Origin of the sequence: Enterococcus sp. DIV0755f (assembly GCF_051713725.1) — a bacterium.
GTDB classification, from domain to species: domain Bacteria; phylum Bacillota; class Bacilli; order Lactobacillales; family Enterococcaceae; genus Enterococcus_D; species Enterococcus_D casseliflavus.
Genome location: NZ_JBIOQL010000002.1, coordinates 1 through 57671, shown reverse-complemented (window position 1 = coordinate 57671; position 57671 = coordinate 1). Strand labels below are relative to the sequence as shown.

At 35.1% G+C, this 57671-nt stretch carries 61 protein-coding genes and 7 pseudogenes (1 of these 68 running past the window's edge); 56 read left to right on the top strand and 12 right to left on the bottom strand.

Features of this window, described 5'->3' with window-relative positions:
* A protein-coding gene (locus IGI73_RS16440; RefSeq protein WP_002390704.1) for a heavy metal translocating P-type ATPase crosses the window boundary here: on the top strand, nt 1-856 show its end. 1004 nt of this gene lie to the left of the window's left edge; only the last 856 of its 1860 coding nucleotides appear in the window; its start codon lies beyond the left edge, outside the window; its stop codon occupies nt 854-856.
* A 422-nt stretch (nt 857-1278) separates the two neighbouring features.
* On the opposite strand, the gene IGI73_RS16435 is transcribed toward IGI73_RS16440, so the two are convergent.
* Both IGI73_RS16435 and IGI73_RS16430 read right to left on the bottom strand, forming a co-directional pair.
* Nucleotides 1279-1518, bottom strand: a complete 240-nt coding sequence (locus IGI73_RS16435) for a hypothetical protein (protein WP_002316697.1) — start codon at nt 1516-1518, stop codon at nt 1279-1281.
* A gap of 311 nt (nt 1519-1829) precedes the next feature.
* On the bottom strand, nt 1830-2510 hold the full coding sequence (locus tag IGI73_RS16430; protein WP_438759312.1) for an IS6 family transposase: 681 nt from the start codon (nt 2508-2510) through the stop codon (nt 1830-1832).
* A 606-nt stretch (nt 2511-3116) separates the two neighbouring features.
* Here IGI73_RS16430 and IGI73_RS16425 point away from each other — a divergent pair.
* From IGI73_RS16425 to IGI73_RS16400, 6 genes and pseudogenes are all read left to right on the top strand, one after another.
* A complete protein-coding gene (locus tag IGI73_RS16425) occupies nt 3117-3716 on the top strand; it encodes a tyrosine-type recombinase/integrase (protein WP_420976008.1) in 600 nt (199 codons plus the stop codon).
* Nucleotides 3717-3764: 48 nt separating this feature from the next.
* Nucleotides 3765-4458, top strand: a pseudogene (locus tag IGI73_RS16420) (hypothetical protein).
* Nucleotides 4459-4631: 173 nt separating this feature from the next.
* Nucleotides 4632-5354, top strand: coding sequence for a toll/interleukin-1 receptor domain-containing protein (locus IGI73_RS16415; RefSeq protein ID WP_016630099.1), 723 nt, complete (start codon nt 4632-4634; stop codon nt 5352-5354).
* 12 nt (nt 5355-5366) lie between these two features.
* Nucleotides 5367-6092 carry a DUF6414 family protein gene (locus IGI73_RS16410; protein WP_016630100.1) on the top strand — a complete coding sequence of 242 codons (726 nt, stop codon included), beginning with the start codon at nt 5367-5369 and terminating at the stop codon, nt 6090-6092.
* A 1-nt stretch (nt 6093) separates the two neighbouring features.
* Nucleotides 6094-7218: an AAA family ATPase gene (locus tag IGI73_RS16405; protein WP_270375997.1), complete on the top strand. Its 1125-nt coding sequence runs from the start codon at nt 6094-6096 to the stop codon at nt 7216-7218.
* Nucleotides 7219-7434: 216 nt separating this feature from the next.
* Complete coding sequence (locus tag IGI73_RS16400; RefSeq protein WP_005237668.1) at nt 7435-8031, top strand: PBECR4 domain-containing protein; 597 nt, start codon at nt 7435-7437, stop codon at nt 8029-8031.
* A gap of 213 nt (nt 8032-8244) precedes the next feature.
* Here the strand turns inward: IGI73_RS16400 and IGI73_RS16395 are convergent.
* Both IGI73_RS16395 and IGI73_RS16390 read right to left on the bottom strand, forming a co-directional pair.
* Nucleotides 8245-9234, bottom strand: a pseudogene (locus tag IGI73_RS16395) (IS30 family transposase).
* A 423-nt stretch (nt 9235-9657) separates the two neighbouring features.
* Nucleotides 9658-10272, bottom strand: coding sequence for a recombinase family protein (locus IGI73_RS16390; protein WP_002345745.1), 615 nt, complete (start codon nt 10270-10272; stop codon nt 9658-9660).
* Between the two features lie 161 nt (nt 10273-10433).
* On the opposite strand from IGI73_RS16390, the gene IGI73_RS16385 reads away from it, so the two are divergent.
* From IGI73_RS16385 to IGI73_RS16370, 4 genes are all read left to right on the top strand, one after another.
* Nucleotides 10434-10757 carry a hypothetical protein gene (locus IGI73_RS16385; protein WP_438759311.1) on the top strand — a complete coding sequence of 108 codons (324 nt, stop codon included), beginning with the start codon at nt 10434-10436 and terminating at the stop codon, nt 10755-10757.
* 103 nt (nt 10758-10860) lie between these two features.
* Nucleotides 10861-11061 (top strand): hypothetical protein, encoded by a 201-nt coding sequence (locus IGI73_RS16380; RefSeq protein WP_438759310.1) that lies wholly within the window; start codon nt 10861-10863, stop codon nt 11059-11061.
* 243 nt (nt 11062-11304) lie between these two features.
* Nucleotides 11305-12576 carry a Y-family DNA polymerase gene (locus IGI73_RS16375; RefSeq protein ID WP_438759309.1) on the top strand — a complete coding sequence of 424 codons (1272 nt, stop codon included), beginning with the start codon at nt 11305-11307 and terminating at the stop codon, nt 12574-12576.
* Between the two features lie 15 nt (nt 12577-12591).
* Nucleotides 12592-12957, top strand: a complete 366-nt coding sequence (locus tag IGI73_RS16370; RefSeq protein ID WP_002298758.1) for a hypothetical protein — start codon at nt 12592-12594, stop codon at nt 12955-12957.
* 147 nt (nt 12958-13104) lie between these two features.
* On the opposite strand, the gene IGI73_RS16365 is transcribed toward IGI73_RS16370, so the two are convergent.
* A complete protein-coding gene (locus IGI73_RS16365; RefSeq protein ID WP_002298757.1) occupies nt 13105-13509 on the bottom strand; it encodes a hypothetical protein in 405 nt (134 codons plus the stop codon).
* A gap of 2 nt (nt 13510-13511) precedes the next feature.
* Nucleotides 13512-14333: a ParA family protein gene (locus tag IGI73_RS16360; protein ID WP_002298756.1), complete on the bottom strand. Its 822-nt coding sequence runs from the start codon at nt 14331-14333 to the stop codon at nt 13512-13514.
* Between the two features lie 687 nt (nt 14334-15020).
* On the opposite strand from IGI73_RS16360, the gene IGI73_RS16355 reads away from it, so the two are divergent.
* The gene (locus tag IGI73_RS16355) at nt 15021-16520 is read left to right on the top strand and encodes a primase C-terminal domain-containing protein (RefSeq protein ID WP_438759308.1); all 1500 of its coding nucleotides are present in this window, start codon (nt 15021-15023) and stop codon (nt 16518-16520) included.
* Nucleotides 16521-16655: 135 nt separating this feature from the next.
* Nucleotides 16656-16943, top strand: coding sequence for a type III secretion system protein PrgN (locus IGI73_RS16350; protein ID WP_349702343.1), 288 nt, complete (start codon nt 16656-16658; stop codon nt 16941-16943).
* A gap of 234 nt (nt 16944-17177) precedes the next feature.
* On the opposite strand, the gene IGI73_RS16345 is transcribed toward IGI73_RS16350, so the two are convergent.
* Nucleotides 17178-18316 (bottom strand): IS3 family transposase gene (locus IGI73_RS16345; protein ID WP_438759307.1). Its coding sequence is split into 2 segments (ribosomal slippage): nt 17178-18037 and nt 18037-18316, totalling 1140 coding nucleotides; the frame shifts between segments, so codons are not numbered across the junction.
* Between the two features lie 3 nt (nt 18317-18319).
* Between IGI73_RS16345 and IGI73_RS16340 the strand changes: the two genes are divergently transcribed.
* A complete protein-coding gene (locus IGI73_RS16340; protein WP_438759306.1) occupies nt 18320-18913 on the top strand; it encodes an AAA family ATPase in 594 nt (197 codons plus the stop codon).
* A 222-nt stretch (nt 18914-19135) separates the two neighbouring features.
* Here the strand turns inward: IGI73_RS16340 and IGI73_RS16335 are convergent.
* Nucleotides 19136-19398: pseudogene (locus IGI73_RS16335) on the bottom strand (hypothetical protein); the annotation flags it as partial.
* Between the two features lie 680 nt (nt 19399-20078).
* Between IGI73_RS16335 and IGI73_RS16330 the strand changes: the two are divergent.
* The 10 genes and pseudogenes from IGI73_RS16330 (at nt 20079) to IGI73_RS16285 (ending at nt 28484) form a co-directional block, all read left to right on the top strand.
* Nucleotides 20079-21038, top strand: a complete 960-nt coding sequence (locus IGI73_RS16330; protein WP_438759305.1) for an IS30 family transposase — start codon at nt 20079-20081, stop codon at nt 21036-21038.
* Nucleotides 21039-21324: 286 nt separating this feature from the next.
* Nucleotides 21325-22182, top strand: a complete 858-nt coding sequence (locus tag IGI73_RS16325) for a PRD domain-containing protein (RefSeq protein WP_438759304.1) — start codon at nt 21325-21327, stop codon at nt 22180-22182.
* The gene (locus IGI73_RS16320) at nt 22179-22640 is read left to right on the top strand and encodes a PTS sugar transporter subunit IIA (RefSeq protein WP_438759303.1); all 462 of its coding nucleotides are present in this window, start codon (nt 22179-22181) and stop codon (nt 22638-22640) included. Before IGI73_RS16325 ends, IGI73_RS16320 begins: the two co-directional genes overlap by 4 nt.
* Before the next feature lie 22 nt (nt 22641-22662).
* Complete coding sequence (locus IGI73_RS16315) at nt 22663-22944, top strand: PTS sugar transporter subunit IIB (protein ID WP_081131165.1); 282 nt, start codon at nt 22663-22665, stop codon at nt 22942-22944.
* Between the two features lie 6 nt (nt 22945-22950).
* A complete protein-coding gene (locus IGI73_RS16310) occupies nt 22951-24303 on the top strand; it encodes a PTS galactitol transporter subunit IIC (RefSeq protein WP_081131164.1) in 1353 nt (450 codons plus the stop codon).
* Nucleotides 24296-24535, top strand: coding sequence for a hypothetical protein (locus IGI73_RS16305; RefSeq protein ID WP_103300542.1), 240 nt, complete (start codon nt 24296-24298; stop codon nt 24533-24535). Before IGI73_RS16310 ends, IGI73_RS16305 begins: the two co-directional genes overlap by 8 nt.
* Nucleotides 24528-25334, top strand: a complete 807-nt coding sequence (rhaD, locus tag IGI73_RS16300) for a rhamnulose-1-phosphate aldolase (protein ID WP_103300512.1) — start codon at nt 24528-24530, stop codon at nt 25332-25334. Before IGI73_RS16305 ends, rhaD begins: the two co-directional genes overlap by 8 nt.
* 96 nt (nt 25335-25430) lie before the next feature.
* Entirely contained in the window at nt 25431-26582 is a 1152-nt protein-coding gene (fucO, locus tag IGI73_RS16295; RefSeq protein WP_081131161.1) for a lactaldehyde reductase, read from the top strand.
* Between the two features lie 416 nt (nt 26583-26998).
* Nucleotides 26999-27874: pseudogene (locus IGI73_RS16290) on the top strand (type I restriction-modification system subunit M); the annotation flags it as partial.
* Nucleotides 27867-28484 (top strand): restriction endonuclease subunit S, encoded by a 618-nt coding sequence (locus IGI73_RS16285; RefSeq protein ID WP_438759302.1) that lies wholly within the window; start codon nt 27867-27869, stop codon nt 28482-28484. The pseudogene IGI73_RS16290 and the gene IGI73_RS16285, both read left to right, overlap by 8 nt.
* Here the strand turns inward: IGI73_RS16285 and IGI73_RS16280 are convergent.
* Nucleotides 28395-29084, bottom strand: a complete 690-nt coding sequence (locus IGI73_RS16280; protein ID WP_438759317.1) for a replication initiation factor domain-containing protein — start codon at nt 29082-29084, stop codon at nt 28395-28397. The two genes, IGI73_RS16285 and IGI73_RS16280, sit on opposite strands and share 90 nt — an antisense overlap.
* Before the next feature lie 173 nt (nt 29085-29257).
* On the opposite strand from IGI73_RS16280, the gene IGI73_RS16275 reads away from it, so the two are divergent.
* The 8 genes and pseudogenes from IGI73_RS16275 to IGI73_RS16240 all read left to right on the top strand — a co-directional run.
* On the top strand, nt 29258-29476 hold the full coding sequence (locus IGI73_RS16275; protein WP_113836768.1) for a helix-turn-helix domain-containing protein: 219 nt from the start codon (nt 29258-29260) through the stop codon (nt 29474-29476).
* Complete coding sequence (locus IGI73_RS16270) at nt 29466-30524, top strand: DNA cytosine methyltransferase (RefSeq protein WP_113836769.1); 1059 nt, start codon at nt 29466-29468, stop codon at nt 30522-30524. The genes IGI73_RS16275 and IGI73_RS16270 overlap by 11 nt, the downstream gene beginning before the upstream one ends.
* Nucleotides 30525-30550: 26 nt before the next feature.
* Nucleotides 30551-31948 carry a protein NO VEIN domain-containing protein gene (locus IGI73_RS16265; RefSeq protein WP_425637127.1) on the top strand — a complete coding sequence of 466 codons (1398 nt, stop codon included), beginning with the start codon at nt 30551-30553 and terminating at the stop codon, nt 31946-31948.
* Nucleotides 31945-33006: a DNA (cytosine-5-)-methyltransferase gene (gene dcm, locus IGI73_RS16260; protein ID WP_113836770.1), complete on the top strand. Its 1062-nt coding sequence runs from the start codon at nt 31945-31947 to the stop codon at nt 33004-33006. The genes IGI73_RS16265 and dcm overlap by 4 nt, the downstream gene beginning before the upstream one ends.
* 233 nt (nt 33007-33239) lie before the next feature.
* A pseudogene (locus IGI73_RS16255) lies at nt 33240-33560 on the top strand (ParA family protein); the annotation flags it as partial.
* 91 nt (nt 33561-33651) lie between these two features.
* Nucleotides 33652-33867 (top strand): peptide-binding protein, encoded by a 216-nt coding sequence (locus IGI73_RS16250; protein WP_001835296.1) that lies wholly within the window; start codon nt 33652-33654, stop codon nt 33865-33867.
* 17 nt (nt 33868-33884) lie between these two features.
* Nucleotides 33885-34157 carry an antitoxin gene (locus IGI73_RS16245; protein ID WP_438759301.1) on the top strand — a complete coding sequence of 91 codons (273 nt, stop codon included), beginning with the start codon at nt 33885-33887 and terminating at the stop codon, nt 34155-34157.
* Nucleotide 34158: 1 nt separating this feature from the next.
* Nucleotides 34159-34269 (top strand): annotated as a pseudogene (locus tag IGI73_RS16240) (zeta toxin family protein); the annotation flags it as partial.
* Nucleotides 34270-34352: 83 nt separating this feature from the next.
* On the opposite strand, the gene IGI73_RS16235 reads toward IGI73_RS16240, so the two are convergent.
* On the bottom strand, nt 34353-35648 hold the full coding sequence (locus IGI73_RS16235; protein ID WP_438759300.1) for an ISL3 family transposase: 1296 nt from the start codon (nt 35646-35648) through the stop codon (nt 34353-34355).
* 125 nt (nt 35649-35773) lie between these two features.
* Between IGI73_RS16235 and IGI73_RS16230 the strand changes: the two genes are divergently transcribed.
* From IGI73_RS16230 to IGI73_RS16220, 3 genes are all read left to right on the top strand, one after another.
* Nucleotides 35774-36544 carry a zeta toxin family protein gene (locus IGI73_RS16230; RefSeq protein ID WP_438759316.1) on the top strand — a complete coding sequence of 257 codons (771 nt, stop codon included), beginning with the start codon at nt 35774-35776 and terminating at the stop codon, nt 36542-36544.
* A gap of 437 nt (nt 36545-36981) precedes the next feature.
* Complete coding sequence (locus IGI73_RS16225) at nt 36982-37479, top strand: DnaJ domain-containing protein (protein WP_010713926.1); 498 nt, start codon at nt 36982-36984, stop codon at nt 37477-37479.
* Nucleotides 37421-37837 (top strand): DpnD/PcfM family protein, encoded by a 417-nt coding sequence (locus IGI73_RS16220; protein ID WP_025192327.1) that lies wholly within the window; start codon nt 37421-37423, stop codon nt 37835-37837. Before IGI73_RS16225 ends, IGI73_RS16220 begins: the two co-directional genes overlap by 59 nt.
* An 18-nt stretch (nt 37838-37855) precedes the next feature.
* Here IGI73_RS16220 and IGI73_RS16215 read toward each other — a convergent pair whose 3' ends face one another.
* Both IGI73_RS16215 and IGI73_RS16210 read right to left on the bottom strand, forming a co-directional pair.
* Entirely contained in the window at nt 37856-38122 is a 267-nt protein-coding gene (locus tag IGI73_RS16215; RefSeq protein WP_438759299.1) for a hypothetical protein, read from the bottom strand.
* A gap of 2 nt (nt 38123-38124) precedes the next feature.
* Nucleotides 38125-38424, bottom strand: a complete 300-nt coding sequence (locus IGI73_RS16210) for a hypothetical protein (RefSeq protein WP_208787322.1) — start codon at nt 38422-38424, stop codon at nt 38125-38127.
* 291 nt (nt 38425-38715) lie between these two features.
* Between IGI73_RS16210 and mobQ the strand changes: the two genes are divergently transcribed.
* The 21 genes and pseudogenes from mobQ to IGI73_RS16105 all read left to right on the top strand — a co-directional run bounded on the left by mobQ (nt 38716) and on the right by IGI73_RS16105 (nt 57465).
* Nucleotides 38716-40701, top strand: coding sequence for a MobQ family relaxase (gene mobQ, locus IGI73_RS16205; protein WP_438759298.1), 1986 nt, complete (start codon nt 38716-38718; stop codon nt 40699-40701).
* A 23-nt stretch (nt 40702-40724) separates the two neighbouring features.
* On the top strand, nt 40725-41057 hold the full coding sequence (locus IGI73_RS16200; RefSeq protein ID WP_000713503.1) for a CagC family type IV secretion system protein: 333 nt from the start codon (nt 40725-40727) through the stop codon (nt 41055-41057).
* A gap of 18 nt (nt 41058-41075) precedes the next feature.
* Nucleotides 41076-41459, top strand: coding sequence for a glycosyl transferase (locus tag IGI73_RS16195; RefSeq protein WP_001083514.1), 384 nt, complete (start codon nt 41076-41078; stop codon nt 41457-41459).
* Nucleotides 41460-41475: 16 nt separating this feature from the next.
* The gene (locus tag IGI73_RS16190) at nt 41476-42105 is read left to right on the top strand and encodes a hypothetical protein (RefSeq protein WP_438759297.1); all 630 of its coding nucleotides are present in this window, start codon (nt 41476-41478) and stop codon (nt 42103-42105) included.
* A gap of 10 nt (nt 42106-42115) precedes the next feature.
* Nucleotides 42116-44077, top strand: coding sequence for a VirB4 family type IV secretion system protein (locus tag IGI73_RS16185; RefSeq protein WP_108173624.1), 1962 nt, complete (start codon nt 42116-42118; stop codon nt 44075-44077).
* A 13-nt stretch (nt 44078-44090) separates the two neighbouring features.
* Nucleotides 44091-45443: a conjugal transfer protein TraF gene (locus tag IGI73_RS16180; protein WP_438759296.1), complete on the top strand. Its 1353-nt coding sequence runs from the start codon at nt 44091-44093 to the stop codon at nt 45441-45443.
* 21 nt (nt 45444-45464) lie between these two features.
* On the top strand, nt 45465-46574 hold the full coding sequence (locus IGI73_RS16175) for a lysozyme family protein (RefSeq protein WP_438759295.1): 1110 nt from the start codon (nt 45465-45467) through the stop codon (nt 46572-46574).
* A 12-nt stretch (nt 46575-46586) separates the two neighbouring features.
* Nucleotides 46587-47138, top strand: coding sequence for a hypothetical protein (locus tag IGI73_RS16170; RefSeq protein ID WP_438759294.1), 552 nt, complete (start codon nt 46587-46589; stop codon nt 47136-47138).
* A gap of 4 nt (nt 47139-47142) precedes the next feature.
* Nucleotides 47143-47574, top strand: coding sequence for a hypothetical protein (locus IGI73_RS16165; RefSeq protein ID WP_002301637.1), 432 nt, complete (start codon nt 47143-47145; stop codon nt 47572-47574).
* Nucleotides 47567-49222 carry a VirD4-like conjugal transfer protein, CD1115 family gene (locus IGI73_RS16160; protein WP_438759293.1) on the top strand — a complete coding sequence of 552 codons (1656 nt, stop codon included), beginning with the start codon at nt 47567-47569 and terminating at the stop codon, nt 49220-49222. Before IGI73_RS16165 ends, IGI73_RS16160 begins: the two co-directional genes overlap by 8 nt.
* 17 nt (nt 49223-49239) lie before the next feature.
* On the top strand, nt 49240-50160 hold the full coding sequence (locus tag IGI73_RS16155) for a hypothetical protein (RefSeq protein WP_438759292.1): 921 nt from the start codon (nt 49240-49242) through the stop codon (nt 50158-50160).
* Nucleotides 50157-51089, top strand: coding sequence for a conjugal transfer protein TrbL family protein (locus IGI73_RS16150; RefSeq protein WP_438759291.1), 933 nt, complete (start codon nt 50157-50159; stop codon nt 51087-51089). Before IGI73_RS16155 ends, IGI73_RS16150 begins: the two co-directional genes overlap by 4 nt.
* Before the next feature lie 16 nt (nt 51090-51105).
* Nucleotides 51106-52074, top strand: coding sequence for a hypothetical protein (locus IGI73_RS16145; protein ID WP_413157952.1), 969 nt, complete (start codon nt 51106-51108; stop codon nt 52072-52074).
* A 28-nt stretch (nt 52075-52102) separates the two neighbouring features.
* Nucleotides 52103-52471 carry a hypothetical protein gene (locus tag IGI73_RS16140; protein WP_032495652.1) on the top strand — a complete coding sequence of 123 codons (369 nt, stop codon included), beginning with the start codon at nt 52103-52105 and terminating at the stop codon, nt 52469-52471.
* A gap of 59 nt (nt 52472-52530) precedes the next feature.
* Nucleotides 52531-53256, top strand: coding sequence for an LPXTG cell wall anchor domain-containing protein (locus IGI73_RS16135; protein WP_438759290.1), 726 nt, complete (start codon nt 52531-52533; stop codon nt 53254-53256).
* Nucleotides 53257-53400: 144 nt separating this feature from the next.
* Nucleotides 53401-53979: a hypothetical protein gene (locus IGI73_RS16130; protein ID WP_438759289.1), complete on the top strand. Its 579-nt coding sequence runs from the start codon at nt 53401-53403 to the stop codon at nt 53977-53979.
* A 279-nt stretch (nt 53980-54258) separates the two neighbouring features.
* Nucleotides 54259-54831, top strand: coding sequence for a Dps family protein (locus tag IGI73_RS16125; RefSeq protein ID WP_002292150.1), 573 nt, complete (start codon nt 54259-54261; stop codon nt 54829-54831).
* A 144-nt stretch (nt 54832-54975) separates the two neighbouring features.
* On the top strand, nt 54976-55680 hold the full coding sequence (locus IGI73_RS16120) for a Crp/Fnr family transcriptional regulator (protein WP_413157991.1): 705 nt from the start codon (nt 54976-54978) through the stop codon (nt 55678-55680).
* Between the two features lie 228 nt (nt 55681-55908).
* A complete protein-coding gene (locus IGI73_RS16115) occupies nt 55909-56247 on the top strand; it encodes a hypothetical protein (RefSeq protein WP_438759288.1) in 339 nt (112 codons plus the stop codon).
* Nucleotides 56232-57085, top strand: a pseudogene (lgt, locus tag IGI73_RS16110) (prolipoprotein diacylglyceryl transferase). The gene IGI73_RS16115 and the pseudogene lgt overlap by 16 nt, the downstream one beginning before the upstream one ends.
* Before the next feature lie 146 nt (nt 57086-57231).
* The gene (locus IGI73_RS16105; protein ID WP_152133459.1) at nt 57232-57465 is read left to right on the top strand and encodes a heavy-metal-associated domain-containing protein; all 234 of its coding nucleotides are present in this window, start codon (nt 57232-57234) and stop codon (nt 57463-57465) included.
* The last annotated feature ends 206 nt before the right edge of the window (nt 57466-57671 follow it).

Here is a 57671-nt window from a genome sequence, read left to right as displayed (position 1 = left end):
TTTGGACCAAGAGCTGTTAAAAGAAGTCATTTATATGGAGCAACAATCCAGTCACCCAATCGGAAGAGCAATTGTTTCTGCCTTTAAAGAGATTAACTTAGCACAAGTGAATCAAGCGGAATCGATTGAAGAAATTGCTGGTTCGGGAATTAAAAAAGGGGCAATCCTAGTTGGAAAACCGGATGCATTTAAGCAATATGATAAATTTGATCAGTTTGAAAAGCTACTGGAAAAAGGCGATACGACCATATTTGTAGCGAAGGGAAATGAAGTCGTCGGTTACTTCTCACTCCGGGATCGAATTCGTCCGCAGTCAGCGAGTACGGTTGCGGATTTCCAAAAAGAGGGCATCAAGGTTTATCTTTTAACGGGAGATAACGAAAAGGTTGCGGCACAGGTTGCAAAGGAAGTAAAGGTAGATGACTATATTTCTTCCATGTTACCGGAAGATAAAATAGATTTTGTCTTAAAAAGCCAAGGAAAAGAAGAAGTTGTTGGGATGATTGGCGATGGGATCAATGATGCGCCCGCGCTAGCGAATGCAGATATCGGAATTGCGATGGGAAGTGGCTCGTCAGTCGCAATGGAATCCTCTGATGTCGTTGTAGTGAAGAATGATTTGTCTAAATTGTTTTATAGCTATCAGCTAAGCAAGAAATTAAATAAAATCATTATTCAAAATGTCATTTTCTCCATCGCTGTTATTGTCAGCTTGATTACTTTAAATATGTTCGGCGTTCTGGGACTTCCTTTAGCAGTACTATTCCATGAGGGCTCCACAATCCTCGTCATCTTAAACGGCTTGCGGTTGTTAGGGTCCGAAAAAACAAAAGCGGAATTAAGTGGTGCTTATTAGACTGCATCATGATATTAGCTGAAAGGGTGAGCGAATATCTACAGCTTTTTAAATTTGTATCTGTAGGGAATGAAGCTTACCCTTGGCGAAAGCCTAAATCGTCAAAAAAGCTGATAATTTCTGAACAGAAATTATCAGCTTTATCTATTTTAAATACATGCTAAAAATCGTTTATTCAAACTTGATTGTCATCAATTATTAAAAACAATAAAGGAGCTATCATAGAGTTATACGAAAGAGTAAAACAAAAAAGACCGCGCAGTGAAAAACTATTTTCGAAGGAAAACCACTTCTTGATGAGGATCAATTCTTAATCTGATTCAATCCAGTAGACTTACATTACAAACAACAAACAGGAGGAAAAAATCATGCAAAGGTGTATTTTAGGAAAGAAAAATCAAATCACCGTCATCAGTGGCATATTAATCGTAATAATTTCCTTCGTTATCGATGGCCTCGATTTGGATGGCAACGGACTTATTTTTTAATCTAGCCACTTGAAGCACCTCGCCAATCTCTTGTTCGGACATTTGGGGCTTTGGGGAATTGATGTGAGCCAATCCTTTTTGAATTTTTTCCTGTTCAGCTGTGTGTTCAGATAAGAAAAAGCCCGCCCATTTTTTCATACCCCGGTCTTGATATTCGTCATTCAAATATTTCATGGATAATCACTCCTTTAGAACCATTATAAGAACAAGTGTTCGTTTTGTGAAGGGGGACAAGGAGTAAATGTCCTGATTTTTTTTATCAGCGACTTTCATTTACTGATGAAAAGAGAGAATAATAACAAAAGCAGGGAAAAGAAAAACTCCTATAATCGCAATCGTTTTTCCTTAAAAGACAAGAGTATGGAGTGCTTTTTTCAAAAGCATATCTATTGAAACCATTTTTTCGTTTTGTGTCGCCATACGCCCTGAACGGTTCTGTTGCAAAGTTTTAAATAAAGAATAAAATCCCTTACGGTATCTATGATTTAAGCTGGGATTCCCAATAATACCTTGATTTCAGTACAGACCGAAAACCCGAAGAGAGTGCCTTCTTTTCGGGTTTTCTTATATAATCCTCGGATGGCTTCCATGCCTTTAATCGTGGTAGAGGCAGTGCGTAAACTTCGATAGAATTTATTGCGTCTCTTTACTGGACGATGGTCTTGTTCAATCAAATTATTCAGGTATTTAATGGTACGATGTTCTGTCCCTTGATAAAAGCCGTATTCTTTTAGTTTCTTAAAGGCACTTGTAATAGAGGGGGCTTTATCTGTGACTACAACCTTCGGTTCATCAAACTGCTTCACTAACCGCTTAAGAAAAGCATAGGCTGCTTGTGTGTCCCGTTTTTTACGTAACCAAATATCCAAGGTTAAACCATCTGCATCGATTGCTCGATAAAGATAGTGCCATTTCCCTTTGATTTTAATATAGGTCTCATCCATCTTCCACGAATAGAAGGATTGTTTATTTTTCTTTTTCCAAATAGTGTAAAGTAGTTTTCCATATTCCTGTACCCAGCGGTAGATGGTGGTGTGAGAAACGTTAATGCCACGGTCATATAGGATTTCTTGGACGTCACGATAGCTAAGATTATACCGAAGGTAGTAGCCTACGGCGACAATAATCACATCTTTCTGAAATTGCTTTCCTTTAAAAGGATTCATCGTCATTCCTCCTGCTATCTTTTTCTATTATTCTACCTTATTTGATAGTAGATTTAAAACTTTGCAACAGAACCAATTGAACTCACATAAAAAACATCTAAACCAAAATATCTACAAGCTTGGAAAGGATAATAGGTTGTTATTAAAAATAATTTTTATTCCTGAATAATTCATAGCTTTAATTCTTTGACAAATCATATTCTTATAAATTAGACAAGAGAAAATAAATATTCCATATCTACTTTATTGGATCCATAACATGACTAAATTCTGAATACTTTTTAAAGCTTATCATTTGGTAAAACTGAATATAAGTTAATTATATAGACTGAAAATTTTGAATTTTCAGAATAGAATAACTTAAAAGTACTGACAAAATTTTTTAAAGGGACAATATTAATGTTCTGAGATAATCAAATCTTACCGAAAATATCAAAACCCTAATGTGACACAATCAGATTCTGTCACATTCGTTAAAATCGCTCTATCCTTAGAGGCTCTAAGAGGAAATCACTTTTCTTTTAGGGCCTTTTTTCTATAGCTTGTTTAAATGTGACTTATTATCTGTTATAATCATATTAAGTAACATTTGAGAGGGGACTAAAAATGAAGAGCGTGGAACCGATTCGTGACAAAAAAAAGATCGATGCCATGAAAGCAATTTTGGCTTCCGGCAAATATGGGCAACGAAATTTGGTGCTTTTTTCAATCGGGATCAATACAGCCTATCGAATCTCCGATTTAAGGCAGTTGAAATTAAGTGATGTGTTAGAAATTTCTCGTGGGCGGGTGATTGTCAAAGAGCGTCTGGCCATGAAGGAACAAAAAACGGCCAAACATAATTCGGTCTTCATTTCGAACAAATTACGAAAAGTGATTCTCGACTATATTCAATCCGAATTTCCTGAGCAGCTGCAAGCACAAGACTTCAGCAAGTATTTGTTTCCAAGTCGAAAAGGAGCAGATACGCCTTTGACCCGACAAAGCCTTTGGCGGATCATTCATGAAGCAGGAACGGCGGTTGGGCTGAAAGAAATTGGTCCTCATTCGATGCGCAAGACCTTCGGCTATTTTTTGTACAAACAAGGGACCAAAACAGAGATTATTCAGTCGCTGCTCAATCATTCTTCACAACGGGAGACCTTACGCTATATTGGGATCACTCAGGAAGACAAAGATACTGCCGTAAAGAGTTTGGATCTATGACAGAATAATACCCTATATAATAGAAGGAAAAATTCAAGAGGTGAGAAAATGAACGAAGAAAAGCGACCTACAATTCCTGATAAATACCACTTATCTCGCAAAGAATCGGTGTATTTGTTGAAGAAAAACATTGTGGAACTGGTGTATAATGCGGGAAAGTTTGAAGGATTGAATACAACGCTATTACAAACAGAAGAGATTATTAAGTATAATCGGGCCAATAACGTGGCTGTAGATGATGTCCTGACCGTCGTTAACTTAAAAAGAGGCTTTGAAATGCTTTTAAATGACGTACAGGAGTCCCTAGTAGAGACAAGTAAGCGGATTAATCGGGTCCGTTGCAGCGGAAGATGCCCTTTTCCCTGCCGAAATACGAACTGGTGGTATCGAAGTATCGACCATTCAAGGAAGATATATTTCACCAATGTTATCTGAAGAAGATGTAAGGGATCGATACCAGAAATTAATGGACCAAAGTGTATCAGGAACTGAAAAAGCGTTGCGACTGTTTTTATTTATTTCAAAATATCAAATATTTGGGAATCATAATAAGAGGACTGCTCTTATTACTGCAAATAAAACTATGTTTGATCATGGTTCAGGCTTATTATCGATTCCAGAAGTAATGGTTAAAAGGTTTAATGAAGTGCTATCAGAATATTATAATAGTGAAGAAGATATATATACTTTAAAAATATTGGATTTTATGTATTCTAATTGTATTTTTGGAATTAATTTTTAATAAAAATGTTAGTTAGTGATTTCTTTGGCTAGCGTTTTGAAAAATCCAATTGATCTATTAGTCAAATTTCAAATGAAAATAAATTTAATGTTAATTTATTAACCAATCCCAAATTGTATTTGTAATTTATGAATAAACTACTGTGATAGTGGTAAAATATGTAGGAGAAGTATATGAATTTAGAAGAATTAATAAGCCGCGGTGTTGAGTTAAGAAAAGAGAATGAGAAAAATTTAGAAGACAATCCTAAATATATATCATGGATGAAAAATGTAAATGTTTTTTTTCAGAATAGTCTCAGCGATAGCGTGTTAAAAAAAGACTTTAAGAATGCATATTTTTTTAGGAATAGTAATCCTAAGCGTCAATTAGAAGAAGTATTATCAATTTTATGTATAGAGAATTCGAAAGAGCAGAAAGAGGCAAATAACATGAAAAAAATTTTTATCAGTCACAGCTCAAAAGATAGAGATATAGTTTTAAAATTTATTGATTTTTTAAGTAGCGCTTTTGATATTAAGAAGGCAGATGTTTTTTGTACATCCTTAAATGGTAGTATTGAAGTCGGAGATGAGTTTATCGGGAAAATAAAAAAAGAAGTTACAAATTCGTCTGTGGTTATTTTTTTAATCACAAAAAATTTTTTAGAGAGTAAGTTTTCTTTAGCCGAAATGGGGGCTGCTTGGGCGTTGAATCAAAAAATATTTCCGGTTCTATACACTGATACAAATTATAAAGATTTAGGCGATACCCCGCTGGCAAGTTTACAAATGACAAAAATCAATGATGTAAATAGTATGAGTGGTCTAGCATCGTCTATAACTAAATTAGGACTATCTGATCCATCAAATATGCTTGAATTTAAAGATACATGGAAAAAATATTGGGCTATCTGAAGGGGAATCTATATGAAATTAGTTTATTTTGATGAGGGTACTATCACAGACTATTTAACCATACTGAATAATGGAACTCTATTAGAGATTCATGATGAAAAAAATGAATCAAAGAAATCAGCTAGTGTTGCAGGGAATATAGGAATTGCTCCAAGACTTTCAAAACTATTTAGTGGTTTTATTGGTGTCGGTGTAGATATGAATGCTCAATTGGGAAAATCCGCAGATAAATTAATACAAAAATCTATTACTAATGCATTACTATCTGATTTTCTCTCTGAATCTCGTAAGCAATCGAACGGCTTATGTAAATTAGAAAATCATAAAGTATTTCCTGAGAAAAACTCTATTGCTTATTATCAAACTATTTCACCATACCTTGTTATGACAGAAGGAGACGTTGAAATCAGTGATGGTATTCGATTATCAATCTCTAAGATGTACGAGGCTCTTAAATTTAGTAAAGGGTATTATGAAATGTTAGCATTTGATGATGAAGCTCTCAAGGTCTTCAGATTCAACAATAATGCTTTTTCTAATAATTATAACGTAGCGGATTTGGAACAAATGAATTTATCATTTTGGGGATTTAAAGTCGGGACGATGGACAGATCTGATTTAGATTTTCAGCAGTATATGGCTAGAAAAGTTAATGATGAAGTATTGACTTCATTTCACGATGATCGCAGTAAAGAGATTTTAGATGTATATGATATTGTTTTGGCAGGTGTAGTCTAACATGGCTAAAATTAAAATTATTTTTGGACCCAATACATTTTTCCAAAAGCAAATTCCTGAGAACTATATTCCTTTAGAGCATTATATTCGATTTACTGACTCACTTACCGTAAATATTCTTAAAGAGTTTGACTACACTAAAGTTGAAGATTATCTTTCTTCGGAAATCGTCGTGGCTGAAACAAACGCATACTCATCTATTAAGACGGGCGCTGTACAAAATTTTAAAAATATATTGGATCTTTTATTTGATTATTCAGATGGGATCTTTCTGCAAAACCCACCTAAAAATGTTTTGCATATGATAAGATCCAATTATAAGAGAAATATTGATTACGAAGAAATTTTATTTAGGTATAAAAATATTAATGTAAATAATTTGAAAAAGATTAATAGACATTTACGAAATAATATTGTAGGTCAAGATAGTGCATTAGATAGAGTGATGGCTAATATGTATTCGTTAACAAAGAATAAAAAATCAAAACCTATTGTTCTTATGTTGTATGGTGCATCAGGGGTAGGTAAAACTGAAACTGCTAAAATCATATCAAATGTTATGGGGGGAGGATTAGTTAGGAAACAAATGTCTATGTCAAAATCAAATCAATCATTTAGCTATACCTTTGGCAGTAGCCATGATGAACCAAGCCTAGCAAAAGATTTAATTCAAAGAGAAACTAACATAGTACTTTTTGACGAGTTCGACAAAGCACATCCTGAGATCTTAACCGCATTCTATCAACTTTTCGATGAAGGAGTATTTGAAGACTCAAACTATTTAGTTGAAATGCATAACAGTATTATTATATGTACATCAAATTACAGAAATGAAAATGAGATAAGATCGGCACTGGGTGATCCTATTTATTTTCGCTTTGATGATATTATTTTTTATAATGATTTAACTCTAATTAGTAAACAAATATTAATAGAACGAATTTTTGAAAATAGATGGAAATTACTAACTGAAAAAGAAATAAAGTTTTTGGGAAATAAAGAAGACTTGTTGGATAAATATCTTTCTTATGGAAATCAGCTAAAGAACTTTAGACATATTGATAATTTGATAAAACAGGATTTAAACCTTACTTTATTTAAACGAATAATTAGTGACAATTCATAAGAAATATTTGACAAAATAGAGCAAAGATGAGAATATAATAGTGTAGATAACTTGAGTATCTACTTTAGCTGTGATAATCATCGGTGCGCTGGCATGCACTGGAGATTTGAGCTTTAATAGGGTTGTGTGTGTACACCTCAAACCAGCAGTTAAAACACTCATACTTTAACTTTTAGAGATTTCGAAAGAAATCTCTTTTTTTGTAAGGAAAAATCAATGGAAAATAATGATATATTGTACCAAGCAGCTAAAATTTTTGAAGAAATTAAATCCTATAAAATTGAGATTACAATAGGAAGAAAAGGCCAGGCAGAAGTATTTACAATTATTTTTGAAGATAGTGATTTTCATCATCTGGCTGGTTTACACAAATTAACTGACATAGTACAAGTCTATAAGCAAAATGCGAGCATAGTTTTTTCAAAAATACTTGAAAGAGAAATATGCTTAAGTGATTTAGAGGCCTCCTCTTTCTATACTTTAATACAAGACAGAATATCAATACTTTTATCGTTAAAAAACCTATTTTTCAATATAAATAGTGTTTTTAAATTTAGAAAGCTAATGATTCCTAATAGTAAAATTCGATGGACATATCTTCTTGAATTTACTTATAATACAACTGATTCCGGATATCTATTTTTGGAAGAATATAGAGCAAAGCCTGCTAATTATGTATGTGTTTCAAATTTCAAGAAAAATGTTGACTACGGATCAGGACAAATCAAGTACACATTACTCCAAGCAAAAGCAATAAATAAAATTTCCGAAGAAGAAGAAGTGTTGTATAAAAACCCTGCTTACAAAGAGTGATTTAGGTTCACTCTTTAATATTTTTAGTTTACATAAGATATATTATGCAAAGTTATCGGTGGTAGGCGAATGTTAAGATTAAGTGCAACTATTCACTGTTATTAGATAAACATCGTTCGTCTTTCGCTTAGCTTTATAATTATATAAAATTCAAAAAATTGTAATTGTTCGTAAAAACATTTTTATAACAAATGAAATATCCTCTTGAAAATATCATGTAATTCTCGCGTATTCTAGTTTAAACTTTTGAGCTGGTGTTTTCCACTTTAGAATTTTTCTTGGTCGAGTATTTAAGCTTTCTACAGCGTCATCGACGATGCGCTGCGAGACAGTCTTAAAATTAAACGGTTTAGGGAAATATTCTCTAAGTAATCCATTATGATTTTCGTTAGAACCACGTTCATGAGGTGCATACGGATTTGCATAGTAAATGTTGCACCCGAAGGTGTCTTCAATAAGCCCGACTTGAAATTAATTTACAAATTCAGTTCCTCGATCACAAGTAATAGATTTTACCCCTTGAGGATACATTTCTATTAGTTTTTTAATTGCTGCCATCATAGCGTGACCTGTTTTATTAGGGAGTTTAATCGCTACGTATTGTCGTGTCTTTCTTTCGATAAAAGTTGCTAGACAGGTTGATATGCCACGTTTTGAAACTACTGTATCAGCTTCCCAATGACCAAATTCTGTACGAAGCTGAACAGCTTCTGGGCGCAAATCAATGGTTCTATTTTCAAAGAAAGCTCGATCAATGCGAATCTTCGATCCAGATGACTTTACTTTATATCTTTTTCCATGTCTCCTAAGCTTTTTGATGTTGAAATCAATGGTTTTTGAGTAAATCCAGTTATAGATCGTGGATGTACATACCTTTACGCTTTTAACGGAATGTGCAATTTGTTCTGGAGAATATTTTAGATTCAGATATTTTAAAATAGTTTTTATATTGTGAATCGTGGCTTTTTTAGTAACTCCACAGTTCTTTTTCCGCAATTTAGCAATATTTTGTGCACTTGAAGCTTGATAAGGCAACCGTGCGATACTGTTGGCTTTTCTAGCTTCAGTCCCCCGTTGAATCTCCCGAGTGATTGTTGAACGATGGCGATCTAATCTACGTGCTATTTCAGCTGGTCGTAATCCTTCGTCAAGATAGGCTTCAATTTTCCCGCGCTCTTCAGCGGTTAAATGCTTATATACCATGTATCAAACTAGCTCCCTTGCTCTATTAATTACTACGGCAACGAATGATTTGACAATGAACCTTCACAGATATGAGATCCGCTTCCAACTAGGAGCTAACTTAAGACAAGTCAGCTCAGCCGATACAAGGCTATCATATCTGTGTTCATAATCAAATCGTATTACCTACCGTATGCAGGCACATCGTATCATATTAAATAACGAGCATCAATATAAGTTTGTGGAGGTTTGTTGCGCTTTATTTTGCTATCCAGGAGTTATCGGTGGTAAATAGCTTTAAATCAGCATGATTATTGTGTTGATTATATTTATGTCAACTAATTTCTCGTTATCATAAATATAATCAACTTAGCTAGATGAATTTTACTTGATTGGCTATCTTGATAACAAAGCTATTCATAATTACGTGATTTAAAAAAGAAATCATACAATTAGTTGATCCATTTCTTTTTTTATTCGGTAAACTGTTTGCCTAGTCACATTATAGTCTTTTGCAATCTTTGAGATAGCAACTCCATTCTCCAGATCCTGAACGATGCTTTTATAAACAAGGCGTCGCTGAGGATCTTTTGTTTCTGCACTGTATAACTTAGGACGACCTTTATAGACGCCGTTTGCTTTAGCAATCTTAATTCCTTGTGCCTGGCGTCGTTTAGATTCAGTACGCTCTTGTTCGGCAATCATGGCTAAGATTTGAATGATTAAGTCTTTGATGAATTTATCCAGGAGAGGATTTCCGATTGCTTCAGCCATGATTGGTAAACTGGTGATAATAAGTCGCACATTCTTCTTCTTTAGATAATTAACTGAATCGATAATTTCGTCATAATTTCGTCCAAGTCGATCAATGGCTTCTACAATAAAAATATCTTGCTCTCTGACAAAATCTAAAGCTTCCTGAAAAATTGGCCGATGACTGATAGTTGCTCCAGATTGCTTTTCTATAAAAATTTTTTCAGCGCCAAACTTTTCCATTTCTTCAATTTGGCGTTGTTCATTTTGATCGATGGATGAAACTCGAATATAAGCAATTTTCAAATTTATTTCCTACTTTTCTTAAGTATTTAAAATACACCCTAATCATACGTCAGAACGCTAGATTTTTCAACATAATATCAATGTGTATTTAGGGTACACTTTAAACATACATCCGTACTTTGAATTATAAAAGCTAAATAGTTTATAATAGAAGAAAAAGAATGGAGTGGCGATTTCCTAGATTGAAAAGAAAAGATAAGTACTATAGATTATTACATTTGACAGCTGAAGCAGGATGGGTGGATTTTCCAGAAATTGTAAAAGAAGTTCAAAAGATAGGAGCAACAATTTCTGATGGCCGCTCTTCTCCTATGAACTATCAGGATGCCAAAGGAATAAAAGTGATTGATCAAGAAAGTAATGTCAGAGCGTACGCAACAATAAATGAGTGTGTCATTAATGAAAATCTTTGTAGGGCAACCATAACGAGACACATTAAAAATAGGAGCAAATCAAAAAACGGGAGAACCTTTACTACCTTCTAAGTTTTTTCATATGTATTTGATATGCTATACTTAGATCTGAGTAATTAGGCCTGCGCTGCCCGTTATTGAAGTTTCAGGCAGCGCTCTTTTTGGGGGATCGATAATGGAAGAACAAAAAATATTTGAGAAACGCTGGCAGCTGGCTTCAAGTGAGCAAAGAGCAGGATACAACAATCTGATGTCCTCCTACCCTACTATTAATTGGACCTACAAAGAAAAGAAGTATCTGCTTTGGTTGTGCCAGTTAGATATAGATACCTTTGAAACATTTGAAGTGATACTAGACAAAATTAAACAGAGTTGATCATAAACAAGCGAATCCTTCACTCGATTCGCTTGTTTTGCTATTTATTGATTGTCTCAAGGCAATTCTAAGCTCATTTGAAGAAATATCGCTGGATAATCCCTCTTTAAGTAATGCTTCAGAATATTTGGAAACACGTATTGCCAATGGTCTCACGTTTTTATAAAAAAATAAGCTAGTCCCTCCCTCTTTACGGAACGAACATTAGTTCGTATAATGAACTGTGATAAAGGAGGGTTTTTTATGTATTTCGATTATCGTTTTGAACCCCGTGGCGATTACTTATGTATCGACTGTAAAAGTTTTTACAGCTCCGTGGAATGCGTAGAAAGAGGCTTAAACCCTTTGACGACCATGCTAGTGGTATTATCTGGATCTGATCGACCAGGTGGACTTGTCTTGGCCGCCTCTCCTGCCGCAAAAAAAGAATTAGGTATTTCCAACGTCACGAGAAAATATGAGCTACCGGATCATAAAGATTTGATATGTGTGCCACCCCGAATGAACTTATATATCGAAACAAACATAAAAATCGTAAATATTATTCGTCGGTATGTTTCTGATGATGACATTCATGTTTATAGTATTGATGAACTCTTTGTACGCTTTGACAAAGTTAAAAACCTCCACGGAAATTGTCGTACTAAACAATTCGCAAAAGCCTTAATGCAAAGGATACTCGAGGAAACGGGAATCTATACCACTGTTGGGATTGGCGATAATATGTTATTGGCCAAACTTGCATTGGACAATGCAGCAAAGAAGAATCCAGATATGATTGCAGAATGGCGTTATGAGGACGTCCCTTCTACAGTTTGGAAAATCAAAAGTCTGACTGATTTTTGGGGCATTGGTCACCGTACGGCAAAAAATCTATGGAAACGTGGAATCACTACGGTCGAAGAACTTGCAAATACCCCCCCTTCCAGACTGAAGGCTTCTATGGGTGTGATTGGGCTTCAGTTGCACGCTCACGCAAATGGGATCGATCGCAGCGAGATTGATAAGAAATATAAAGTCCTAGAAAAGAGTATTTCCAATTCTCAAATTCTTATGAAGGATTATACAGATAAAAAAGAAGTAATGATTATCATACGTGAAATGGCTGATTTGGTCGGATCAAGGCTACGAAAAGAACATGCTCAAACCGAATCAATCGCCCTTTCTATCGGCTACTCTCACGGTGAGTTGTTACCAGGGTTTTCGCGCCAAATGAAGGTGCCAGCAACGTCCAACACAAAACAAATCACTAATTACCTTCTACAGCTGTTTGAGGAACACTACACTGGTTATGCGGTACGGCATGTCGGTGTATCCTGTTCAAAACTCGTTTATCAGACGAGTTTACAGCTGGATCTATTTTCTGATCCAGAAAAAACAATTCAGCAAGAAAAACTCGATTTCCTATGTGATGAAATTAGAAACAGATATGGCTTTAAGGCTTTGATCCATGCTAGTTCGTTGTTGCCTGGGGCGACAGCTGTTAGCCGCAGCACGAAAGTCGGCGGCCATTAGAAAGGAAGATTAAAAATGAGTTATGGTGATTCGTACGATGATCGCGGAATGGTGAAGTGGGCAGGATTCTATCTGTCTGAGCATACAGACTTAATGAACAAGGATGATAAAAAGCGGCTAACCTCCCCTTCCCAGAAACCACAAATGGAACTGGATGAGATCAATAAAATTATGGAGGAAGCAAGACTGAAGGATAAATCAGTCTGTATTCAGATGGAAGCCAGAGACCTAAATGGCAATTACTATCCTGATATCATTGGCAAGATTAAAGGTTTCGACGAATTAGGAATATATATAGAAGAAACAAAAATCGGCTACGATGAGATTCGTAATGTTTGCTTATACAGTCATATAAAGTGGCAATCTAGCAAAGAATTTTAGAACTAATATTATGATTACACAATAAGGAAAGCGAAAGTATACTAGTATACTTTCGCTTTCCTTATATATCTTATATTAGATAAAGTTTATAAAATCCCTATATAATAAGTCTATCTCTTAAGTAGAAAAGTATACTGGTATACTTTTCTACTTATTAAGCATTTTCAACTGAGTTTCATACATTGCTTTAAATGCTTCTTGCTGTCTTGTTGATAGCCGTGTGTTTACGTAACTATCTATAACTAAGTCTACTATCTCATTAATTGTGGCCTTAGGCATATTTTCTAATTCGCCCAGAAATGGTCTAAGAGTGTTCATTTTCAAATTAACAGAAGGCGATACTTTTTGTGTTAGGGTTGCTGAAAATCTTTTATCTTTTGCAGTCGGATTCGTAATAGATTCTTTCTTTATAGTCTCTGTATTCGTATTATTTATAGGAGTGATAGAAGAGGTTCTACCAAAATCTGTTTTTCCTTTTATTTCGACCTTTTTTGATTGTAAAGAAGATTTGTTATTCTTATTGCTTATTATTGGCTTGAAATTTTCAGACATATTTAATCCTCCAGAGATTCTAGTATTTCCTCATGTCGGTCTAACTCATTTAAAACATCGATAAATACCTGATGAGCTTTAATATCCCATCCATCTGGTTTTCCAGTATAAGAATACGAAACACGTATACCTTCAACATCGTAAACCTTTAATCTTTCTTGATACTTAACGATTGTATCCAGAACATTTCCTCCATATAACTCTTTTGCTTGATCAAGTACTTTAGTATCTACTCGTCCGCCGGGTCTTAGCATGCAAGGTATAATCCCTAGTACTTGTAAATCATTATCGTAAGTGTCTGCAAGATATTGCATGTAAGCAATATAGGTTTGAGCACCGTCCAGAGATAATTCTTGAGTTTGTAACACAATGATACAGTAATCAGCTGCAAGCATAGCATTATCACTATAATCAGATATTGTAGGTGGCACGTCTATATAAATAGCGTCATAGACTTCTTTCAATGGTTTCAGTAGCTCTTTCAAGTAGGTAATTTGCTTAATTTCATCATTCGGGAAACGATTCATTAGTATTTTTGTTAGGTTTCTAAAGGTGGTATTGGATGCAATTAAGTCTAAGTTACTCATGATAGGTGTAATTTGAGTACTTAAGTCTCCTTCCTCAAATCCAGTAGTGATACTCTTTGTAATTTCTTCAAGCTCACCTGTTTTAGCTAAAATACTCGTTGCGTTTCCTTGTGGATCTAAGTCAACTACTAATGTTTTTTTGTTATTGATTACAGCACTTTCATATGCAAGCATAGTTACTGATTTAGTTTTTCCTACTCCGCCTTTAAAATTTCCCACGACATATACTTTTCCCATGAATAGACCTCCGATTGATTAATAATATATCATAAGTATACCAGTGTGGAGTTTACTTGTAAAGAAAATAATTGCAAAAGTAGATTGGTGTAAAAGTATACCAGTATACTAAAGGTGTTATTAAGTATACTGGTATACTGCGAATTTAAAGGAAATAATATAAAAAAGTTCCTATATAGATTCAGGAAGCACCGATATGTAAATACTTTAATCACAAAACGAAAAAAGTATACCAGTATACTGATACACCGTAATAAGTGTAGAAGTATACTGGTATACCATTAAAAAAGTTCAAAAGTATACTGTTGCAAACCATTGTTAAAAATAGTTCTTTACAAGTTGAAGAATGTTCTGTAGTCTAAAAGAAAAATAAACAGTAAAAAAAGAGACGGAAAAATAAGTGAATTGGACCTCACCTATTTTTCTGAATCACATACAAACCTATGTGTTCTCGCTCGTCTCGGTAGTTATGTAAGTGGCTGGAAACCACTTATGTGATTGGATAATCAGTTCAGACTGGGAATCTGAACTTATAGGATTATATTACCATTTTTTGACGGGCAACTCAATATATACATGCTTATTTGTCATGCATTTTAACGAAATTATGACGTTCTAAGCCATTGAGAGAACACAAATCGAAAGATTATTTGTGTTCTCTTTTTTGTTTGGAAAGGATCAGCAACCATGGCATATGATTTAGATGTTGTATACTCGACTATTTTACAGAACGGGATTCGTAAATTTAAATTTAAAAATAGCCGCCTTAAACCTATCTCTTACACAGATCAGTCGGGGAGAGGGGCGATTTTTGCGTACCGTTCAAAGGAACACATGATCGAGGGGATTGGACTAGTGATTACTTCAGAAGAAGGGGTGATCGAAAACAATAATCGATTCACTCATTGGACACCAAATGTATTTCGCTATGGAACGTATGCTGATGAAGCCAGAATGTTTACAAAAGGTCATTCGGAGGACAATTTACGCCAAATCAATACTTTCTTTGTTGATTTTGATACATTGGATCCAAACTTTAACTACGGAGAAATTATCTTAGCCAGTCACGAGATCGGCTTTATGCCTACAATGATTTTACGTACACCGCATGGATTTCAAGCTTTCTATGTACTAGACAAGCCTGCATACGTGACGAAGAAATCAAATTTTAAAGTGATCAATGTGGCTAAAATGATCTCAAAAAATCTAAGAAACAAATTTTCAAATGATTATCGGTTTCCTGTTGATGTAAATGCCAATCATTTTGGAATCACACGAATGCCTTCTGAAGAGAATGTTTTATTCTTTGAACCACAGTATCGTTATAGTTTCGAAGAATGGATCGACTGGTCAATGAGAGAAGATGCGGACAAAAAAGCGGAGATCAAGAACGTTTTTGTATTGCCATCTACTCAAGAATTTCGTCAAGTTGATGAACCTTGGTTCCAGCTGTTGCTAAAAAGTCAAAAAATACAAGGTGAAAAGGGCGTATACGGTCGAAATAATGTCATATTCACCTTGTCTTTGGCATACTTTTCGTCAGGATACGAAGTAGAAGCATGTGAATTGACGATGTTAGAATTCAATGACCGCTTGGCTAACCCTTTATCTGATCGAGAATTAACCAGAATCATTCGTTCCGCTTACTCCGGAAAATATCAAGCAGCGCACAGAGAAAAAATTATCCTATTATGCCAAGAGTGGGTCGATGCCAATCTTTCTGAAGAGCAACTATTCAACAAAAAACGAGGTTGGTGGAAATTCAAGAAAGAAAGAGCTATTCGCAAGTATTCACATAGTCATGAATGGGCAGAAGATCTACTGTCCTATTTGAATGAGCAATCCTATGAAGAACAACCATACATTATTTCTACAAAAAAAGAGTTAACTGAACGTTTAAAGATCCCAAAACGTTCCCTGGACAAAGTACTGAAGCAGTTAAGAGAAGAGAACAAAATTCATTTTCGTGTTCGTGCTGGTCGTAATGGAGGTATTATGCTAGCTTCGATACATGGATTGATGCGCTCCGTTATCCGGCTAAAAAAAGAAAGCCGGGGGGCTTATTTCGCTGCGATCTCAGAAGCTTTTGGAAAAGAATACAGGTTTATCCAGACAGCACTGAAACGCTTGATAGAACCCAATAAGATCGGCGTGCAAACAGATCTGTTCATGATCGATACAGGTTAAAATTAAAAGGTGCAAATTGCCTATTACATTATATCTGTAATACGTTCCTTTTTTTCTCCGCCTTGCTTGCTGGTCTTAAGAAAGAGTAGTACTATTATCGCAAACGTAATAATATGGTGGGAGGTCTTTCTGACTATGAGTATCAATACCTTTGTATATCCCTACCCGATCAATGTATTTATTATTTCGCGGCTAGGGATGACAGTAGAGCAATTTTGTGAGTTGCATGGCTATAAGCAGAGTACAGTAGCAAGCTGGGTAACAAGAAACCGTACCGTAAAGACGTTGCCTTGTGATTTTTTATATTGTCTTAGTCTTTCTTCAGGCTGGTCGATGGATGATGTTTATCGTCATTTATTGGTATTGGAGGAGAAGTTCTTAAAGAGTATTAATCCAAAAAAAGAAAAAGAACAAATTAATTAGTTCTGTCTATCATTCTTCGTTGTATTTTAGTTTTTTTACGTGTTTGTTAAGTGATATAGGAAATGTAACTTAATAAATGGAATGGCAACCCTTTTTTTGACAAAAATTATAAAGTGTAAAAATCAGGTGCTTGTTATCTAATCCGATTGTCCTTGACAACGAGCCTCCATGGACGTGAATCAACCGTGGCGAAGCTACAAGCAAATGTATCGGCCACTACGCAACGCTACTACATCAATGCTCATTCTCAAGGATCTGCTCCGCCAATCTCCGATTTCGAATGCTGATTGGTGTCTCATATCCCAAAGAACCGTGTAACCGAAGATAATTCCACCAATTGACGTAATCAAATAATTGCAGTTTGAGTTGATTCAATGTGTCAAATGTGTTCGGATAAACAAATTCTGCTTTGAATGATTTATAGGTTGATTCTGCCACTGCATTATCATAAGGACAACCTTTCTTGCTCAGTGATCGTTCGATGGCAAATGTCTTTAAGATCGTATCAATTAGTTTATTATCAAATTCCTTCCCTCGATCTGTATGGAAGATTTTGACTTCAGTCAAAGGGTGGGAGATAGTTTGAAATGCACGTTTGACCAACGCTGCATCTTTGTTTGGACCACAGGAATGACCAATGATCTCACGATTGAATAAATCAATAATGAAACAAACATAACACCACGTTGTGCCAACTCTTACATAGGTCAGATCCGTGATGATTGCTTCCAAAGGTTCACGGTCAGTGAAGATACGATTCAAGGTGTTGCCAATATCGGAGGGATTTACATTTGATGTATGCTTTCGATAATTCGCCTTTGTATAATTTGATTTCAACCCTCGTCTGTTCATGATTTGACCGATTTTGCGACGACTAACGAAGATATCACGTTTTGCCAGAGCAGCTTTGATTTTCCGCGTACCATAGTTCTTGCGGCTACGATCGAATTCTTCTGTTACGGCCTCTTCGAGCGAAGCTTCATTAGGCTTTTCCTTTGTTTTGTAGTAATACGTCTGACGGGAGATATTTAACAATTTGCACATCGCTGATATGGAGTAGGTATGCTTATTTGCATCGATTACTTGTCTTTTCGTCCGAATATCAGCGCTGCTTGCTTTAAAATATCATTCTCCATCTCAAGTTGTTGGTTTCGTTTGCGTAAGGCTATAAGCTCTTTTTCCGCTGGAGTAAGATTATCGGCTTCTTTGAATGAACCTGTCTGTTTTGCCTGACGGACCCATTTGTCAAAGGACGATGGTGTTAGTTCATATTCTCTGATGATGTCGGCTCTTGGTTTCCCCAAATTTAATAAGTCGACCATTTGTTGTTTAAATTCTTGCGTGTAGGTTCTGCGTTCTCTTCTTTGCGACATGAAATGATTCCTCCAGTGTGTTTTCTTATAGTTTACACACCTTATCTTTTCTCTCTAGTTTATTGTAGCCTATCCAGATTATTTAAATCGTTACTCAGCGTTGTATTTAAGTTAATTAATTTTCTTAAAAAGCTGTCTAAAACTCAATTATCTGATGTCCAGGTTCTGACCCCAAATGACTTAATCACGATAACAATCAAATTAAATGGAAGGATAGTAAATCTGTCCAATGCTTCGGCAGGTCAAAAAACATCTGCAATATTATCTATGATACTGGCATATGGAAACTCTCCACTAGTATTGGATCAGCCAGAAGATGACTTAGATAGTCAGCTGATTAATAAATTAATTGTCAAAAGTATATTGAAACGAAAAGAGAATAGACAAATGATCGTAGTTACGCATAACGCAAATATTCCTGTAAATGGGGATTCCGAGTGGTTAATTTGTATGGGGGACTCAAGAAATGTAAAAGCTGATCTGTGTGGTTCAGTAGATGAGCCAAAAGTGAAAAACAGGATTTGTCGAGTTATGGAAGGTGGAGATGACGCGTTTAAACATCGTGCTACTAGATACGGTTTTAAACAAATAAATTAAAAAATGACTAGTCTATTTTATGGTGTTAATTGGTGTCAATTCTGTCCTGTTCTATCAATTTGTACCAGCAATCAAGTAATCTTAATTTACTGAATTGTTGATATAAAAGGATACCGGAGGATTGAGTATTCTTCAATTTCCTTTTGATAATTTTCAAAACGTTAATTGCTGGAGCCGTTGCGAATTTATTCGCTTACGAATACAGTATGGGACGGAGATTTCTCAGGAAATCGAGTACCATTCATTTAAAACAATCAAGACGTTTCGCAACTTAGTTTGTGAAGCGTCTTTTTTCATTGTTGACACCACTATTGACACCATTCAAGACAGTACCATTTTGAGCTAATTTGCGATAAGCAATCTCACCAACGGGCATTTTTTATGACGTTTGGTGTGTTTACATAAGTTTTTGTAATTGTGGTATCGCTATGTGTGAGAGCTTCTGAAATCTGCTCGAAAGAAATGCCAGACTGTCTAGCTAAAGTTGGGAAATATTGATTTGTTGTAGTTTATTAAATTGCACCTTTTTCCATGTTGTCAGTAGATCAATGATGGAATCAACTACTGGAATGGTTCGAAAGCGATAGGAGTTTTTCATTTCTTTTACATGCTCGCATTTCTCAGTATCTTTATTTTTTACCAATTTATACATGAGGGAAATCAACTTTTATTGAAATTCACATCTGACCAAACTAGTGGATAGATTTCTCCTTTGGCTGCTCCTAATTGATAAATCAAAAAAACGTGTAGTCTTGCACCCCATTAAACATTGCACCAATTACTATCAGTGATGATGTCTTGATTGCGCCAAATGTCGGCGCTTGGACTACGCCTTAGATACTTATTTGCGGCGTGAGCTAAAAGCTGAAGGTGGCACGCCTAGTTATGGGTGATAATTACTGAATTGGGGCTAATAGCTCGATTTACCAAAGGTAACTATTGGCTCTGATGTGGTGATCGGTGCCGGCAGTGTTGTGACTCGCGATAGTCTTGATGGTGTCTTGATTTATGATAATCCTTGTCGGGTGATTCGAAAATTTTATCAGTGGAATCGGGAATACTATTTTAAATCGTCGATTGTAAAATTAAGCTAGACAACTAAAAAGATCATTTGTGCTACACTCAAAATAGTTCCGACCAAAGAATTATTAAGGAGTGAGTACAAATGACCTACACCCATCTTACAACAGACGAACTGGTAATCATAGAGTCTTATTTCAAAAATAATCAATCCGTTGCCAAAACTGCGCAATGCTTAGGACGTGCGCGACAAACGATTCATAACGTGTATCAATTTTTGAAAACTGGTGCTACGATACTGAACTACTATCAACAATACAAAGAAAACAAAAAACGCTGCGGTAGACGCTCGATTGCTTTACCAGAGGAACAAAAAGAATATGTTCAAAAGAGGGTTGTTCAAGGGTGGACACCGGATGTGATTGTCGGCCGCTCGGAAATGAAACTTGATTGTTCAGTCCGTACACTGTATCGAATGTTTCAAACTGGCGCATTTAATGTGCGTGATTTGCCTATGAAAGGCAAACGAAAACCAAATGGACACCAAGAAAAACGTGGGAAACAAGCTTTTCGGCGCAGTATACATGAGCGCATCAAGGAGCATCCAGAATTTGAAAACGAGTTTGGCCATCTTGAAGGAGACACTATTGTCGGTCGAAAACACAAAAGTGCTGTTATTACATTGGTGGAACGTTTGTCAAAAGTGATTATTACATTGAAGCCAGCCGGTAGACAGGCAATGGACATTGAAAATCGAATTAATCATTGGTTTCAAACGGTTCCTAAACATCTGTTTAAATCAATTACGTTTGACTGTGGGAAAGAATTTTCAAATTGGAAAGCTATGGGAAATCAAAATGATATTGATATTTATTTTGCGGATCCAGGCACCCCGTCACAACGCGCTCTAAATGAACATTCAAATGGATTATTACGTCGTGATGGATTAGTTAAAGCCATGGACTTCAATGAACTATCAGAATCATTTATTCAAGCTGTTGCTTCCAAACGAAATCACATCCCTAGAAAATCTCTAAAGTATCAAACACCGATGGAAATATTTTTGAGAAATATAAAACCAGATGATTTGTCTAACTTAATTTGACAAATGAAAAATACAAGAAATATCCTGTTGAGTATTTAGTGGTAAACCCTTGATAAAACAGTCTTTTTATCAAGATGCTAAAATTGTGTAAAAAATAATTTCGCTAAAATGTTGACGTTTTCAAAAAAAGATGATATTATAGTTCTTGTAAATGATAACAAACTAAATGCTAGATGAGTGTAACTGTTCAATCAGGCATCATCAGTAAGGATTTTAGCGTTATGTATAACGCTAAAATCCTTACTGATGATGCCTGATTTTTTTTGACGGGAGGTGCATAAAGAAAATGAAAGTGCTTCAATCATTGAACCAAAATGCTTTACTGGTTCGCTATGAAGGATCCGAGTGTATCGTCGTCGGAAAAGGAATTGGCTTTGGTAAGAAAAAGGGAGATCCAGTAAATGAAGCTCTAGTAAGCAAAGTTTACCAAATGGCGCCGGAGCGCACTGATCTCTTAAACCTTTTAGGTGATATCGATGAAGAAAGTATCCAAATGGCAGAAGAGGTGACAGAACACGCCCAAATGGAACTGGGAAAAGCGTTTACCGGAAACTTTATCTTGTCATTAGCTAGCCATATCCAGTTTTTAGAGGAAAAGTACGCGGGTCAAATAGAGATTTTCCAACCTTTTCACTATGAGTTGAAGTATCTCTATCCGAAAGAGCATCAGGTAGCTGAGTGGTCGGTGAACTACTTGAATAAATCGTATCAATTGAATTTGCCAGAAGCGGAGGTTTCGTTTTTTACGCTACATTTTGTGAATGCTTTGATTGATCAAGGTGAAATGAGCAATGTAGTTGAGCTGAGTGATATTTTAAATGAAATTGCGGAACTGGTGGAACAAGAACTAGGACATCCTTTGAAGCGAGAATCCATCGACTTTTCTCGTTTCATTATCCACCTACGTTACTTTGTCATTCGTAACTTGAACAGCAGTCAACGAAAGAATGAAATCAACGACAAAGAATTCCAGCAATTATACACGCTGGCATTAAGTTTGTATCCTTTTGAAAACCAGTTATTATACAAGATTAAAACGATGCTACAAGAAGACCATCAAATGAATTTTGGTAACTCAGAAGATTTTTATCTTTTATTACATTTAGTCAGAATTGTTAGTGAGGAAGGAGGGAAAGAAAAGTGAGTTTTAAAGAACTGTTTAAACCAGAGTTAATGGCCTTGAACATGCAAGCAACAGACCAAATAGATTTCTTTAGTCAAGTATCAGCTCGGTTATTGGAACAGAATGTTGTCAAAGAAACCTTCAAAGCAGCAATTACTGAACGAGAAAATAATTATCCCACAGGATTGCAATTGGAAAATTTCGCCGTAGCCATTCCTCATACTGATGTGGTTCATGTAAAAGAAGCTTTCGTAGCTGTGAACCGCTTAAGTAACCCCATTGATTTTTATCAAATGGGTACAGATGACGTTGTGGTACCTGTCAAAGATATTTTGGTATTAGGGATTAAAGACCCTAAAAAACAAGTGGGTTTGTTAGCTGAATTGATGGGCGCATTTGCTGATCCATCATTCGTAGAGAAATATGAAAAAGCAACAACTATTGAAGAAATTACAGCACTTATTAATCAATATCTATAAAAAAATTGGAGGAAAAATTATCATGAAAAAAATTATCGTAGCGTGTGGTTCAGGTGTCGCAACATCACAAACAGTAGCTTCAAAGATTACTAAATTATTAAAAGAAAGAAAGGTTCCAGCTGAAGTTGAAGCTGTGGATATCAAATCATTGAAACACCATATTAAAGGTGCCGATGCCTATGTATCGATTGTTAAAACTAAAGAAGAATTCGATATTCCAGTCTTTAACGGAATTGCTTTCTTGACAGGTATGGGTCAAGACCAAGAAATCGAAAAAATCATCAAACTTATTCAGGAGGGCTAATCAAACATGGAAACATTACAAACAGTTATTAATTTCATCTTAAATGACCTAGGCGCAGCAGTTTTCGTGCCAGCTTTGATGTTAATCATCGGCTTGTGTATGAAGATGAAGTTCTCTGAAGCCTTTAGTTCTGCCTTGACCTTAGGGATTGCTTTTACTGGGATGTCTATCTTGATTAACTACATGATGACTTCCATGGGGGATGCCGCTCAGAAATTAGCAGAAAATACTGGCATTAGCTTGCCAGCTGTTGATGGTGGTTGGCCAGGGATGGCTTCCATCTCTTGGGCTTGGCCCTATGCCTTCTTGATGTTTCCGTTAACCATTGGGATTAACATCATCTTGCTGGCTTTGAACCAAACAAAAACATTGAACGTTGATATGTGGAATGTTTGGAACAAAATCTTTACAGCAGTAATGGTTTCTTACATTTCCGGTAGCGCAATTTGGGGCTTTGTAGCTGCTTCTATCCAAATCATTCTTGAATTGAAAGCTGGCGATATCTGGGGACCAGAAGTGGAAAAATTGACAGGGATTCCAGGGGTAACTGTTCCTCACTTTGTTACTTTGATTACGACCATCTTGTTCCCAATCGATGAATTATTGAAAAAAATCCCATTCTTTAACAAACCAATGGATGCTGATTCATTGAAAGAAAAAATTGGGATCTTTGGTGAAAACTCAGTGATGGGTGCCATCATTGGTTTCTTGCTAGGTTTAGCATCAGGATATGGAGTAGCAGGTGCCTTACAACTAGCGGTTCAAGCAGCTACTGCTTTGACCTTGTTCCCAATGGTTTCTAAATTATTCTCACAAGCATTGTCACCAATTTCAGAAGCAATTTCTGATTTCATGAAGAAAAAATTCGAAGGCAAAGAAGTCTTCATCGGTTTAGACTGGCCAATCTTGGCAGGTCGTAATGAATTATGGGTAGCGGTAATTATTACAATCCCAGTGTTGCTAGTAATGGCAATCGTCTTACCAGGTAACCAAGTTTTACCATTTGCCGGTATTATCAATTTATCCTTTGTAATTGGCGCGTTGTTGTTAACTGATGCTAACTTAGGACGGATGATCTTCCACGGTGTCATTTCAGCACCACTATTCTTGTACGGCGCGACTTATTTTGCACCATACATCACTCGTTTAGCTAATGAAACAGGGGCAGCTACTGTTGATAAAGGCAAAATGTTATCATGGAGTACTTTTGAAGGTCCAGACATTCGTTACTTATTCTCAACGGCCTTTTCTGGCAATATCATCAGCATTGTTTTATTAGTAGGTTGGTTAGCATTGTTCTACATCATGTATCAAAATAAGAAAAAATACAATGCAACCATTGGTATGGAAAATGAATAAAACCATTGTCCAACAAAAATTGTTTTGGATCACAGTAATTTTATTCGACATGGGACTATTGATTTATGGATTTTTAGCAAATGACTGGTTTCTAAGTTTATTAGCCTTAGTGCTTGTATTGGTTATCAAGCGATACGGCTATGACCTTTTGTTCAAAAAGTATGATGAAGAATGGGATCAGAAACATCAGGAATATGTAGAAAAAAAGAGGAGATATCAGAAAAATGGCTGACTATAAAGATCACAAAGTAGTGAGAGAACTAGCAGATTTAACTTACACCATGTGGAACATGGGCTGGGATGAAAAAAATGGTGGGAACATCAGCTATATCCTGTTTGACGATGAAGTAAAGGAAATAGATATTGATGAAAACGGACGTTTTTACGAAATGGTCAGTATTCCAGAAAACATGGTGGGCAAGTATATCGTTATCACTGCATCAGGTAGTAACTTCCGTCTAGTTCGTGATGATGTCGAAAGTACAGTCGGTGTCATTCGAGTAGAAGAAAATGGTTATACGATCGTGGCTGGTTTTGCTAATGATAACAAACCAACTAGTGAAATTTACATGCATTTATTGTCACATGGTACACGCTTGAAAGCAGATCCGGAACATCGCGTTATCGTCCATAACCATGCCACTGAAATTTCCGAAATGACCTTCGTTCATGAATTGGACGATACCTCATTTACTCGGACATTGTGGTCGATGATTACTGAATGTATCGTAGTCTTCCCCGATGGCGTTGGCGTTTTACCTTGGATGGTCTGCGGGAATGAAGAAATCGGCTTAGCCACTGCTAAGAAAATGGAAACTTGCCGCATTGTTGTTTGGGCGCACCACGGTATTTTAGCTTCCGGTAGTAGTTTGAACGACGCTTTTGGCTTGATTGAAACAGTCAATAAGGCAGCAAAAATCTACATGGAAACCGTTGACAAACGTATTACCACAGGCATCACTGATGAACAATTGATAGAATTGTGTGCATTCTTTAACATTACACCAAAAGAAGGCATTATTAAAGCATAGCATGATTAAGGTATTGTATAGTAGGAAGTTTTAAGCTTCCTACTATACTACTTTTATTGAACGTATTGTGAGAAATATAACAAGGAGTGTATGAAAATGGCAAACAGAATGATCTTAAACGAAGTATCTTATCATGGTAAAGGAGCCATCGGTGAAGTATCTAATGAATTTAATGCACGTGGTTTCAAGAAAGCTTGCGTCATCACAGACAAAGACTTGATCAAATTTGAAGTAGCGACAAAAGTTATTGAATTATTGGATCAAGCGGGTGTTGATTATGAAGTCTACGATGCCATCGTGCCAAATCCAACTATTCAAAACGTTAAAGACGGCGTGGAATTTGTCAAAAATTCCGGTGCGGACTGCATCATCGCTATTGGTGGCGGTTCACCAATCGATACAGCCAAAGCCATCGGTATCATTGTGACCAACCCAGAATTTACCGATGTACTTAGCCTAGAAGGTGTTGCCGATACGAAAAATCCATGTCTGCCAATTTTGGCGGTACCAACAACTTCCGGAACAGCTGCTGAAGTGACAATTAACTATGTAATTACTGATGAAAATAATCACCGTAAATTTGTCTGTGTTGACCCTCACGATATCCCAATCGTGGCGTTCATTGATAGCGACATGATGATGGGGATGCCTAAAGGACTTTGTGCTGCAACTGGTATGGATGCTATGACCCACGCCATCGAAGGCTACATCACTAAAGGCGCTTGGGAAATGACGGATATGTTGCATATCAAAGCGATTGAAATTGTGGGCCGTTCTTTACGTGATTCTGTCAACGGCGATCAAAAAGGGCGAGAGGATATGGCCTTGGCCCAATATGTGGCTGGTATGGGCTTTTCTAACGTTGGATTAGGTCTAGTTCATGGGATGGCGCATCCGTTGTCTGCTTGGTATAATATTCCTCACGGCGTGGCTTGTGCTTCATTATTGCCAACGATTATGAAATATAACAAAGACTTCACTGGTGAAAAATATCGCGACATTGCCCGCGTTTTAGGTGTTGAGAATGCTGATACTTTGTCAATCGAAGAAGTCCGTGACGCTGCTTGTGCCGCGGTGGATCAATTGAGTAAAGATGTTGGCATTCCGGCAACGATTTCTGAGTTGGGTGTCAAAGCCGAAGATTTAGCGCAAATCGCTGAAGATGCTTTCAAGGATGTTTGTACGCCGGGTAATCCGCGTGATACCAACGTTGATGAGATTGTTGAATTGTATCAGAGTTTGATGTAAGGAAAATAGTATTATAAAACTACAAATCGTCTGTGGATGGTTTGTAGTTTTTTACTTTCATTGAAAAATAAATTAATATGGCGAGTTTTATAATGAACTTAACCAGTTGCTAAAATAAAAAGATGTCATCGCAAAATGTCATGGATTATTGAAATTCTTACATAATCAGTAAGGATGAAATCGCGATGCCGCAAACCGAAAATACCACAGGACCACTCAAAGGAAAACACCTGACTTATAAGGAACTTGTACAATCGAAACACTTCGCTCGTTTGACAAGCCAATGTCTGGGAACAAAATTGCGGATAAACTCGGTTGCGCCGCAAAACAATTTACACAGAAATTAAGGATGGCACCATTCGCCAGATTCGTAAACAAAAGTAAAATGGCAAAGTCTATGAATTTGAATACTACGTCTAACTCACCCAGATAACGTTAAATATCATGGGCAAGAATTAAATACAACGACATACAATCTAGCAAAAATGAACTTGATTTTACATGGGGTAGATGCTGAAGAGATGAATCTCCGCAATGGGGATACGTTGAATAAGGACTGGCCAACAGATGAACCTTACACATTTGATGCAGTAGTAATGAACCCACCTTATTCGGCTAACTGGTCAGCAGATACGACCTTTTTAGATGATTCTCGGTTTAATCGTTATGGAAAATTAGCGCCAAAATCCAAAGCAAATTTTGCGTTTCTTCTTCATGGTTTCTATCATTTGAAGGAAACAGGGACCATGGCTATCGTCTTGCCACACGGAGTTTTATTCCGTGGCGCTGCAGAAGGGGTCATTCGTCAAAAATTATTAGAAGACGGCAGTATTTACGCTGTGATTGGCATGCCTGCGAACTTGTTCTTTGGTACATCGATTCCAACGACGGTGATTGTATTGAAAAAGAACCGCCAAACTCGAGATGTATTATTCATTGACGCTAGTCGAGAATTTGTCAAAGGAAAAAATCAAAATAAATTATCGGAGGAAAATATTCAAAAAGTCCTCGAAACCTACGCTGAAAGAAAAGATGTCGAGAAATACGCTCATTTGGCAACTTTTGATGAAATCAAAGAAAATGACTATAACTTAAATATTCCACGCTATGTAGATACGTTCGAAGAAGAAGAACCAATTGATATGGTTCATGTCGGAAATGACATCAAGAAGATACGACAAGAACAGCAAGTGTTAGAAAAAGAACTTTTAGAAGCGATCTCTTCCCTGCAAACAACACCTGAAAATGAAGCGTGGTTAGAAGGTGCGCTGGAGGTGTTTAAGTATGAGTAAGAATAAACAACCAGAAATTCGGTTTCCTGGATTTACGGAAGATTGGGAACAGCGTAAGGTTTTTGAAATTTCAAAAATTACTTATGGTGGCGGTACCCCTAAGACTAATACAAAAGAATTTTGGAACAGTAATATTCCATGGATTCAAAGTAGCGATTTAGAAATTAACAGATTATTTAATGTTTCTCCTAAAAAGAAAATTACGAATGAAGCTGTTAAAAAATCTGCAACAAAAATTATTCCTGCTAATTCAATTGCGATAGTTACACGAGTGGGGGTTGGTAAATTAGCATTGATGCCTTTTGAGTATGCTACTAGCCAAGATTTTTTATCACTTTCAGAGTTACAAGTAAATTCATATTTTGGAATCTTCTCTTTATATTCTATGCTTCAAAAAGAGCTTAAGAATATACAAGGAACATCTATTAAAGGAATGACTAAGTCAGATTTATTAGAAAAAAAAGCGACCATTCCAAAAAAATATGAAGAACAACAAAAAATCGGTAACTTCTTCAAACAACTAGACGATAAAGGCTGCCCATTTGGTATCGACTTTTGCACCTGGCTCATTGGGATCGCGGTCATAAAAACAAATTGCTCCATTAAGTAACTCAAAGAACAGTTTGGTTAAATCATGGGTTTTTGAAATAATCTTTGCCAAGCTTTGCGCTTTCTCTTTTCGATACCGTAGTTCAAAGCGATTTTTTACTTCTGCTTCTCCTAAAGGAATTCCTCGTCGCTTTCGTTGTTCATAATCCTTCTGATAAAAACAAAAGCGACACTGACTCTTCTTTGAGCCTAAATACAATGTTTCGCCATTTGATTCATTATTTATAATATCCGTACCACCATGGGATTCACTCACTTGAAAAGTGGTCCACACATGGCCTAGTGTTACCTTACGCTTAAGTTCTGGAATGCTGAGACTCCCCACAAAATCATCTAAAGTAAAATCAATTCGTGTAAAATTTCCCTGATAGTCTAATACCTTACGGAAGAACTCTTGCCAATTTGATTTCGCGGTCTTCAAACGCATGGAAAGATGTTTACAGCCTTGACCTGAAAACTCCATCACAGTTCCTTTTACCGTATCGTCAATAGAGTACCGAATCGTGATTACTTGATTCCACACGTACTGCCCGGTATATCCTTTTGGCGCATAATCCAGTTCCTCAAAACGTTCAATGGGCATTTCAATGATCTCTTCAATTAGTTTTATGTTTATTCAATAGATTTTTCTTAAAGTGCAGTTGTTAGGTGTTCGCATTTTATCTGTGGTCGGATAAATGATTACTATAGATTTACGAACGTTTATTCGTATGTTATAATGACTTATGTTTAATAAGTTAAATATTTTATTTGAGTACGAAAAGGAGTTTATAGATGAGTTTTTCATATAAGAAACTATGGAGATTGATAATTGAACATGATATGAACAAAACCCAACTTAGAGAGCAAGTTGGTATTAGCTCCGCAACACTTGCCAAATTAGGCAAGAACGAAAAAGTTAGCTTAGATGCTCTAGAAAAAATATGCAAATCATTGAATTGTGATATCAGTGATATTATTGAATATGTTAGTGAGGAAAAAAATGAAAACTGAACTTAATATAATAGATTTATTTTCAGGTGCTGGGGGTTTGTCTTACGGTTTCGAATTAGCTGGCTTCAATGTTTTGTTAGGCATAGATAATGATGAAACTGCACTTAATACGTTCAAAATGAATCATAAAAATAGTGAAATTTTATGTGGAGATATTACAGAGGTATCTTATATTAAAGATATTAAGCCGATTATTGGAGATAAAAAAATTGATGTGATTGTTGGAGGACCACCTTGTCAAGGAATGTCACTATCTGGTCCTAGAAAATTTGAGGATCCTAGAAATAAGCTTTATCTCTCCTATATTCGTCTTGTAAAGGAAATTAAACCAAAAGCATTTGTGATTGAAAATGTTATTGGAATTGTAAGCCTGTTTAAGGGACAAATCAAAAACCATATTTTAAATGAATTTTCAGAAATGGGATATAATGTTCAATTTAAAATATTATTAGCATCTGATTACGGCGTGCCGCAAAAAAGAAAGAGAGTTATTTTTGTAGGAACTCTTGCTGAGAAAGAGTTCACATACCCGAATCCTGTTGATTATACTATTACTACAGAAATGGCGATTTCTGATTTACCGTCATTAGAAAATGAATTAGGGGATACTGAGATGGACTATCTTACTGCCCCTCAAAACAGCTATCAAAGCTTGATGCGCAAATCTTCTAGAAAAGTCTATAATCATATAGCAGCTAATCACTCAAATAGGATTAAAGAAATTATTTCATTGGTACCAGATGGAGGGAATTATAAAGATCTTCCCGAAGAATTTAGAGAGACGAGAAAATTTAATGTTGCGTGGACTAGATTTCCGAGTAATAAACCTTCACCTACAATTGACACTGGGCATAGACATCATTTTCATTACAAATATAACCGGGTTCCTACAGTGAGAGAGTCTGCCCGTATTCAGTCTTTTCCAGATACTTTCATATTTACTGGTAGTAAAACTCAACAGTTTAAGCAAGTAGGAAATGCCGTTCCGCCGTTAATGGCCAAAGCTATAGCCGAAAAATTAGAAGACTATTTAAGTAATGCAGAATAGAGAATACTATGAAAGGAGATATGTTGATGTACGTGGTACCAAGAGAATATTTTTACCGTCTCCATCATGTTAGACCGAGGTTTAAAAATCAAGTAGAAAATGTTCTGATATTCATGGCAACCAATGTTTCTGACTTAGGAAAGATGAATAAGCTAGATTTTAAAGAAAAGTTAAATGAGATGATCAGATGCTATCCTGGAAACAACGATAAAGAGCTGAAAACAATTAACAACTGGCGTACTGAAATATCATCGCTTTTTGGTTTATTTATTGAAGAAGGAGATTTTACAGAAGCAGGTTTACGGGCTAAAGAGTTAACTGAAGAACAGGATTTGGTTAAATTTTTTAAAACTTTTTTGTTTAATTTTGAATACCCTGGTGGGCACTTAAAGAATCAAGAAATTGTAAAACAATGTCGTGAAGGTATCAAGTTTCAACCAGTTAAGTATATTTTAAAACTATACAAGGTGGCATCTGATTATGAAAGGAAGGATATCTATTTAACTGTTCCTGAGGTGACCCATTGTATATTTAATGATTTAAGATGCACTAGGGATAATCAAGATCCATTAGAAACATGGTTTAGAATTAAAAACAATAGAGAGCAGAATATTGAATATGATAGTAGGGGAGATATTACTCGCTATGCAGGTGATATTCTTGATTATATGGATATAGCAAATTTGATCAAGGCCAGAGGGAAAAAATTTTACATTAATCATATTGAAGATGAAACTATATCAGTTTTTATTAATACAGATAGTTCTTTCTTAGGTTATTCAGAGTTCATTGGAAATTCTTCAACTATTATAGATGATATCAGAAATATTCGTGTATCTTGGTTTAGGTACGTAAATAGAGATATGAAGGCAATAGACTTTACTACTAATGTTTCAGCCTATATTATAGAAGAGGACTATGCTGTTCAAAAGGGTTCCATCTTGAAAGATTTAGATGAACATTTGAATACTGCAAAGGCTGTTTCGACAGCAGTTGTAGGTGGATCAGGAGAGGCATTAATAATTAGTCATGAAAAGCAACAACTTAAGAACGCTGGAAAAGATGCTCTCACACACCTTGTTAATTTCATTCCTACTCCTCTGGGGGTTGGCTTTGATATACAATCTTTTGAAAGAGATAACTCTGAGCTAAGGAAATATATCGAGGTTAAAACAACAATTAGTAGTAGAGCCTTATCATTTAATTCATTTCACATAACGCCTAATGAATGGAGAACTGCAAAATCAGTTAAGGATAGGTATTATATTTATCGACTACAATTGTCTCAAAAAGGAAGTAAATTGTTTATCCTTAATGATCTGTATGGAAAAGTGAAAACAGGAGAAGTTCAATTAATAAAAAGAAGCGATGGATTTGATATTCGATTTTATGATCGTGCAGGATATGAGGAGATGTTAGCTTGAAAAAATTGAAAGTAGCATCACTATTCAGTGGTGGTGGAGGAACAGACATAGGTTTCGAGGGAGGATTTGATTTTTTAGGTAAACATTATGATTCTAACAATGTTGAAATAGTTTATGCTAACGATATCGAGAAAAGTGCGAATATTATGTTTGAAGCGAATTTCGGTATTAAACCAGATGAACGGAATATCAGGGAAGTTAAGTCTTCTGAAATTCCAAATTTTGATATTCTCACGGGGGGATTTCCGTGCCAATCATTTTCAGTAAGTGCGCAAAATCCGAAACGTTTAGGTATCAAAGATGAGCGTGGAACACTGTTTTTCGAAATGGTTAGGATATTGAGAGAGCGTCAGCCAGTTGCATTTGTTGCTGAGAATGTTAAAGGAATTTTATCTGCAAACAATCATGAAGCTTTTCCTTTGATCATTAAAGAGTTTGAAGAAGCTGGATATGTTGTAAATCATAAACTTTGCTTTGCTGCTGATTTTGGGGTCCCACAGAAAAGAGAACGTGTTTTTATTGTGGGAATTCGGGCTGATCAAGGATTTCAATACGAATTTAGCGAAGTACCTATACGCTCTGAACAGGATTATGTGCCTATCTCTAAAATATTGGAAGAAAAGATTGAAGATAAATATTTTTTCAGTGAAAAAGCTGTCCAAGGAATGTTAAAAAGTCGAACAAGTAAAACAATGAATAAGGGACGAGCACAAGATGTCAATAAGCCAAGTAATACTGTAAGTTCACATTTAGCAAAAGTATCATTAAATAGCACCGATCCTGTACTGCTTATAAATGGTAAATACAGACGATACACACCAAGAGAAGTAGCAAGAATTCAATCTTTTCCAGAAGAATACAAGTTAATTGGTTCTGAAGGTGCGCAGTATAAAATGTTAGGAAATGCAATCCCACCAGTTATGATGTGGCATATTGCAAATAAATTATTATACATGTTGAGAAATAAAAACCGGTTTGTTTATGAGTTTCCTATACCCAAAAAATATGAACAAATAAGCTTGTTTGAGGATGATGTCAAAGTTTCTTCTGTTACTTAAAAAGATGAAATTTCATTAAGTATTATGGGTTTTTTTATTTGATATCAATAGTAAAGCCGGTTTAAATTGGATAACAACATGTTGTATTCAACTATCATCTATCTTGGTTCAAATTGGTTCAACTACTGCCTATAGGAATCCTTTTTTATCAATTTGGATGTAGGATGCATACTACTGAAACCTTGATATAAAAGGATTCCTATGGATTGAGATTCATAATTAATACATTTTTCTCTTTTCAAAACTATATTTCCTATTTGATTGATTTACAAGAACAGTTTAACCCTGGACTAGATATGATCGGTTTTGTTCCTTATTTAGTTGATACGGACAGCGCAACGATAAAATCGAACCTGGAAGAATTGTACAAAGAACATAAAGAAGATAATTTGGTTTTCCAAAATATTATTAAGCGAAGTAATAAAGTAAGTACCTGGTCTAAGAACGGCATTACAGAACATAAAGGCTATGACAAAAAAGTTTTATCTATGTATGAGAACGTATTTTTTGAAATGGTTGAGCGAATCATTCAGTTAGAAAATGAAAAAGAATAGAATCACAAATCACAAGTGATTAATCACAAATCACTTGTGATTTGTGATTGTTGATGATAAAATAAGAATAAGAAGAAATAGAAAGAAGTGAGTGATTGTGGGAAATTTAGGCGCACAAAAAGCAAAACGAAATGATACACCAATCAGTGCAAAAAAAGATATTATGGGAGATAAGACGGTTCGTGTTCGTGCTGACTTACACCATATTATAAAAATTGAAACAGCAAAGAATGGCGGAAACGTAAAAGAAGTTATGGATCAAGCCTTAGAAGAATATATACGAAAATATTTACCTGATAAACTTTAAAAAGGAGTGAAAATGAAATGGCAGTTACTTATGAAAAAACGTTTGAAATTGAAATCATTAACGAGTTATCGGCAAGTGTCTATAATCGAGTATTAAATTATGTTTTGAATCATGAATTAAATAAAGACAATTCCCAATTGTTGGAAGTCAATTTATTAAATCAATTAAAGCTTGCGAAACGTGTAAATCTTTTTGATTATTCTTTAGAAGAATTAAAAGCCGTTCATGAGTATTGGCGGGCAATGAATCGGTATTCAAAACAAGTTTTGAAAAAAGAGAAAGTGGCTTAATATGGCAAATATAGTCAATTTTACTGATAGGCAATTTGAGAATCGCTTGAGAGATAACATAGAGGAATTGGTTCAAGGTAAAAAAGCGGTTGAATCGCCAACCGCTTTTTTACGGCTCTTTGTCAATAAGGACTGATGAGTTGTGTAAAATCAAATCTGGGTCAGAATGAACCACATTCTGGCTCAGATTTTTTGTTATCTTACATTGATTAATTGATTGATCAAAAAGATTCTAATTCTCATGTTCTCGAATGATTTAAATCCGTAGGATACTCGTTTCATTGTCTTTATGTGGGTATTCTTCGCTTCTATTTTTCCATTGGAATAAGGATAGATCATTGCGTTGGTGATACCTTCTTCATAGGTCAGAAGGTTTTGAAGCTTCTCCTGAAAGCCGTCATCTAACGTTTCGGGAAGTTCTGCCAATAAGGAGAAAAATAAGTCAGGGTCTTTGTCTCGAAAGGCTTCGACTAATTCATGAAAAAAGGGATACGCCTCCTTTAGGGGCGCAGAAAACTCAAGCAATCGATCAATCATCATTGCTTCAGTGAGAAATGGGTATTTTGGTGCTCGGAAACTTTTCCATGTTTTGTACTCATAATGGTTGATGCTTGCACGATTTTTTAGCAAAAAGCGCCAGTTCTTTTTCAGTTTTTCTGCCTGGCTTTTCTGTCCTGCTTTACGAAGTTCATTCATTTCACGGATACGCAACTCATTGAACGCTTGATTCATGTGTTTGACAATATGAAACCGATCAATCACTATTTTCGCATTTGGCAGAACACGTTTGGTGAGCTGGAAGTAGGCGGCGTTCATGTCTGTCACCAAGAATTCTACTTCTTCTGGATTGGTACAACCTAAGAAATAGCTTGTTAATCGGGGTAATTTACGCGTAGGCAAAACATCAATTAATTTTCCTGTTTCGCCATCTGCACAAATAAAGCTCATCTTATCTTCTATGGAAGCATGCGAACGAAATTCATCAACCATCAATACTCTTGGGAGAATCTTCTTAGATTGCTTTGGTAAATAGCTTTTAAACTCTTTCAATGTACGAATAACGGTGGTCAAAGATACCTGACAGCTTTTCGCAATAAAAGATAAAGATACTTTTTCAGTCAGTAAAGAAACAATTTTATATCTAACATGATTTGCGATTGAATGTCTGGGTTGGACAAAATAACTTTGAGCCGTCCAATGGGTTCGGCAGTTTTTACAGGTATAACGCTGCTTTTTTAGGCGCATAACCAAAGGCATATGAATGTATTGTTCAAAACGGACAATCGTTTCTTTTTTTCCATTTTTCACTATAATTGCTTTCCCGTTTCCATCTACCACAGTAGAACCACAACTTCTACAAGCACGAGGAGTAGGCGAGAGAACAGCATCGACGACCAACGTCTTTTTCTTCTGAAGGGTCTCGTAAGAGACCTCTGTAATCATCAAATCTTTCTCTATTATTCTCAGCATTTTTTTGATAGAATCATTCATATAGCATATCGTCCTCTCAGTTGTTTATTTTGTGGTGATTTAATCATACTAGAGAACGATATGTTTTTTAATACCTAAAATGAAAATGGGGCTGAAGAATCAATTCTGATTCATCAGTCCCATAAATTATAGAGCCTTTTTTACTTGGTGGGCAACCAGGATCAGGAAAAACCAGTTTACGATCGGCGATTTATGAAGAAACACAAGGAAATGTCATTGTCATTGATAATGATACATTCAAACAACAACACCCTAATTTTGATGAATTAGTGAAACTTTATGAAAAAGACGTAGTAAAGCATGTTACGCCTTATTCTAATCGCATGACAGAAGCACTTATTAGTCGTTTAAGCGACCAAGGCTATAATTTAGTGATTGAAGGTACAGGACGAACAACAGACGTTCCTATTCAGACCGCAACAATGCTTCAATCAAAAGGCTATGAAACGAAAATGTACGTTATGGCAGTACCAAAGATTGAATCGTATTTAGGCACAATTGAACGATACGAAACAATGTTTTCAGATGATCCACTGACAGCCAGGGCAACACCAAAACAAGCCCATGATATTGTTGTCAAAAATTTACCAATCAATTTAGATAAGCTTCATAAGACGGGCTTATTTAGCGATATAAGGCTTTATAATCGAAGTGGTGTAAAACTCTATTCAAGTTCAGAAACGCCTTCTATCAGCCCAAAAGAGACCTTAGAAAGAGAATTAAATCGTAAATTGTCAGGCAAAGAGATTCAACCGACTTTGGAACGAGTAGAGCAAAAAATGATTCAAAATAAACACCAAGAAGCCCCCGAATTTAAAGCGATACAACAAAAATTGGAAAGTTTGCAGCCACCTACACCACCAATACCCAAAACACCTAAACTTCCAGGGATTTAAACCTTAAAAAAGGAAAAGAGTAGTTACCAAAAAACGGTAACTACTCTTTTTTTATAAAAACATTTCCTCATGTTTTAAAAGCTGATCGAGAAATAAAGCACACAACAGCATTCTTTCTTTTTTCAGTTGGTACATTTTGCAGTCTGTAACGTGTCATTTACTGTTTGTTACCTTAACATATCCAGTCGAAAACACAAGGGTATATAAACGAGCAAGCTCGCCCTTGTGTTTTCTTTGTGTCTATGTTGCGTACTCGTCACAGCAAACGAAACGAACACACTAGCGAAAATGAACCACCTAAACGAAAAAAGAAAGGAGCAAGATATGTAGAACACTCACAGCTTTTACCATTCGAGGAAAACAGCTTCACTTCCTCAAACGCCTAACAAAAATGGTTGTCAAAAAGCCAAAAATCAAAAAGAAAAGGAATGACAAAGATGAAATACATTAAAAACGTTGAAACATTGGAAGAATTGAAAAAAGCCTACAAAAAGTTAGCTTTGAAGTTACACCCCGATTGTGGCGGGAATGAAGAAGAAATGAAAATTTTGAACAATGAATATGACGAACTGTTTAGCAAACTTAAAAACACTCATAAGAATAAAGAAGGTGAAACTTACACCAAAGAAACAACAGAAACACCCGAACAGTTTAAGGATATTATTAATAAATTGTTCAATCTAAAAATGGACGGCGTAGCAATCGAAGTAGTAGGAACATTTATATGGCTAACAGGTAATACAAAACCTTATAAGGACGACATAAAAGCCCTAGAATTTCGTTATTCACCAAAAAAATACGCATGGTATAAAGCACCAAGCGATTATAAAAAACGTAGTCGAAAAAATTATGATATGGACACAATAAGGGGAATGTATGGAAGCCAAAAAATTAAAGAAGAAAAAGAAGAAAAAAAATACTTACAAGCCAATTAAGGCTTGTAAGTTTATCAGAAAGGAAGAAACCATTATGTTTTATAAAATAAGAATAATTGAAACTTTGGAAAAGGAATTTGAAATTGAAGCAAAGAACGAAAAAGAAGCCTTAGAAAAAATACAAATAGCTTATGATAATGAAGAAATTATACTTTATCCTGAAGATTTAGACCATAAAGAAATGAAAATTGTCGGTTATAAAGATACCTTTATTGAAGAATATGAAACATTAAAACGTGCATTTTATGATTATGACACATCTTATATTTTATTAAGATATGGTTGTTTAGATAAAGCAGAAAAAAGGTTAATAGAGCTTGAAATGATAGTTAGTGTCGATAAATTTATGAATGAATAATCTCTAAAAAAAGGAAGATTATCTATAACTAATCTTCCTTTTTTTAAATTTTATTGGCTTGTTTGCCTTTATATACTCAGAAAAAATTTTTAAAAATTCTTCCGTTTCTTCTACATTTAAATAGTCAATTTCAAAATACTTTTCTAACAAAGCACCCTTTTCAATTAGACGCTTTGTTCTTCTTTTTCTGTTAATATTTTGCTCGCTATTCGCTCGCAAAATATTTTTTTGAATTTTTAGTTTTTCTATTCTTTTGTTGATGTCATTTAAATCATTATTTACCATAACTATTTAAGTAATTCAGAAAAATTTTGACTATTCGCATTTAATACAGTTTCTAATTCGTCATAGAATAATTCTTTGTTTTCTTCAATCGATTCAATAGAAATATCATTTTTTGAAAGAGTAGAAAGGACAAAATCACCAATATCTGCTTTAGACTTTAGAATTAATTCTTCTTTTTTCTTTTGTAATTCTTTAATTTGAAGTTCAATATCAGAAACAGTTTTCTTCTTTCTTTTTTTTGGCTTCGTTTTAGAATTAAAATTACCATTAATTGCATTAATATTTTGATCTTGACTTTCCATGAAATACGCCTCCTAATATATTGTGTAACTCTATCATATTATATTATTTTTCTAAAATCAATAATTATAAATGTAAATGTCATATTAAACATATTTACTTTTATAATGATAAGTGGTAAAATTAATTTGTCAAGTATTCCCTTAGATGATTTACTAAGGGCGCACTTATACCCACTAACTTACGTTTGTGTGTAATGTGATATAAAATTTAACTTTCATTTAGTTTTATCGTCAAGCGTGTTTGTTAAAATTCGCTACGCTCATGTTTGAAAAGAAAGAGAGGTGATACAATTGGCAATCTTCCATTTATCTATGACAATAGCAAAAAGAGAAGGCGGAAAAAGAAGTTTAATCGCAATGGCTTCTTATCGAAGTGGTGAAAAATTGTATAGTGAACTATATGAAAAAACTAATCTATACAACCATAGAACTGTTAAACCAGAAGCTTTTATTTTAAAACCTGATTATGTACCTAATGAGTTTTTAGATAGACAGACATTATGGAATAAAATGGAATTAGCAGAAAAAAGTCCAAACTCTCAACTTTGTCGAGAATTAAATGTAGCATTGCCAATTGAATTAAATAACTCAGACCAAAGTATGTTGATTGAAGATTTTGTAAAAGATAACTTTGTCAGTGAAGGAATGATTGCAGACGTAGCTATTCATAGAGATGATGAAAACAATCCTCATGCTCATATTATGTTAACAATGAGAGAAGTAGATAGTGAAGGTAATATTCTAAATAAAAGAAAAAGAATACCTAAACTAGATGAAAATGGCAATCAGATTTTTAACGAAAAAGGACAAAGAGTAACAGTTTCAATAAAAACTAATGATTGGGATAGAAAATCTCTTGTTTCTGAAATTCGTAAAGATTGGGCTGATAAAGTCAACCAATATTTAAAAGATAGAAATATCGATCAACAAATTACAGAAAAATCGCATGCGGAACTTGGAAAAAAAGAACTACCAACAATTCATGAAGGTTTTTACTCAAAAAAATTAGAAGAAAAAGGAGTTATAAGTGAGTTAAAAAGAAAAAATTTAGAAATTCAAAGTTACAATGATATTCTAGCCGAACTTGATAAACTTGAAAGTCAAGAGAAAGTGTTAAAACAAGACCAAAACTTCACTTTAAAATTTGAAAAAACTTTCTCGCCTTTAGAAAAAGGAGAACTGAAAAATCTTTCAAAAGAATTGAAATTATTTATTAATGATGAAAACATTGATAAACGATTAGGTGAATTAAAACGATGGGAAAATTCACTTATCTTTAATAATAAAATGGAAATTCAAAAACAACGTTTGATGTTAAGTAAAATTAGTAGTGAACGAGATATGCTTACAAAGGCAAATGAAATTTTAGATAAACAAGCAGAAAGATTCTTCAAAAAATCTTATCCAAGTTTGAATATTGACAAATTTTCAAATCACGAAGTTAGAGCAATGGTTAATGAAACCATATTTAGAAAACAGTTATTGAATAAAGACCAGTTAGCAGAGGTCATTTACAATGAAAGAGTAATAGAAAAAGAAGAAAGTAAAAAGATTTTTAAAGAAAAACCATTTCAAACTAGCCGTTATCTTGATTCAAAAATTAAACAAGTTGAAGATAGTATAACAAAAGAAAATAACCCTGAAAGGAAAGAAATTTTATCAATTAAAAAAGAAAAACTAATAGGAATAAAACAAGGATTGATAGAATATGTTCAATCAGAAGTTGAAAGAAAATTTGATAAAAATGTTTCAATCGATTCAGTCATAGAAGGCGAAATGTTACTTGCAAAAGCTGACTATTACAAAACAACTGATTTTTCTAAAGTCGAAGGAGTTGCTAGATTCAGCAGTGAGGAAATTAATTCCATGTTGGAACAATCAAAAGGCTTCTTAACTAACATTCAGACGGTGAAAATTCCTAATGATTGTCAAGGTGTATTTTTTGTTCAAGATAGCATGAAACATATTGATGAACTAAGCCCATTAGCAAAACACAATCTGAAAAAGGTCGTTAATCGCAATGCTTATTTACCTGATTCTGATAAAATAGAATTAAGTAAAGAAATTGAAAATACCAATAAAGATCAATCCCAAGAATTGGATAAAGACGTACCAGAAAAAAATGAAGTGACTGTAAAAATGTTCCAATTTGCGAAGTCAATTAATCGTTTGTTGAGTGGTAACCAACTACAGAAAAAACGAAACCTAGACAAATTGATTAAGCAAACAAAAGCAAAAGAAAATCAATCATTACAAAGGAATATTCCTTTGCGATAAAATAAAAACAAGAGGTGTATAAAATGAAAAAATTTATCAAAGATACAAAGTTTAAGCTTGGAAGTGCGGTTGTTGCGTTGGGTACATTGTTTATTACTGATCCAGTGTTTGCAGCCACTGATCCACAAGCGAAATTAGTTCAAGCGGGTAACACTATAAAAGGTGTTTTAACAGCCTTAATTGTTGTAGTTGGTGGGATTGCTTGTGCGAAGATTGTTATTAAATACTTGCCGTCTATTGATGATCCACAAGAAAAAAATACCATGTATAAAGCCTTGGGAACAGCCTTGCTTGTTACGGCATTAGGTGGGGCGTTGGTTTGGTTAGTACCTTGGGCGTATGGCTTACTTGCTTAATAGAGAAGGGAGTTAGTTATGAATAGCGATCAAGTGAAACAAGCCCTATTAGATTTGTTAAATGCAGACACTGAAAAAGGGCGGACTTGGTTTTTTCCGTCCAATGTATCTGATCGGTACACAGTCATTTTAGGGCTAGATTTAAAACAATCAGCAAAAGCGATCGGTACGGCATTAATAAGCGTGCTATTGGCAATTCTTATTTTCCGTAGCACAGCCGTTTTTCCTTTAATTATCTATGTCATTGTTGGTTTGGTATCATTTGGTGGTGTATGGGCGTTTTATACGATTAAACCAATTACAGACCGACCTAACATTTCTATATCTGATTTTATGAAGCAAAGAAAAGACTTTTCTAAAAGACCAAAAGTCTATTATAAAAAGCCAAAAGAACGAGTGTAAAAGAGAGGTGATTTAATTGTTTGATTTTCTAAAAACAAGTTCCAAAAGTAACGATAATAAAAAAACCGATACGATGAAAGAAATGATTTATTGGGAAGATAGTTCCCGATTTCAAGGCGTGTTTAAAGACTTTTTTGTCGTTTATCAGCCAGAAAAAAAGCAATTTAGCCTTGTGAGTATGCTAAAAGTTGACGGCTTAAACGTTGATACCTTGCCAGTATCAGAGCAAGAAGGGTTAAACGAAGATTTTGGTGTCTTTCTATCTCAAAACGTTCTATATGAACCGCAGATCACTTCTAAGAATGTACCAGTAGAAATTGACGATTTTGTAGAAGCCTGGGGGAATACAGTAGAAAATTATCGCAAAATGCCAGGGCATAACGAAGCTTTATTACAACTAAAGGCTAGTTACTATTATCATTATAGAAATTTAGCAAGTAACATGGAAACTTCAAAGAAACAACATTTTGTAATTAATTCTGAACCAATTTCAAAGGAAACTTACGACAGTTTGGAATTGTCCTATCAAGTGTTACGCGATAAGACAAGAACAATCAGAACAGCTTTAATTGCATTTTTAAGTAAATATGATTGTCAGATTGAAATGTGTACGATTGGCGAGATGAAAAAGGTTTTGAATAGTTAGGAGCGTTAAAATGGAGAAGATACCAAAAGAGAAAATTATTGTAATACCCGAAGTTGATACGGACGTTGTATCTGATTTAGCACCATTTAATTTTACAATAGAACGTGACAAATTATTAATCGATGATTCATACGCAGTTCCCTATGTCATTACAAAATACAATAATAAACCAAGAGGAAATTGGTTTAATCGTATTCGTAAAATGAGTGGAGATATAACCATATCTCATTACTACACTAAAGCAAACGGTAACTCATTGAATGATTATTACAACAGAACCATTAAGAACAAGCAAGCAGAGATCGATCGTTCGCATGATCCGTTGACGATTATCCGTTTAGAACGTGAAATGAAAATTGCACAAACGCAGTTAGAACAAGCCGTTGACGAAAACACTTCTTATCTTTATTTATATACCTATGTTTTGATCAAAAGTAAGTCCGAAGATAAGCTAAAAAAATTGTGTGAAGATTTTGAAACACGTTGTATCGCAAGTGGAGTAAAAGCGTTAATTCCATATACTATGATTGATAAGGCGTATTGGAGTGCATTACCGTTACAATCTAATGAAGTACCTGAATACACCTATACAATCGCTAATTCAATCAGTGCAAGCAGTATTTTTCCTTTTGATGATAATGAATTAAGTGTATTTACTAAAAATATGATTATCGAGGGAATCAATAAAGATACTGAAAATATTGTTAGTATTGATTACACCAATAGAAAATTAGTAGTCAATCGTAACAAATTTGTTTTTGGTCTATCAGGTGGAGGAAAAACCACTTACTTAACGTCAGACTATTTAAAAAAATATGCTTTTTCTGATAATTCAACAGAACTAAGACACAGAATTGTTTTATTTGATCCCGAAGATGAACAAACAGAACGTGTACGTTCTCTAGGGGGCGAAATAATCAATCTTTCGTCTATGTCAGATGTTCGTATCAATCCGTTTCAAATCTACTCACGCAATACACCTGATGTCGATTTAAAAGAATCCTTATCCGATTTTGAAGAGGACGAACTTGTAGAAAATCTTGAAATAAAGCACAAAGATTTTGAAATGACTGACAATGATATTGATAAAGAAATCAGTAAACGAATGAATATTTTAACGCCATATTTCCTAATGGTGGATCACTCTTTGACTGATAGTCAATTATCTATTATTAAGTTAGAAGCTAAAAAATGCTATACGAATTTATACGAAAAGAAAAACTTGTCGAAAATGGAAAACACCGATTTTCCAACATTTTCAGACTTAGAAAGTCGATTGAAAGCATTAGAAGAAACTGATCCCAAACGATACAAGCGAATTGAAGATTTTATTTATTCATTAGAAGATTTTACAATCGGAAGCCGTACCATATTTAACGGTCATACAAATATTGACTTAAATAATCCGTTAATTTGCTTCTCTTTGCGAGATTTACAGACCGAAGAAGGAATCAGAGATTTAGCATACCTCAACAGCTTTAGTTATCTATTTGAAGAAATAACCAACAATCCGCAAATTGTAACGTCTGTTTATGCAGATGAATTTCACTTTTTATTGAAGAATAAAATTAGTGCTGACTTTTTCTTCCAAGCATATAAACGCTTTAGAAAATACAATGCTGATTGTACCGTATCAACCCAACAGATTGATGATGTATTAAAAGCACCTGATAATATCGGTAAAGCAATTATTGGGAATAGCTTTACAAAAGTGTTTTTTGGACTTGATGAAACGGAAGCACAAGGTATTTCAAATGAGTTGAAACTTAAACTCACAAAAAAAGAATTATCGTTCATTACCTCAAAACGTCAAGGGGAAGCTTTACTTTTCCATGGTACAAAGCGAGCAAAGATAAAAGTAGATTTAACACAGGAAGAAATGCGTTTGCTTAACCCAGGCGAATATGAAGATATTTACGGCGTTAGTCCGAAGAAAGAGATCAACTGGTTGTTAAGATCGAAAATTCAATAGAAGGGAGAAAATAATGAAATACAAAATCTTGAAAAATTTGCAATTTTACTATCAAGAGAATGTAATTGTCGTTCAAATAAACGAAAAATATTTGACGAATCGAGAACATATTTTTGATATAGAAGAAAGTGAACAATATTTTGTTGATGTCGAGGAGATTTTGACCAAAGATGGAAAGCTAGAAATTGTTTATCACCGACCTAATGGCTATACACCACTACTAGATTTAAAAGAATATGCTGATTTTTATAAATTGGATATAGTGAATCGATTACTTGAAATGAATGTACTTGAGAAAACGAACACTTATCTAGCAATGCAAAATATTCTACTCAAAGATACACGTGACTTGCTATTTATTTATAAAGCAGATCATTTTGATAATTTGCCTTACTCAACTAAAGAAGAATTAGAGCAGTGGAAAAATTTTATTTGTAGTTTTTTTGGTAAATTTTCGCTTGAAAAGTATGAGAAGAATCGTATTGAGGTTCTAACAAAAGAAAAAAATTCATTTTTAAATGATGTAGAAGCAGTTGAAAGTTTGGAATCATTAAGAGATTTAATAAAAAATCGAGTAACCGAAGAACAAAAGAATTTCTTTTCTGCTGAATTACAGGATAAGAAAGCAGACGTCCGAAAAATTCGCAGAAATAAAAGCTTAAAAATTGCGTTAGTTGTAGGTGTTATTGCGTTATATGGCGGTACGGTTTTTCTTATGAAAGTAAATGAGAAAAAACAAGTTACGGCTACACAGCAAAGCGCAGAAACAGAGATCACTATTTTAAATAAGATTATTGATAATGATAGTGAGAATATCGAAGAAGATATGCAAAAACTCAACTATCCTAAAAAAAAACAAGTTGATATTTACGTGAAACTTGGTGACTACACTAAGGCTTATGAACTTGATAAAAAGTCAGATAAAAAAATTATTCAAAGTCTGTACAAACAAGGGGAAACCGAAAAAATAGAAAATCTTGATTTGCCAGGAAGCGACTATTTAGCAGACTTCAAAAAGATTTTAGCGTATGACAACTCAACAGATATTGAGTATTTGGTTCAAACTAGTACCGATACAACAATTGTTGAAGCTTTAATCGATAAATCAGTAAAAGAAAAAGACATTCCAACAGTGAAAAATATTCGTCAGGTATCAATTACACAAAAGAAATTAGCAATCGATCCTAAACGTCAAATCAGCATGATTGACTTATTGATTGAAAATAACAGTGAAGAATTAGAAAACATGTATAAGGATAATTCTTTAAATGACGACTTGAAGAAAAAACAAACCAATGACTTGTTAGAAGAAAACAACACATTGCTTAGTGAAAAGATTGAATTAACAAACGCTGAAAAAGATTAGGAAGGTTGGTGATTTCATATCATGGGAGCAACAGCTGCTAAACTGCTTATTCGTTATCGAAAACCGATAGCGAAAGCAATTTTAGGCTTTTTCGTCTTTATCATTGTAATCTTCCTTCTTATTTTTAATAACGATCAAACAGCCCCTAATGGTGGACTAGCGACAGAAAACAAAAATTTAAGTGAATCTGTTTTGAGGTACAAAAGCACCGTTGAAAAATATGCTAGGCAATATGACGGTATGGAATATGTACCTTATATCTTAGCACTCATGCAAATTGAATCAGGTGGTGAAGGTGGCGACCCTATGCAATCAAGCGAAAGTTTAGGACTGCCCCCGAACACTATTAAAGACCCCGAACGAAGCATACAACGAGGAGTAGAGTTTTTTGTAGAAAATATGAAAAGCGCTATAAACCGAGGATCAGATATAAAAACAGCTCTTCAAGCGTATAATTATGGCGGTGGTTTTGTTGATTTTGTAGTGAAGAATGGCGGAACGTATTCTTTTGAGTTGGCTAAACAATTTTCTATTAATATGTCAGGTGGCGAAAAGGTACCTTATGTAAATGCTTTATCTACTTCAATGGGCTACAATTACCGCTATAACTACGGAAATATGTTCTATGTGCCAAAATTACTTGAATACGTTAACGAAAGCCAGGCAAGCGCAGAGGGCGTTCAAAACAATTCTAATAATACTGGCGTTGTTCAAGTTGATGTACCTAGTGAGTACAAAAATAAATTACGTTATCCAAGATATGACGGACATAACTATAATACCAGTGGCAGTTATCCTTTTGGTCAATGTACTTGGTACGCTTTTAATCGTATGGCTCAAATAGGAAAACCAGTTGATGATTTTATGGGCAATGGTGGCGAATGGGGCTATAAAGGGAAAGCTTTAGGCTATAAAGTAACAAATAAGCCCAAAGTAGGTACGGCAATTTCTTTCCCTCCAGGTTCTTTTGGTTCTGATCCAGTTTACGGACACGTTGCCTTTGTAGAAGTCGTAAATGCAGACGGTACGCTTCTTGTATCAGAGTGTAACGTAGTAAACCCAGGAAGCGGAACAATCAGTTATCGAGTAGTGCCAGCTTCTATTGCAAACATTGCAAGTTATGTTGAATAAGGAGAGGAAGAAATGGAGTTTGACAAAATAAAAGTTAGTTTGTTTATCTCAACGCTTGTGTTACTTGTGGTTACCATAGGCATGATTGTTTTTGGAATAAGGCAAGGCGAACAGATCCGTCACTTAAAAAGTGATTTAAAAAGCGTACAGACGGAACTAGCAGACAAACAAGCGGAACAAAACACTAACCAAAGCGAATCGGAAAAAATTATCAAAGAATTTTACAAGACCGTTTATAACTACGAAAAAAGCCAAAAAGAAATATCTATGACAACGGTTAAAGAATTAGCGACAGACAACGTTTATCAAGAATTACAAAACGAGATCAACGTAAACAATTCATATAGCCCACAACAAAACACGATTCAAAAGTCTTCAGTAAACGAAAATGAAATAAAAATTCTTGCTTATGCAAGTAAGGATAATTCACAGCAATATCTAGTAACAGCACCGATTCACCAGGTTTTTAACGGTACAAAAAATGATTTTGAAATAAACCAAATTATCCAAATTAAAAACCAACAAATTACTCAAAGAACGACCATTCAATTAGGAGAGGAGTAGAAGCATGGCAAAGAAAAAGCAAGAGCAAGTAAAACTGATTATCCTAGTTATACTCTATCTACTATTATTACCAGTAACATTGATTGTGTTTAAATTATTACCTTTTATCATTGCGAATGATACAAATATTGAATTGAGTACCTTTGTTACAACTATTTTAAAGCACCCGATCAATACTTTTTTAGAGATTATTCAATCTACTTACATGATTCCGTTCTTCATTGTACAAATCATTGTTTTAATTATTTTATTTGTCTTTCTTCACCCTACCAAACGCCAACCGTTTGAGGTTGTCGGGAAAACAAACCCTGTTCATGGATCGGCTTATTGGGGGGAAGAATCAGAAATAAACGCACCCAAAAATGTTCATTTGATCCCTGAAAAGTCAATGAAAAAGATATTAGAAAAGTCAATGAGGAGGGGGAAAAATGAGTAGTTTGTTAGCAGAATCAGACGGTTTAGTATTAGGGAAATTTCAAAGCGGAAATGTTGTGATCCAACCCGAAGATAGCAAAATAAGTAATCGAAATATTTTTGTCGTGGGGGGTCCAGGATCATTTAAAACACAAAGTTATGTTTTGCCTAATGTTGTAAACAATCGCAGTACGTCAATTGTTGTAACTGATCCAAAAGGGGAAATCTATGAATTAACCAATGAGATAAAAAAAGCCCAGGGCTTCAAAACAGTTGTGATAAACTTTAAAGATTTTTTACTAAGTTCTAGGTACAATCCATTACTCTATATTCGCAAATCAAATGATACAAACAAGATTGCAAACGTCATAGTATCAGCAAAGAATGATCCCAAACGGAAAGATTTTTGGTTCAATGCACAATTAAACTTATTAAATACGTTGATTAAATATGTTTATTTTGAATATGAACCAAGCGCAAGAACAATTGAGGGTATTTTAGACTTTTTAGAAGAATTTGATCCACGCTATAACGAAGAAGGTGTATCAGAACTTGATGAACAATTTGAGCGTTTGCCAGACGGACACGAAGCAAAACGCAGTTACTATTTAGGCTTCCGACAAGCACAAAGTGAAGCAAGACCAAACATTGTTATTAGTCTATTGACGACTTTACAAGATTTTGTTGATAAAGAAGTATCAGAATTTACCAGTACAAACGATTTTTTCTTTGAGGAATTAGGAACGTCAAAAATTTGTTTATACGTGCTAATTTCCCCATTAGATCGAACTTGGGACGGCTTAGTGAACCTCTTTTTCCAACAAATGTTTACAGAGTTATATTTTTTAGGGGATAAGCACAACGCAAAATTGCCAGTACCTTTAGTTATGTTGCTAGATGAATTTGTAAATTTGGGCTACTTTCCGACATACGAGAATTTTCTTGCAACGTGTCGAGGGTATCGTATTTCAGTTAGTACCATATTGCAATCTTTGCCCCAGGGCTTTGAACTTTACGGAGATAAGAAATTTAAAGCGATCATTGGGAATCATGCCATTAAAATATGTCTAGGTGGTGTAGAGGAAACGACCGCCGAATACTTTTCAAGACAAGTAAATGATACAACAATCAAAGTATATACAGGCGGAACAAGTGAAAGTAAAACGTCCGCAAAAACGACTAATCGAAGCGGTAGCAAGTCAGAAAGTTATGGTTATCAGAAAAGGCGTTTAATTACTGAAGGCGAAGTGATCAATTTACAACAAGAAGAAAATGGCAGAAAAAGTATAGTGTTGATTGACGGTAAACCTTATATGCTAAGAAAAACGCCACAATTTGAATTGTTTGGAAATCTTCTTAAAAAGCTTGAAATTTCACAGCAAGATTATATAAGCAGTCAAACGGAATTTGCCAAAGAATACATTGAGGAGTTGGAAAAACAGCACAAACAACGAAAAGTGCAACTAGCAAGCGCCCCAATTTTTCACGAGAAGAAACAAGAAAATGATTTGAATAAAAAAGAAATAAATCTACCTGAACAACCGATCGAATCAGAAGTAACAGAAGAAGAGGAAGAAAAAGAACTATTAATGAGTGATATTCTAAGTAGTTTTGATGAAGGTATAGAGGAAAACACAACCAACAATGACAACAGCGAATTACCATTTTAAAGATCGGAGGAAATCAAATGAATGGATTGAAAGAATTTTTTGGGAATATCCCAATGTTTCAAAAGCAAGTAGAACGAGAAATCGAAGAAAAAGGAATTGAACCTAGTGAGAGGATAAAAAAATTGGAATTTAGCCGTCAAGTGATCCGTAACGTAGTGATTGGCGTTTTAGTTGTCGGTATTCTTGCTTTTGTTGGCGTGTCGTATTTTAACAATAAGAATCAACCACCAGTGACAGTAACAACCACAACCACAGAAAGCAAAGAATCAAACGCAGGCACAGAAGCCACAGAAACAAGCGCAGAAGCTGTTCAAGGGTCAAGCGACCATTTACTCAAACTAAGCGCCAAAGAACGAGCAGAGGAAGCGACAGAAGCATTTGAGAGTTGGTACACCTCTTTTTCTAATGGTGACGTGATTTTAGAGATTAACAAAGAGTTATTGAAAGAAGGATCAGGCGGTACAAGCCCGATTGAATTACAAACGAAATTGATCGATAACTTAAAAGCCAAATTTGGCGATAAGGTATCAGATGATTTCTATACAGGCTTGCAAGCAAGCTTCAATTTCAATCCAGTGATCGTTGACGGTACCAAAGGGCTAACGATTTCTAAGCAAAATGACGATAAAAGCCAATGGTTGCGTACCTGGTTCTTAGATACAGAGAAAACAGAACAAAATACAAAAATTGTGTTGCGCAATGATTTTTCACCCGAATATTTTGATTGGAGAAAAGATTCAGAAAGTAGCGATAAAACTAAAAATTTATTGACAGAAATTGATTGGGCGAATGATTTAAGCTATGAAACCATAGGCATTTCACTTATGCACTCTAGTAAAAAAATCGAGAGTCCTGAAATTGTATTCGTTGTTATGAAGTATAGTGACAAACTTGCTAAATGGCAGGTTACAGGGTCGATTGGAGGTATTATTCAATGACGTTAGCAAATGATATAGGAAATGCAGTAGGCGAAGGTGTTTCAAATGTTACCGAGGCTATCTCTAATGTCTTTGAGGGCGTAAAAGAGAGTGTGGATAGTGTATTGCACCCTATTGATAGCTTGTTAGGCAGTTGGGGCAGTGACTTGTTAGAAGCCAGTATGAAAATTGCGAATAAGACGACCTTTGATATTCCTAATATCCAATTGATTAGCACGATTACGAACGTCTTTGTTTTTGCAACGACAACCTTTGCGATTTGTATTGTGTTGTATAAGGTCATTGAAGCGCAAATACAAGCTTCTAATGGGAGTGGCGACGCATTGACCGCTACTATTGTTCAAAAGCTGTTTTACTCGTCTATTGCCTTAGCAACGTTGCCCTGGGCAATGAACTTTTTTATCAAAAAGATTGTTGCACCAATCGGTGAATATGTGATTCAACAAGTCGCTAATGATTTGAACGTGGAAACGATCGGCGAACGATTGCGTAATTTCTTAGTTTCCAATTTCTTTAATGGTGGTGTTAGTGCCGTTGTTCTCTTTGTTTTTGTGATCTTCTTTGCCTTTTCCATTGCCAAGTATTTTGTAGCGATCTGTGTCTTTTATGCCGATTTCTTGGTACTGACTATGTTGACACCGTTAGTCGCCTTATCCCTTTTAACGGACGAGCAAAATTACTTTCAAATATGGATCAAAGAATTGTTGTCCGAAGCTTTAACCATGCTAATTAAATTGATTCTCTATTTAGCAATGATTACCCTCATGATTGCTGAAAAATACACGTTACCAAACTTTATGTTAATGGTTGGATGTGGCTTGTTGATTATTAAAACACCGTCTGCCCTACAAAATATGTGGTATTCAACCAAAGTGTCAAAAGGTGGCGGACTAGGAAACTTAGCTATGATGGCTATGTTTAGAAAATAAGAGAGGGGGAAAACGATTGTCTTATTATTTTGAAATACGTATTATTCTTCCTGAAGAAGAAAACCAGTTTCTAAACCGAAAGTTAAGTAAGAGTGAATTATCCGAAGTCACACACTATTTACAACAAAAGACAAGTCGAGGAATTCCAGTTAAATTTCGTGTAGGTATCTTTAGAGTAGAAGATCAAACAAAAATTATGTCTGTTACGCTGAATACAAAAAATACCAAAGAAACGGACGTAATTAACTTGTTATTAAATCGAGTAACAGATCAACACGTTTTAGTTTACTTGAATGAACCAATAGAACCAACGCTTAATACGCAAGAATTAAATCGTCAGGAGTTAAAAACGAGTAATGAACGCCAAAAAATACCGCAGACAGAAATTCCAACTGAAACAGTAAATGAACCTAGTGTTATTAAGGAAATATCGAAAAAGAACCAAGCAAAACAAACGAATAGTAGAAAAGAATCACTATCAGAATCCATAACCAAGAAAAATGTTCCCAGAATTCATTTGTTCGTATCTATTTTGGCTTTATTTATTGTATTATTGATAGGAGTAAGTGTTATTCAACAAGTACAACTTCAATCAGTAAAAAAAGAGAGCGAATCATTGAAAGAACAAATTGAACGTGTCAAAGAAACGGATATTTCCCAATCAAAAATAGATACATTTGGTAGATACTTTTTAACTTATTATTTTTCACAAGAAAAAAATAAAGAAAATTATCAATCTAATTTAAGAAATTATGTATCAGAAAAAGTAGATATAGCTGATTGGGAAGCGTTAGGGAAAACTCTTAAAAGTGTTAATTATTACGGTAGCGAACAAACAAAAAAAGGGTATAGAGTTGAATACCTTCTAAATGTTTCAGTAGACAATCGTAGTAAAATGCAAAAAATCACTTTTGAGGTTGAACCAACTAAAAACGGCTTTCTTGTGACAACTCAACCAAAACTTACAGACTTCTCTTTTAACTGAAATACGCTAAAAAGAGAGTGCTTAAACAATGGGAAAAATTAATTTAAATCAAATTTACACAGCAAAAGAAATGAGTGAAAGGATAGGTAAGAATAGAAACTACCTATCTCAAGCTTACCGTAACAACAAACATGAAATACTTAAAAATTTTAATTATCGAAAAATTGGTGGAACAATTATTTTCTCTGATAATCCCAATAATGATTTATCGCAATTGATTACAGCAAAAGAAGCAAGCCAGTTGTTAGGAAAGAATGATGAATACTTTGCCCACATTTATAAACGGTTTCCTCATAGACTAGAGGGAATCGATCACATTTATACAGGTAAAACATTATTCTTAACGAAAGAATCGCTAGAAGCTTTTAAAAAAAAGATGAATAAAAATGTCAGATAAAGCATATTTGTGATATGCTATTTATGTACACAAATACTAATTTTTAAGGAGAGAAGAAAATGAAAAAAATTGCACTTTTAACACTTTTTAGTACAGCGCTATTGGTATCAGCACCGCTTGTCAGTTTTGCAGACGAAACCGCAAGTAGCAGTGATATTACTATCTTAGCCGATGATGATCCAGTCGTTCCAGTAGAGCCGACAGACCCGACTACTCCAGTTGATCCAGTCGATCCAGTCGATCCAGTCGATCCAGTTGATCCAGTCGATCCAGTCGATCCAGTCGATCCAGTTGATCCAGTCGATCCAGTTGATCCAGTTGATCCAGTTGATCCAAGCGAACCAACAGAACCAAGTGAACCAATAGAAGAGCCAACGGAACCGACAGAACCAAGTGAACCAGTAGAAGAGCCAACGGAACCGACAGAACCAAGTGAACCAATAGAAGAGCCAACAGAATCAGCAACTAACCCCAATGTAACTGACAATCCAACAGAAAGCCCAGTAACGACCGATCAAGGGCATGTAATTGTTGCTGTTGAAGATAGCAAACCAATTGTTCAGCTGGCAGATGGTACTACTCAAAAAGTAGAAGCTAGTGAAATTGGCGCAACTGTACAAAATGATGGTACGGTTGCTGTTACAGGAAATGACGGAAAAATGAAAGTATTGCCACAAACAGGCGAAAAAGAGACTATTGCATTATCTATCGCTGGTATCTTTATGATCCTTACAGGTGGATTTTCCCTATTTAGACTTAACAAAAGGGATAGAGCCAAAAGCTAAGTAACAGAAGTTGACAATTTAATTAAATAGCTTATAATAGAAGATGATAGATGAGTGGTTAAAACGTCTAAGCCACATAAAATAATGATATGACGCGTTGAGTGGTCGAAACGTCTAAGCCACATGAAATAATGATATGACGAGATGAAATCAAACTTACGAAAGGCATCTTCTTTTAAGCAATTAAGAGAAGGTGTCTTTTTATACAGTTTGAGAAATGAGGAAAGCGCTTTGAGTTCAGATAAATTTGTATATGTGATCAATACCTCAAAAATATTAAAAGATAATAATATATCGATTGCAGTTGATAACAAAAATATCATTCAAAAGGATAATAGACCTTATTATGTTTCTATTTCTTTGAATAACGATTATTCAGCTTTTGTTCCAATCAGAACAAATCTTACTCATAAATATGGTTTTATTACAAAAGGAACAGGCAGACAAAGAAGCGGACTAGATTATACGAAATCTTTGATCGTTGAAACCAAAAAGATTCAACAATATCTAATTCGTGAGACAGGGATTTCTTTTGCAGAGTATACCAAAATTCAAAAAAACCATTCATTGATTTCTAGGAAATATAAAGAATTTATTTTTGATACATTTATACCTATTTATGAAAAGAAAAAAGAGAAACGTACTGAAACTGAAAATAGGGTTTTTGATTTTTCTAGCCTACAATATTTTGAAGATACGCTTCAAAATATAAAAAAAAAATAAAGATCGACTTAATAAAAAAGCATAGTATAGAGGTTGTGTAGTTGCTATTCTTTTTTTAGGCCCTACTTTAATGAGATTTTTGTTTGGAGGGGACGACTTCATTCCTTTGATTATTTCAGTTGAATTTAATAGAGAAGCCTGGCGTCTATTAAAAAATACTTTTCTTGATGAGCGTCAATTTTTTTAACGGAAATCTATCCTATACTAAATTCAGTAAAGAAAAAGGAGGAATCAAAGAAAGCTATTTTAAACAAACCAAAATTATAGGAGGAATAAATCATGACTGAAAATAAAGCTACTCAAGAAAGAACACCCCAAGAAAGATTGCAAGAAGAACAAGAACACAAGGAACATGTTCATCATACGAAAATTAATGCAGCGGCCATTGCGGATCATCTTTTAGGCAACATGCATACATTACATGTGAAACTGCACCAATATCACTGGTATGTAAAAGGAGCCAATTTCTTTACGTTGCATGAAAAATTTGAAGAGTTGTATAACGAAAATGAAAAATGGTTCGACAAACTTGCGGAGCGTCTAATTACTTCTGGGCATAAACCTGCTTCGACAACGGTTGAATTTGAAAAATATTCGATGCTTTCGGAAGATGCAGTTAATAAATACGCTAAAGCAGAAGACATGGTTGAAAATATTATCGAGGACTTCAGAAGCACTCGTGACCTAACTATTCGCGCGATTCGTTTAGCTCAAGACGAGGGTGACGATGCTTTAGAAGATACATTGATTGCTTTTAAAAATGACTTAGACAAGAACATTTGGATGCTGCAAGCGTTCATTGGTAAAGAAGCATTAGAAGATGATGACGCTCTTGATGAGGATGAAGATTAAGGTAAAAGTAGAAGCTGATTTAGGGATTGGAATTCTTTCCAGTCCTTTTTCCATTTTCTTGATGTGCATCAATTTTTTTGTAGTAAGAGACTTATATAATAAAAGCAGCGAATATAAACAAAATAAATAAAGGGGGAGAATGAATTGACTAAACATACCCATCATGAAAATGGCGACCACGCAGCCTGTATCCGCTTGGTTCCAATATTCAATCACTTAGAGGATAGCGCGATGAATTACATTGCTGAAAAAGCCCACACGAAACAGTATCAAAAAGGAGAGTTTCTGTTTCGCTCGCAAGAAAAAGAGGATACTTTATATATTGTGAATCGCGGAAAAGTCCGCATCTATCGCTTGTCTGATTCTGGCAAAGAGCAACTAGTTCGTATTTTGAATCCGGGTGACTTTACGGGAGAATGGACGTTGTTCAATCCTGATGCTGTGCACGAGGAATACGCAGAAGCAACCCGAGATACGTCTATCTGCATGATTCAACAACATGATGTACAAGAGTTTCTAAAAGAGTATCCTGCAATTTCGTTAAAGCTGCTAGGAGAGATGTCGCAGCGGTTAGAAAGCTCCGAACGTCAAACCGCACAAGTAGCCGTGGAGAGTGTCATTACCCGTTTAGTTTTGTTTTTGGCAGAAAATGTGGAACCTGAAATGGGCAACTCTCCCACCATCACCCTGCCGATGGCAAAAAAGGACATTGCTTCCTATTTAGGAACGACACCTGAGACCATCAGTCGCAAATTTGGAGAATTGGAGGACGAGGGATTGATTCAACAGCTGTCTGGGAAAAGGATCAAGATTCAGAATTTAGATGATTTATTGCTTTACAGCGAATAATCGGACACACTTTTTTCTACACGCTGGTGTTCTGTCGCTCTTTATTAACAACGGGACAGAACTCAGTGCTTTTGCTTCCATCTGTCCGTTTTTGGCTTTTTTAAGACAGAACGACCTTCATTCATTGGAAAAATAAAAGCACAAACATGATAACCCTCAAGTTTTTTTGTTTTATTTTTCTTTAAGATAGGGCTGTCGAACAAAACGTAAAAATAAGTAGGGGTGAATGTGTATTATTTTTGGGTGATAGTTGCCATCACGTTGTCAGTAGCGGGTGCATTCTTTGTCGTCCCTTTCACCAAGAACACGATTGGCGGCGAAGCAAAAACGCCTAACGTTGTTGAGGCAGATAGGTTAGCTATGGAAAAAGAAGAGGAAGTTGTGAAAGGAGCCGGCGTAATCGGACACGGAAAAGTGGCGTATTACGAAGCGAGTGACCAGGTAGATAAAAGTGTATTCACTGTTTGGTTTCCATGGAGCTTAGCCGGAATCTTGTTCAGCATCACCATGACTAGAATGACGCGAAAAATTGAAGTAATGGAGCAAATAGAATGGAATTCGTATTAGGCGTTTTGAATCCCCATGAGGTGGAGATTGGTTCTGTTGTGATTCATTGGTATGGAGTCATTATTGCAGCGGGCATATTAGCGGCTCTCCAGTTGAGTACCAAGGAAGCAAAGAAAAAAGGACTGGAAGAGGATACCATTATCGATATGGCCTTATGGGCAATTCCGATTGGACTCCTCGGCGCTCAGCTTTATTATGTGTTATTTGAACTTGGTTATTATCTGCAAAATCCAGGACAAATCCTTGCGATTTGGAATGGCGGCATTGCGATTTATGGGGATTGATTGCAGGAGGGGGTACGCTATATTGGTATGCAAAGAAAAAAGGTACTTCTTCGGTACTCGTTCTTGATATTTTAGCGCCCAATGTATTGTTAGCCCAGTCCATTGGTCGTTGGGGCAATTTTATGAATCAGGAAGCTCATGGTGGACCGGTTACTCGCCAATTCTTGGAAAATCTTTATTTACCTGAATTTATCATTGAACAAATGAATATCAATGGTACCTACTACCATCCGACTTTTTTATACGAGTCATTGTGGAGTTTGTTGGGCTTTGTCCTCATCGTCACTATACGGAACCGAAAACAGCTTTTACGTCAAGGAGAAGTCGCTTTGAGTTACGTTTTGTGGTACTCAGTGGGTCGGTTCTTCATTGAAGGTATGCGAACGGACAGTTTATGGATTGGCGAGTGGATCCGCGTTTCGCAAGCCTTGTCTCTGGCCCTGTTTATTGGCGCGATTGCAATATGGTTTATACGCAGACAAGACTATCCACCAATTTCTTATTATTCTGATGGCAATAAGGGGCAGAAAAAGACTATTAAGATGGTGAATTGAGCAAAAAGATAAAAAGAAGTGCAGAACTTGATATGCGTCAATTTTTGTTTGCTAAAAGTGAGCTATATTACAGTTGTAAAGAGGAAAAGGCAGTATTCATTAATCTGCTGCCGATAAAATAAAAACATATAAAGGAGATAGGAATTATGGAAAAAGCTATATTGCAATTAGAAACGTTGTCTTGTCCAAGTTGTATGCAAAAAATTGAAGGTGCCGTAAAATCAGTTAACGGTGTTGATAAAGACAGCATTAAAGTATTATTCAACTCCAGCAAAGTCAAAGCCAATTTTGATTCAGCTGTCACTTCGATTGAAGAGATTCAAAAAGCTATCGAAAACGTAGGCTATCCGGTCCTTAAAACAAAAGTCAAGGCCGCTTAACAGATTAAATGAACTAGGCAATTCTGGAAGAAAAGCTATTTTTTCAGATTGCTTTTTTTGTTGCAATCCGATTCGAGGTGCTTAGAAACGATAAAAGAGAACTTTCTAAACTTGATGTCAGTCAATTAATTACTTAGGCAATTATCTTATACTGTGTTTATCAATAAAAGAGAAATTAAATTTGGAGGGAAAAAGCATGCAACAAT

Coding starts and splice junctions, on each gene's coding strand:
- IGI73_RS16435 (WP_002316697.1), bottom strand. CDS start 1,518: ATGAAATATTTGAATGACGAATATCAAGACCGGGGTATGAAAAAATGG.
- IGI73_RS16430 (WP_438759312.1), bottom strand. CDS start 2,510: ATGAATCCTTTTAAAGGAAAGCAATTTCAGAAAGATGTGATTATTGTC.
- IGI73_RS16425 (WP_420976008.1), top strand. CDS start 3,117: ATGAAGAGCGTGGAACCGATTCGTGACAAAAAAAAGATCGATGCCATG.
- IGI73_RS16415 (WP_016630099.1), top strand. CDS start 4,632: ATGAATTTAGAAGAATTAATAAGCCGCGGTGTTGAGTTAAGAAAAGAG.
- IGI73_RS16410 (WP_016630100.1), top strand. CDS start 5,367: ATGAAATTAGTTTATTTTGATGAGGGTACTATCACAGACTATTTAACC.
- IGI73_RS16405 (WP_270375997.1), top strand. CDS start 6,094: ATGGCTAAAATTAAAATTATTTTTGGACCCAATACATTTTTCCAAAAG.
- IGI73_RS16400 (WP_005237668.1), top strand. CDS start 7,435: ATGGAAAATAATGATATATTGTACCAAGCAGCTAAAATTTTTGAAGAA.
- IGI73_RS16385 (WP_438759311.1), top strand. CDS start 10,434: ATGGAGTGGCGATTTCCTAGATTGAAAAGAAAAGATAAGTACTATAGA.
- IGI73_RS16380 (WP_438759310.1), top strand. CDS start 10,861: ATGGAAGAACAAAAAATATTTGAGAAACGCTGGCAGCTGGCTTCAAGT.
- IGI73_RS16375 (WP_438759309.1), top strand. CDS start 11,305: ATGTATTTCGATTATCGTTTTGAACCCCGTGGCGATTACTTATGTATC.
- IGI73_RS16370 (WP_002298758.1), top strand. CDS start 12,592: ATGAGTTATGGTGATTCGTACGATGATCGCGGAATGGTGAAGTGGGCA.
- IGI73_RS16365 (WP_002298757.1), bottom strand. CDS start 13,509: ATGTCTGAAAATTTCAAGCCAATAATAAGCAATAAGAATAACAAATCT.
- IGI73_RS16360 (WP_002298756.1), bottom strand. CDS start 14,333: ATGGGAAAAGTATATGTCGTGGGAAATTTTAAAGGCGGAGTAGGAAAA.
- IGI73_RS16355 (WP_438759308.1), top strand. CDS start 15,021: ATGGCATATGATTTAGATGTTGTATACTCGACTATTTTACAGAACGGG.
- IGI73_RS16350 (WP_349702343.1), top strand. CDS start 16,656: ATGAGTATCAATACCTTTGTATATCCCTACCCGATCAATGTATTTATT.
- IGI73_RS16340 (WP_438759306.1), top strand. CDS start 18,320: ATGATTCCTCCAGTGTGTTTTCTTATAGTTTACACACCTTATCTTTTC.
- IGI73_RS16330 (WP_438759305.1), top strand. CDS start 20,079: ATGACCTACACCCATCTTACAACAGACGAACTGGTAATCATAGAGTCT.
- IGI73_RS16325 (WP_438759304.1), top strand. CDS start 21,325: ATGAAAGTGCTTCAATCATTGAACCAAAATGCTTTACTGGTTCGCTAT.
- IGI73_RS16315 (WP_081131165.1), top strand. CDS start 22,663: ATGAAAAAAATTATCGTAGCGTGTGGTTCAGGTGTCGCAACATCACAA.
- IGI73_RS16310 (WP_081131164.1), top strand. CDS start 22,951: ATGGAAACATTACAAACAGTTATTAATTTCATCTTAAATGACCTAGGC.
- IGI73_RS16305 (WP_103300542.1), top strand. CDS start 24,296: ATGAATAAAACCATTGTCCAACAAAAATTGTTTTGGATCACAGTAATT.
- rhaD (WP_103300512.1), top strand. CDS start 24,528: ATGGCTGACTATAAAGATCACAAAGTAGTGAGAGAACTAGCAGATTTA.
- fucO (WP_081131161.1), top strand. CDS start 25,431: ATGGCAAACAGAATGATCTTAAACGAAGTATCTTATCATGGTAAAGGA.
- IGI73_RS16285 (WP_438759302.1), top strand. CDS start 27,867: ATGAGTAAGAATAAACAACCAGAAATTCGGTTTCCTGGATTTACGGAA.
- IGI73_RS16275 (WP_113836768.1), top strand. CDS start 29,258: ATGAGTTTTTCATATAAGAAACTATGGAGATTGATAATTGAACATGAT.
- IGI73_RS16270 (WP_113836769.1), top strand. CDS start 29,466: ATGAAAACTGAACTTAATATAATAGATTTATTTTCAGGTGCTGGGGGT.
- IGI73_RS16265 (WP_425637127.1), top strand. CDS start 30,551: ATGTACGTGGTACCAAGAGAATATTTTTACCGTCTCCATCATGTTAGA.
- IGI73_RS16245 (WP_438759301.1), top strand. CDS start 33,885: ATGGCAGTTACTTATGAAAAAACGTTTGAAATTGAAATCATTAACGAG.
- IGI73_RS16235 (WP_438759300.1), bottom strand. CDS start 35,648: ATGAATGATTCTATCAAAAAAATGCTGAGAATAATAGAGAAAGATTTG.
- IGI73_RS16225 (WP_010713926.1), top strand. CDS start 36,982: ATGAAATACATTAAAAACGTTGAAACATTGGAAGAATTGAAAAAAGCC.
- IGI73_RS16220 (WP_025192327.1), top strand. CDS start 37,421: ATGGAAGCCAAAAAATTAAAGAAGAAAAAGAAGAAAAAAAATACTTAC.
- IGI73_RS16215 (WP_438759299.1), bottom strand. CDS start 38,122: ATGGTAAATAATGATTTAAATGACATCAACAAAAGAATAGAAAAACTA.
- IGI73_RS16210 (WP_208787322.1), bottom strand. CDS start 38,424: ATGGAAAGTCAAGATCAAAATATTAATGCAATTAATGGTAATTTTAAT.
- IGI73_RS16200 (WP_000713503.1), top strand. CDS start 40,725: ATGAAAAAATTTATCAAAGATACAAAGTTTAAGCTTGGAAGTGCGGTT.
- IGI73_RS16195 (WP_001083514.1), top strand. CDS start 41,076: ATGAATAGCGATCAAGTGAAACAAGCCCTATTAGATTTGTTAAATGCA.
- IGI73_RS16185 (WP_108173624.1), top strand. CDS start 42,116: ATGGAGAAGATACCAAAAGAGAAAATTATTGTAATACCCGAAGTTGAT.
- IGI73_RS16180 (WP_438759296.1), top strand. CDS start 44,091: ATGAAATACAAAATCTTGAAAAATTTGCAATTTTACTATCAAGAGAAT.
- IGI73_RS16175 (WP_438759295.1), top strand. CDS start 45,465: ATGGGAGCAACAGCTGCTAAACTGCTTATTCGTTATCGAAAACCGATA.
- IGI73_RS16170 (WP_438759294.1), top strand. CDS start 46,587: ATGGAGTTTGACAAAATAAAAGTTAGTTTGTTTATCTCAACGCTTGTG.
- IGI73_RS16165 (WP_002301637.1), top strand. CDS start 47,143: ATGGCAAAGAAAAAGCAAGAGCAAGTAAAACTGATTATCCTAGTTATA.
- IGI73_RS16160 (WP_438759293.1), top strand. CDS start 47,567: ATGAGTAGTTTGTTAGCAGAATCAGACGGTTTAGTATTAGGGAAATTT.
- IGI73_RS16155 (WP_438759292.1), top strand. CDS start 49,240: ATGAATGGATTGAAAGAATTTTTTGGGAATATCCCAATGTTTCAAAAG.
- IGI73_RS16150 (WP_438759291.1), top strand. CDS start 50,157: ATGACGTTAGCAAATGATATAGGAAATGCAGTAGGCGAAGGTGTTTCA.
- IGI73_RS16140 (WP_032495652.1), top strand. CDS start 52,103: ATGGGAAAAATTAATTTAAATCAAATTTACACAGCAAAAGAAATGAGT.
- IGI73_RS16135 (WP_438759290.1), top strand. CDS start 52,531: ATGAAAAAAATTGCACTTTTAACACTTTTTAGTACAGCGCTATTGGTA.
- IGI73_RS16130 (WP_438759289.1), top strand. CDS start 53,401: ATGAAATCAAACTTACGAAAGGCATCTTCTTTTAAGCAATTAAGAGAA.
- IGI73_RS16125 (WP_002292150.1), top strand. CDS start 54,259: ATGACTGAAAATAAAGCTACTCAAGAAAGAACACCCCAAGAAAGATTG.
- IGI73_RS16105 (WP_152133459.1), top strand. CDS start 57,232: ATGGAAAAAGCTATATTGCAATTAGAAACGTTGTCTTGTCCAAGTTGT.